This window comes from Micromonospora salmantinae (assembly GCF_022230905.1).
Classification (GTDB): domain Bacteria; phylum Actinomycetota; class Actinomycetes; order Mycobacteriales; family Micromonosporaceae; genus Micromonospora; species Micromonospora salmantinae.
Window position 1 is genome coordinate 1 of record NZ_JAKKFG010000009.1, and the last position, 44783, is coordinate 44783.

General features: G+C 72.1%; 40 protein-coding genes and 1 pseudogene. 39 read left to right on the top strand and 2 right to left on the bottom strand.

The genetic code is table 11. From position 1 onward, the window contains the following. The first annotated feature begins 187 nt into the window (after positions 1 to 187). From PSH03_RS07770 to PSH03_RS07865, 20 genes are all read left to right on the top strand, one after another. Entirely contained in the window at positions 188 to 883 is a 696-nt protein-coding gene (locus tag PSH03_RS07770) for a hypothetical protein (protein ID WP_210786820.1), read from the top strand. Positions 884 to 1032: 149 nt separating this feature from the next. Next, positions 1033 to 1497, top strand: a complete 465-nt coding sequence (locus tag PSH03_RS07775) for a DUF948 domain-containing protein (protein ID WP_210786807.1) — start codon at positions 1033 to 1035, stop codon at positions 1495 to 1497. A 30-nt stretch (positions 1498 to 1527) separates the two neighbouring features. Then, positions 1528 to 1833 (top strand): hypothetical protein, encoded by a 306-nt coding sequence (locus PSH03_RS07780; RefSeq protein WP_091401860.1) that lies wholly within the window; start codon positions 1528 to 1530, stop codon positions 1831 to 1833. Beyond that, positions 1830 to 4508 carry an alanine--tRNA ligase gene (gene alaS, locus PSH03_RS07785; RefSeq protein ID WP_238688681.1) on the top strand — a complete coding sequence of 893 codons (2679 nt, stop codon included), beginning with the start codon at positions 1830 to 1832 and terminating at the stop codon, positions 4506 to 4508. Before PSH03_RS07780 ends, alaS begins: the two co-directional genes overlap by 4 nt. Before the next feature lie 72 nt (positions 4509 to 4580). After that, a complete protein-coding gene (ruvX, locus tag PSH03_RS07790; RefSeq protein WP_238688682.1) occupies positions 4581 to 5039 on the top strand; it encodes a Holliday junction resolvase RuvX in 459 nt (152 codons plus the stop codon). After that, positions 5039 to 6238: an endolytic transglycosylase MltG gene (mltG, locus tag PSH03_RS07795; protein ID WP_238688683.1), complete on the top strand. Its 1200-nt coding sequence runs from the start codon at positions 5039 to 5041 to the stop codon at positions 6236 to 6238. The genes ruvX and mltG overlap by 1 nt, the downstream gene beginning before the upstream one ends. Before the next feature lie 245 nt (positions 6239 to 6483). Further along, the gene (locus PSH03_RS07800) at positions 6484 to 7311 is read left to right on the top strand and encodes a shikimate dehydrogenase (RefSeq protein WP_210786822.1); all 828 of its coding nucleotides are present in this window, start codon (positions 6484 to 6486) and stop codon (positions 7309 to 7311) included. Positions 7312 to 7579: 268 nt separating this feature from the next. After that, the gene (locus PSH03_RS07805; RefSeq protein WP_210786815.1) at positions 7580 to 9286 is read left to right on the top strand and encodes a glycosyl hydrolase; all 1707 of its coding nucleotides are present in this window, start codon (positions 7580 to 7582) and stop codon (positions 9284 to 9286) included. A 222-nt stretch (positions 9287 to 9508) separates the two neighbouring features. Then, positions 9509 to 11446: a hypothetical protein gene (locus PSH03_RS07810; RefSeq protein WP_238688684.1), complete on the top strand. Its 1938-nt coding sequence runs from the start codon at positions 9509 to 9511 to the stop codon at positions 11444 to 11446. Between the two features lie 128 nt (positions 11447 to 11574). Next, a complete protein-coding gene (locus tag PSH03_RS07815; protein WP_181518689.1) occupies positions 11575 to 12093 on the top strand; it encodes an acyltransferase in 519 nt (172 codons plus the stop codon). Further along, positions 12086 to 13684: a GumC domain-containing protein gene (locus PSH03_RS07820; protein WP_210786818.1), complete on the top strand. Its 1599-nt coding sequence runs from the start codon at positions 12086 to 12088 to the stop codon at positions 13682 to 13684. The genes PSH03_RS07815 and PSH03_RS07820 overlap by 8 nt, the downstream gene beginning before the upstream one ends. Before the next feature lie 53 nt (positions 13685 to 13737). Then, complete coding sequence (locus PSH03_RS07825) at positions 13738 to 15045, top strand: O-antigen ligase family protein (RefSeq protein WP_238688696.1); 1308 nt, start codon at positions 13738 to 13740, stop codon at positions 15043 to 15045. 71 nt (positions 15046 to 15116) lie between these two features. Then, complete coding sequence (locus PSH03_RS07830; RefSeq protein WP_238688697.1) at positions 15117 to 16679, top strand: lipopolysaccharide biosynthesis protein; 1563 nt, start codon at positions 15117 to 15119, stop codon at positions 16677 to 16679. An 8-nt stretch (positions 16680 to 16687) separates the two neighbouring features. Next, positions 16688 to 17590: a sulfotransferase domain-containing protein gene (locus PSH03_RS07835; RefSeq protein WP_238688698.1), complete on the top strand. Its 903-nt coding sequence runs from the start codon at positions 16688 to 16690 to the stop codon at positions 17588 to 17590. Next, positions 17587 to 18849, top strand: coding sequence for a hypothetical protein (locus tag PSH03_RS07840; protein WP_238688685.1), 1263 nt, complete (start codon positions 17587 to 17589; stop codon positions 18847 to 18849). Before PSH03_RS07835 ends, PSH03_RS07840 begins: the two co-directional genes overlap by 4 nt. Positions 18850 to 19063: 214 nt before the next feature. Continuing rightward, positions 19064 to 19543, top strand: a complete 480-nt coding sequence (locus PSH03_RS07845; RefSeq protein ID WP_210787514.1) for a glycosyltransferase family 28 protein — start codon at positions 19064 to 19066, stop codon at positions 19541 to 19543. Further along, complete coding sequence (locus PSH03_RS07850; RefSeq protein WP_210787515.1) at positions 19540 to 20214, top strand: glycosyltransferase; 675 nt, start codon at positions 19540 to 19542, stop codon at positions 20212 to 20214. The genes PSH03_RS07845 and PSH03_RS07850 overlap by 4 nt, the downstream gene beginning before the upstream one ends. Then, positions 20211 to 21134, top strand: a complete 924-nt coding sequence (locus tag PSH03_RS07855) for a glycosyltransferase family 2 protein (RefSeq protein WP_238688686.1) — start codon at positions 20211 to 20213, stop codon at positions 21132 to 21134. The genes PSH03_RS07850 and PSH03_RS07855 overlap by 4 nt, the downstream gene beginning before the upstream one ends. 94 nt (positions 21135 to 21228) lie before the next feature. After that, positions 21229 to 22407: a chorismate synthase gene (aroC, locus tag PSH03_RS07860; RefSeq protein WP_210787517.1), complete on the top strand. Its 1179-nt coding sequence runs from the start codon at positions 21229 to 21231 to the stop codon at positions 22405 to 22407. After that, entirely contained in the window at positions 22407 to 22910 is a 504-nt protein-coding gene (locus PSH03_RS07865) for a shikimate kinase (protein WP_210787518.1), read from the top strand. The genes aroC and PSH03_RS07865 overlap by 1 nt, the downstream gene beginning before the upstream one ends. A 102-nt stretch (positions 22911 to 23012) precedes the next feature. Here the strand turns inward: PSH03_RS07865 and PSH03_RS07870 are convergent, their stop codons facing one another. Continuing rightward, entirely contained in the window at positions 23013 to 23741 is a 729-nt protein-coding gene (locus PSH03_RS07870; RefSeq protein ID WP_238688687.1) for an alpha/beta fold hydrolase, read from the bottom strand. Positions 23742 to 23820: 79 nt separating this feature from the next. On the opposite strand from PSH03_RS07870, the gene PSH03_RS07875 reads away from it, so the two are divergent. The 5 genes from PSH03_RS07875 to nusB all read left to right on the top strand — a co-directional run bounded on the left by PSH03_RS07875 (position 23821) and on the right by nusB (position 27418). Then, the gene (locus PSH03_RS07875; RefSeq protein ID WP_238688688.1) at positions 23821 to 24819 is read left to right on the top strand and encodes a helix-turn-helix transcriptional regulator; all 999 of its coding nucleotides are present in this window, start codon (positions 23821 to 23823) and stop codon (positions 24817 to 24819) included. A 10-nt stretch (positions 24820 to 24829) separates the two neighbouring features. Then, positions 24830 to 25906 (top strand): 3-dehydroquinate synthase, encoded by a 1077-nt coding sequence (gene aroB / locus PSH03_RS07880; RefSeq protein WP_238688689.1) that lies wholly within the window; start codon positions 24830 to 24832, stop codon positions 25904 to 25906. Continuing rightward, the gene (aroQ, locus tag PSH03_RS07885; RefSeq protein WP_210785459.1) at positions 25903 to 26328 is read left to right on the top strand and encodes a type II 3-dehydroquinate dehydratase; all 426 of its coding nucleotides are present in this window, start codon (positions 25903 to 25905) and stop codon (positions 26326 to 26328) included. The genes aroB and aroQ overlap by 4 nt, the downstream gene beginning before the upstream one ends. A 98-nt stretch (positions 26329 to 26426) precedes the next feature. Then, positions 26427 to 26984, top strand: coding sequence for an elongation factor P (gene efp / locus PSH03_RS07890; protein ID WP_007458344.1), 558 nt, complete (start codon positions 26427 to 26429; stop codon positions 26982 to 26984). A 23-nt stretch (positions 26985 to 27007) separates the two neighbouring features. Continuing rightward, a complete protein-coding gene (gene nusB, locus PSH03_RS07895) occupies positions 27008 to 27418 on the top strand; it encodes a transcription antitermination factor NusB (protein WP_184188983.1) in 411 nt (136 codons plus the stop codon). 91 nt (positions 27419 to 27509) lie between these two features. On the opposite strand, the gene bldD is transcribed toward nusB, so the two are convergent. Next, on the bottom strand, positions 27510 to 27998 hold the full coding sequence (gene bldD / locus PSH03_RS07900; protein WP_007458348.1) for a transcriptional regulator BldD: 489 nt from the start codon (positions 27996 to 27998) through the stop codon (positions 27510 to 27512). A gap of 288 nt (positions 27999 to 28286) precedes the next feature. Between bldD and pyrR the strand changes: the two genes are divergently transcribed. From pyrR to PSH03_RS07970, 14 genes and pseudogenes are all read left to right on the top strand, one after another. Then, positions 28287 to 28871, top strand: coding sequence for a bifunctional pyr operon transcriptional regulator/uracil phosphoribosyltransferase PyrR (gene pyrR, locus PSH03_RS07905; RefSeq protein ID WP_210785458.1), 585 nt, complete (start codon positions 28287 to 28289; stop codon positions 28869 to 28871). After that, entirely contained in the window at positions 28868 to 29794 is a 927-nt protein-coding gene (locus tag PSH03_RS07910; protein WP_091401900.1) for an aspartate carbamoyltransferase catalytic subunit, read from the top strand. The genes pyrR and PSH03_RS07910 overlap by 4 nt, the downstream gene beginning before the upstream one ends. Further along, a complete protein-coding gene (locus tag PSH03_RS07915) occupies positions 29791 to 31068 on the top strand; it encodes a dihydroorotase (RefSeq protein ID WP_210785457.1) in 1278 nt (425 codons plus the stop codon). Before PSH03_RS07910 ends, PSH03_RS07915 begins: the two co-directional genes overlap by 4 nt. Beyond that, entirely contained in the window at positions 31068 to 32231 is a 1164-nt protein-coding gene (gene carA / locus PSH03_RS07920) for a glutamine-hydrolyzing carbamoyl-phosphate synthase small subunit (RefSeq protein ID WP_238688690.1), read from the top strand. Before PSH03_RS07915 ends, carA begins: the two co-directional genes overlap by 1 nt. Continuing rightward, positions 32224 to 35571, top strand: coding sequence for a carbamoyl-phosphate synthase large subunit (gene carB / locus PSH03_RS07925; RefSeq protein WP_238688691.1), 3348 nt, complete (start codon positions 32224 to 32226; stop codon positions 35569 to 35571). The genes carA and carB overlap by 8 nt, the downstream gene beginning before the upstream one ends. Next, a complete protein-coding gene (locus tag PSH03_RS07930; RefSeq protein ID WP_238688692.1) occupies positions 35568 to 36614 on the top strand; it encodes a quinone-dependent dihydroorotate dehydrogenase in 1047 nt (348 codons plus the stop codon). Before carB ends, PSH03_RS07930 begins: the two co-directional genes overlap by 4 nt. A gap of 235 nt (positions 36615 to 36849) precedes the next feature. Beyond that, on the top strand, positions 36850 to 38124 hold the full coding sequence (locus PSH03_RS07935; protein WP_238688693.1) for an adenosylmethionine--8-amino-7-oxononanoate transaminase: 1275 nt from the start codon (positions 36850 to 36852) through the stop codon (positions 38122 to 38124). Between the two features lie 73 nt (positions 38125 to 38197). Further along, the gene (gene pyrF / locus PSH03_RS07940; protein ID WP_091401910.1) at positions 38198 to 39034 is read left to right on the top strand and encodes an orotidine-5'-phosphate decarboxylase; all 837 of its coding nucleotides are present in this window, start codon (positions 38198 to 38200) and stop codon (positions 39032 to 39034) included. A 177-nt stretch (positions 39035 to 39211) separates the two neighbouring features. After that, a complete protein-coding gene (gene mihF, locus PSH03_RS07945; protein ID WP_030335662.1) occupies positions 39212 to 39529 on the top strand; it encodes an integration host factor, actinobacterial type in 318 nt (105 codons plus the stop codon). A gap of 25 nt (positions 39530 to 39554) precedes the next feature. Beyond that, a complete protein-coding gene (locus tag PSH03_RS07950) occupies positions 39555 to 40088 on the top strand; it encodes a nucleoside/nucleotide kinase family protein (RefSeq protein ID WP_210785454.1) in 534 nt (177 codons plus the stop codon). Between the two features lie 64 nt (positions 40089 to 40152). Then, on the top strand, positions 40153 to 40416 hold the full coding sequence (gene rpoZ, locus PSH03_RS07955; RefSeq protein WP_030335666.1) for a DNA-directed RNA polymerase subunit omega: 264 nt from the start codon (positions 40153 to 40155) through the stop codon (positions 40414 to 40416). 14 nt (positions 40417 to 40430) lie between these two features. Continuing rightward, the gene (gene coaBC / locus PSH03_RS07960) at positions 40431 to 41639 is read left to right on the top strand and encodes a bifunctional phosphopantothenoylcysteine decarboxylase/phosphopantothenate--cysteine ligase CoaBC (protein ID WP_238688694.1); all 1209 of its coding nucleotides are present in this window, start codon (positions 40431 to 40433) and stop codon (positions 41637 to 41639) included. 87 nt (positions 41640 to 41726) lie between these two features. Further along, on the top strand, positions 41727 to 42920 hold the full coding sequence (gene metK, locus PSH03_RS07965; RefSeq protein ID WP_238688695.1) for a methionine adenosyltransferase: 1194 nt from the start codon (positions 41727 to 41729) through the stop codon (positions 42918 to 42920). Positions 42921 to 42979: 59 nt separating this feature from the next. After that, positions 42980 to 44783 (top strand): annotated as a pseudogene (locus PSH03_RS07970) (primosomal protein N'); the annotation flags it as partial.

Consider the following 44783-nt stretch of genomic DNA (forward strand, 5'->3'; position numbering starts at 1 on the left):
CCGTGCCGCCGGACGTGCCCTGCCTCCGAATCGGGAGCCCGGCCGTGCCGAGCCGAGCGGTGTCGCGCCCGTGCCTCCGCCCGGACGCGGCGGCGAGCCCGTCGGCGTGGCCCGGGCCGCCGCCGCGGTGCCCGCCGTGTCCGGCCCGGTGGACCGGCCGGAACCGGACCCCTCCGACGGGCCGGCGCTGCGCTCGGCCGGTCAGGACGCGCCGGACGACGACGCCGCACCGGGTGCCCGTTCCGAGGAGCGCCGGCAGACCCGTGAGCGACGCCGTCTGCGCGCGGCGGTGTTGGTGCTGGTCAGCGTCGTGCTGCTCGGCGCGGTTCCGCTCTTCTTCGGCGTCCGCACGCTGAGCCGTGACCCGGTCTTCGACAACCTGGACCAGCTCGGTGTGCCCGCCTGGGCGGCCGCGAAGACGGTCGACGACGTCAGCGGCAGCCGCTGGTGCCTGCTCGACTGCCGGCTGCGTGAGCGCACAGTGACCTCGGAGAAGGCACCCAAGGAGACGGCGCAGGTCTACGAGGACGCGCTGCGCCGCGACGGGTGGCAGCCGTGGAAGGTGAGCCGCTGCCCGGAACAGCAGACGAAGGGCAGCTACACCTGCTGGCGTCGCGACGAGTTGACCCTCGACCTGTGGGTACGCGAGCCGACCTGTGTGCCGCCGCCGGTGGACGGCGAGCCGGCGGTCGTGCCGTCCGACGACCCGTCGGCCGCTGCGACCGACTGCACCGGCTCGTTGGTGTCGGTGAAGGTGCGCAACGCGATCGACGACGAGCGGACCAGACCGCAGCCGACCACCGACCCGTCACTGACCGGTGAGGATCCGTTCCCGACGGTCAGTGCGGATCCGCTGGGTGAGCAGACACCCTCACCGTCCTGAGCCGGTCTCCATCACGGACGGTAGGGTCTGGGGCTGGCGGGCACGCCCGCTACCGGTGACCGCCGGCGGCTCGGCGGCCGGTACGGGTGGCATGGTTGTGCGTTCCGGGGACGTCGGGTCCTGCGGAACTCTGCTTGAGGAGGACAGGCGTGGGCGACATTGGAGCGATCGCGGCGCTGATCGCGGCATCCGCGTTCGCGGTGCTGGTGCTCATCCTGACGCTGCCCATCCTGCGGCTGCGGCACACGGTTGACGCCACCACCCGCATGATCAACGACCTGAACGACCGGACCGCACCGCTGCTCGGTGACGTGAACACCACTGTGAGGAACGTCAACACCGCGCTGGAGCAGGTGCAGACCTCGCTCGACGGTGTGAACCTCCAGCTGGCGAAGGTCGACACCATGACCAGCCACGCGCAGAACGTCACCGCCAACGTGGCCAACCTGGCCACCGTCGTCTCCGCCGCGGCAGCCAACCCCCTGGTCAAGGTGGCCGCGTTCGGCTACGGCGTGCGTAAGGCCGCCGCCGGCCGCCGGCACGCCGAGACCGAGCGCGAGGTACGCGACACCATCAAGCAGCAGCGACGGGCCGCGCGACGCGGCAACAGCTGACCGGCCCGGCGCACCAGGAGGTAGCGGGACATGAGGCGCTTGTTCTGGCTCGGCATCGGGGTTGCCGTCGGGGTGATCGTGGTCCGCAAGGCGACCCGGACCGCGCAGGCGTACACGCCGGCGGGCATCGCCAGCTCGCTGACGGAATCCGCTGGCGGGCTCGTCGAGTCGCTGCGTAGTTTCGTGGAGGACGTCCGGGTCGGGATGGCCGAACGCGAGCAGGAGATCCACCACGCGTTCGCCCAGGGCGAGGCGTTCGACGACAAGTTCGCCGACCTGCGGGAAGACCCGCGGATCGGCGATCGAGAAATCTTTCCGGAGGAACACCAGCGATGAAGACGGCGGAGATCAAGCGGCGGTACCTCGCGCACTTCGAGGCGAATGGCCACACCGTGGTGCCGTCCGCTCCGCTGCCCGCCATCAGCGACCCGAACCTGCTGTTCGTCAACGCCGGCATGGTGCAGTTCGTCCCGTACTTCCTGGGTCAGCAGACGCCCGCGTACCAGCGGGCGGTCAGCGTGCAGAAGTGCCTCCGCACCCCGGACATCGACGAGGTCGGTAAGACCAGCCGGCACGGCACGTTCTTCCAGATGAACGGCAACTTCTCCTTCGGCGACTACTTCAAGGCCGGCGCGATCCCGCTCGCCTGGGACCTGGTCACCAAGTCGCAGGCCGACGGCGGGTTCGGGTTGGACCCGGAGCGCGTCTGGCCGACGGTGTACCTCGACGACGACGAGGCGTACGAGATCTGGCGGTCGGTGGGGGTGCCCGCCGAGCGGATCGTGCGCCGGGGCAAGGCGGACAACTTCTGGTCGATGGGCATTCCCGGGCCGTGCGGTCCGTGCTCCGAGCTGTTCTACGACCGGGGCCCGGAGTACGGCCGCGAGGGCGGCCCGGCGGTCGACGAGGACCGCTACATGGAGTTCTGGAACCTCGTCTTCATGCAGTTCGAGCGGGGTCCGGGCACCACCAAGGACGACTACCCGATCCTGGGTGACCTGCCGGCGAAGAACATCGACACCGGCATGGGCCTGGAGCGGATGGCCTCGATCCTGCAGGGTGTCGACAACCTGTACGAGATCGACGAGGTTCGGCCGATCCTGGCGCGGGCGGCCGAGCTGACCGGTAAGCGCTACGGCGCGCACTCCGGGCATGTGGCCAGCGAGTCGCACCCGGACGACGTCCGGCTGCGGGTGATCGCGGATCACGTGCGTACGGCGCTGATGCTGATCGGCGACGGCGTGACCCCGAGCAACGAGGGTCGCGGGTACGTGCTGCGCCGGATCATGCGCCGGGCGATCCGGTCGATCCGGCTGCTGGGTTGGCAGGACCGGGCGCTGCCCGAACTGCTGCCGGTGGCGCGGGACTGCATGGCGCCGTCGTACCCGGAGCTGGCGACCGACTTCGACCGGATCGCGGATTACGCGTACGCGGAGGAGGAGGCGTTCCTGTCCACCCTGCGGGCCGGCACCACGATCCTGGACACCGCGATCGCCGAGACCCGTACGGCGGGCGGCTCGGCGCTGTCCGGGGCGAAGGCGTTCCAGCTGCACGACACCTACGGCTTCCCGATCGATCTGACCCTGGAGATCGCCGCGGAGCAGGGCCTCGCTGTCGACGACGAGGGGTTCCGGCGGCTGATGGCCGACCAGCGGACCCGGGCGAAGGCGGACGCGCAGGCCCGTAAGACGGGGCACGTCGACCTGTCGGCGTACCGGTCGGTGCTCGACGCGGGTGGTCCGGTGACGTTCACCGGGTACAGCGAGGTGTCCCGCGAGTCGACGGTGCGGGCGCTGCTCGGCGCCGACGGCCCGCGTCAGGCGGCGACCGAGGGCGACACCATCGAGCTGGTGCTGGACACCACCCCGTTCTACGCCGAGGGCGGTGGGCAGCAGCCCGACCAGGGCATGATCACGGTTGGTGGCGGGCAGGTCGAGGTGCTCGACGTGCAGCAGCCGGTGCCCGGTCTGATCGTGCACCGCGCCCGGGTGATCCGGGGCGAGGTACGCGCCGGTGAGGCCGGCTTCGCCGAGATCGACACGACGCGGCGTCGGGCGATCTCCCGGTCGCACACCGCCACGCACCTGGTGCACCAGACCATGCGCAACTTCCTGGGGGAGTCGGCCACGCAGGCCGGGTCACTGAACGCCCCCGGTCGGCTCCGGTTCGACTTCAACACCCCGACCGGGGTGTCGCCGAGCGTCCTGCGCGACGTGGAGCAGCAGGTCAACGAGGTGCTCCTGGCCGACCTGGAGGTGCACGCCTTCATCACCTCGTTGGAGGAGGCGCGGCGCATCGGCGCGATGGCGCTCTTCGGCGAGAAGTACGGCGAGGAGGTGCGGGTCGTCGAGGTGGGTGACTACGCCCGGGAGCTGTGCGGCGGCACGCACGTGGCCCGCTCGGCCCAGCTCGGCCTCGTGAAGATCCTCTCCGAGTCGTCGATCGGCTCCGGTGTCCGCCGGGTCGAGGCGCTGGTCGGCATGGACGCCTTCGGCTTCCTGGCCAAGGAGCACCTGCTGGTCTCCCGGCTGGCCGAGCTGTACCGGGTGCCGAACGACCAGGTCGCCGACCGGGTGGAGCAGACCGTCACCCAGCTTCGGGACGCCGAGAAGGAGCTGGAGAAGCTGCGCGCCCAGCTGGTGCTGGGTGGCGCGGCGGCGCTCGCGGCGCAGGCCAAGGACGTGCGCGGGGTCGCGTACGTGGGCACCGAGGCGCCGGAGGGCGCGGCCGGCAACGATGTGCGCACCCTGGCCCAGGAGATCCGCGGCAAGATCGACCCGGCGCGGCCGGCGGTCGTGGCGGTGGCGGCGCGGTCGAACGGCAAGGCGTCCCTGGTGGTGGCGGTCAACGCGGCGGCGCGCAGCCGGGGCCTGGCCGCGTCGGATCTGGTGAAGGCGGCGTTCTCCGGGCGCGGCGGTGGCAGCCCCGACCTGGCCCAGGGCGGCGGTCTGCCCGCGGCCGAGGCGCCGAACCTGCTGCTCACCGTCGAGAAGGCGATCACTGAGGCGTGACAGGTCATCACTGTGAGTCAGGGCGGGCCGATTGGTCCGCCCTGGTTCGTACCCGGCTGGCGGTGACCGTCGGTGGCTGAGCTGAAGCGCGGTGTGCGGATCGGCGTGGACGTCGGTCAGGTGCGGGTGGGCCTCTCTCGCTCGGATCCGGACGGGATCTTGGCAACGCCGCTGGTCACCCTGGCCCGCGATCTCACGGCGGCGCCGGACGCGGTGCCGAGCGACCTGGCCGAGCTGGCCGCGTTGGTGGTCGAGCACGAGGCCGTCGGGGTTGTCGTCGGCCTTCCGGTCAATCTCGCCGGCAAGCACGGTCCTGCGGCCGTCCATGTGAAGGCGTACGCTGACCGACTGGTCGATGTGATAGCGCCGGTCCCGGTAACGCTCACTGACGAGAGGATGTCGACCGTGGTCGCTTCTCGTAGGCTTGCCGAGCGTGGCGTCAGAGGTAAACGTCAACGTGCGGTTGTCGATCAGGCGGCCGCGGTGGAGATCCTGCAGAGCTGGCTGGACGCGCAGCGGAGGCGGACGTAATGATCGACGATCTGGATCTTGGGTTCGACGAGCCGGAACGGGGGGAGAAGGGTCGGCACCGGCGCGGCTTCCGCAAGGGCAAGGGCAAGGGCGGGTCCGGTGGCGGCCGGGGCAAGACATTCCTGGCTCTGTTGATGGCCCTGCTCCTGTTGGGCGGCATCGGCGGCGGCGCGTTCTACGGCTTCGACCGTATCCAGAACTACTTCGTCACCCCCGACTACGACGGCAGCGGGGCCGGTGAGATCACCGTCGAGATCAAGAACGGCGCGCTGCTCGCCGACATGGCCGACGCCCTGGTGGCGGCCGACGTGGTGAAGAGCCAGAAGGCCTTCATCGAGGCGGCCGAGGCCAACTCGCGCAGCAAGAACATCCAGCCGGGCACGTACAAGCTGCGCAAGCAGATGAGCGGCGCGAACGCCGTGACCGCGATGCTCGACCTGAAGAACAAGATCGTCAACGGGCTGACCATCCCCGAGGGCCGCACGAGCTTCAACATCTACAAGCTGCTCTCCGAGAAGACCAAGATCCCGGCCAAGGACTTCCAGGCCGCCGCCAAGGACCCGGAGGCGCTCGGTGTCCCGGATTGGTGGTTCACGCGCGGCGACGGCAAGAAGAGCGTCAAGTCCATCGAGGGCTTCCTCTTCCCGGACACGTACGAGATCCCGCCGAAGTCCACGGCCGAGAGCATCCTCAAGCTGATGGTGAACCGCTTCCTGTCGGTGACCGGGGAGATGAAGTTCGCCGACCGAGTGCAGGAGGAACGCAAGGTCAGCCCGTACGAGGCGCTGATCGTGGCGTCGCTGGCCCAGGCCGAGGCGGGTAACAAGGACGACCTCGGCAAGGTCGCCAGGGTCGCCTACAACCGCGCGTACGGCGAGTTCGACTGCAACTGCCTGGAGATGGACGTCACTGTCAACTACTACCTGGAGTCGATCGGTAAGCCGACCAAGTCGTCCAAGCAGATGACGGTGGCCGAGCTCGACGACCAGAAGAACCCGTACAACCGCAAGCTGCGGGGCATGATCCCCACCCCGATCAACAACCCCGGCAAGCAGGCCCTGGAAGGGGCGATGGACACGCCGCCGGGCAAGTGGCTCTACTTCGTGGCGATCGACGACAAGGGCCACTCCGCGTTCGCCGAGACGTATGAGCAGCACCAACGCAACGAGAACAAGGCTCGGGAGGCCGGCATCATCTGACCGGCCGAGTCACGCCGTAAAGGCTCCCTTGTTCAAGGTTTGACTTTTTCGATCGGCACTTCCGTCCCGGGAATGCTTTCGCCAACGTCGATGGGGTCGAGCGATAACCCGGTCGCCCGGGGTGGCCGCGGAGCCGGTTCCCTGGTGCCCGGGCCGGGGCGCTGGGTACTGTCGATCCCGACGTGCGCGGGAGAGCGGGGAAGCGATGTCGACAGTGATCGGGCCACCGGCCGCGACCGGCGGTGATCGTGTCGACCCGTAGGGCCGCGGTGCTGGGCAAGCCGATCGCGCACTCCCTCTCTCCGGTGATCCACACCGCCGGTTACGTCGCCGCCGGGCTGACCGGGTGGTCGTACACCCGGATCGAGTGCGCGGCGGCGGAGCTGCCGGATCTGGTCGCCGGCCTGGGCCCGGAGTGGGCCGGGTTGTCGGTGACCATGCCGGGCAAGGAGGCGGCGCTCGCCGTGGCCGACGCCGCGTCGCCGGTCGCCGCCGCCGTCGGCGCGGCCAACACGTTGGTACGCCGTCCGGACGGCTCCTGGTACGCGGACAACACCGACGTCGCCGGCATGGTGCGGGTGCTCACCGACGCTGGCGTGAGCGCCGGTGCCGCCGTGACGGTGCTCGGCGCCGGCGGGACGGCCCGCGCCGCGCTCGCCGCCGCCGCGCAGCTCGCCTGCTCGTCGGTGACTGTGGTGGCCCGCCGACCCGAGGCGGTCGACGAGCTGCGCCCGGTGGCCGGCGCGGTGGGCGTCGCGCTGACGCCCGCCCGATGGGCCGATGCTCCCCGGCAACTCGCCGCCGCCGACGTGGTCGTCTCCACGGTGCCGAAGGGGGTCGCCGACCCGCTGGCCGGCGCGGTGGCCTGGCGGCCGGGCGCGGTGTTCTTCGACGCGCTCTACGACCCGTGGCCGACACCGTTGGCGACCGCCGCCGACGCCGCCGGTTGCCGGATCGTCTCCGGCCTGGACCTGCTGCTGGCCCAGGCCGTCGGGCAGTTCGAGCAGTTCACCGGCGTCACTGCGCCGAGGGCGGCGATGGCTGCCGCGCTGACTGCCGCTCGCGCCGGCTGACGGACCGGTCAGACGGTCCGGCCGCGGTCGCCGATAGTCGCCACACGTTCCGGAAGCGCTTCCAACGCCTCCCGTTGACTCCGCGCGTGCTCCCCGGGCAAGGTGTGTGGCGGGCTTCGGTAGCGCCTGCGGCCAGAGGCCCCGATCTCCCCGAGGCGGTTTCTTAGCTGACGGTTAAGACGCGCTTACGGAAAACTGTCCTACCTGCCACATGTCCTGGTCATCGATACGCTGCTCACCGTTACGGACGCAGACACAGGGAGTTTCCTTGACCAGGCACGGACTGCACCGCATCACCCGGTTCCGTTCTGGACCCCGGCGTAAGGCGATTGCCATCGGCGTGGTCGGCGGTTCGGTGGTGGCCGGCATCGTGGCGACCATGATGCCGCTGCTGGCCAGCGACGACCTGTCGATCCGGGCGGCGGCCGACACCACCGCCACCGCGGTGTCGCAGGACGGTGACAACGCGGCCAAGTCGACGCTGGCCACCTGCGCGACGCGCTGCGACGGCAACCCGCGCGGTGGCCGCCAGGCGGTCATCGAGTTCGCGGTGACCACGGTGCCGGCCACCGCGGTCAACATCCGGGCGACGCTGCGGGTGCACGCCTGGCAGCAGTTCGCCGCCACGGTGACGGCGCACGCCTCGCCGCTGAGCGCCCGCGAGTCGCGGCCGCCGCTGACGTCGGCCGGTGCCGCACTGGACAGCGTGACCAGCGTGTCCAAGGGCTTCAACGAGTGGGACGTCTCCAAGCTGGTCACCGGCAACGGCACCTGGACGGTCTCGTTGGCGCAGAGCGGCCTGGAGAGCCGGGTCTACTGGGCGTCGGTCGAGAACCGCAACCCGGACCTGCGACCCAGCCTGCTGATCAGCTACGACCTCGGGGCCCGGCCTTCGCCGGTGACGCCCACCCGGCCGGCACCGCCGCCGTCGCCGAGCGCGTCGCCGACCACCGCCGCGCCGAAGCCGTCGCCGACCATCGCTCCGACCCGGACGGCGACGCCGAGCGCCAGCGGCACCCTCCCGTCCGGCAAGTGTGGGTCCGTCTCGGACAAGCTCGTCCCGTCCTGTGGCGCGTGGTGGGGCATGTACTCGCCCGCCGGGGCGGCCGGCGGCTGGGACCACGGCAAGGCCGTCACCGACGTGGAGACGCAGGTCGGGCGCAAGTTCGACATCGTGCACCGCTACCACGACTTCTCCAACGCCGGCAGCAACGGCGCGTTCCCGGACGTGTACGAGTCGCAGCAGATGCGCGAAGGCCGGTTGATGTTCTTCGCCTGGGAGTCGCGTGACTTCTCCGCCGGCACCACCCTCAAGTGGTCGGACGTCTACGGGGGTAAGCAGGACGACACCATCGACGCGGTAGCGGGCCGGATCCGCGCCGCCGGCGTGCCGGTCTTCATCGGCTTCGACCACGAGCCGGAGGACGAGCCGAACAAGGGCAGCGACGCGGACTTCGTCCGGGCCTGGCGCTACGTGCACGAGCGGTTCGCCAACGCCGGTGCGACAAACGCGGTCTGGGTCTGGACGATGATGGGTTGGTCCGGGCACTACTCCCGGTACGCCGGCCTGTACCCCGGTGACCAGTACGTCGACTGGGTGGCCTACGACCCGTACAACTTCCACGTCTGCAACGGCAGCACCGTGTGGAAGAGCCCGAGCACGACGGTCGGTGGCTTCTACCGGTGGCTGGACGACAACGGCATCGGCGCGGGCAAGCCCCGGATGCTCGCCGAGTTCGGCACCAACTTCAACTCCGCCGACCCGGGCGCCAAGCAGCGCTGGTTCCAGGAGTTCCCGGCGGCGCTGAAGGCGCACCCGAAGATCAAGGCGGCGATCTACTTCAACTCGGCCGGTATGACCAGCCGCACGTCGACCTGCGACATGACGATGAATCACGACGCGTCGGCGGTGGCCGGCTTCAAGCAGGCCGGACAGGACCCCTACCTGCGGCAACCCACCGGAGGTAACCGCTGACGTTCGAAACGGGCTGACCGGACGGCGTTCGCCGGGGGGTCGGACATCCGATCCTCCGGCGTTCTGTCGGCTTGCGGATTCATGCACCGCCCAATCGGCGGATTTTGTTAACCAGGCTGGACGAGGCACGCTACCTCGGGTTCTCATCCAATCTGGAGGCGCAGCGTGCCCAAACTCTCGCACTTGTGGCGTTTTGCAGGACGACGTCGTACTCCGGCGGGGATGGTCGCGTTGGCGATCGTCGCCGCAGCTCTGGGCGTGCCCACTACCGCGTCGGCCGCTGTGGTGCCGGTCCCGGCCACGGCGACCCTGGTGTCGGCGAACCCCGCCGACGCGACCCCGCACGCCCGAGACGGTGAGACCCGTGCCTTCGCGCAGGTGGGCGACACGGTCTTCGTCGGCGGCAGCTTCACCCAGCTCCGCCAGACCGCCAGCTCCGCGTGGATCACGCAGCGCTACCTCTTCGCGTACGACCGGACCACCGGCACCATGTCGACCACCTTCCTGCCGGTGCTCGACGGCGCGGTCAACACGCTCCTCGCCGGCCCCGGCGGCACGCTGATCGTCGGCGGCACCTTCAAGAACGTCAACGGCGTCTCCCGGAAGAACCTGGTGGCGCTCAACCCGTCGACCGGCGCGATCATCGACAGCTGGGTCGGGCGTTCCGACGGTGGCACGGTCCGTGACCTGGCGCTGCACGGCAACTGGCTGTACGTGGCCGGCGCGTTCAACTGGCTCAACGGCACCGCGCACGCCGGTCTCGGCCGGCTCAACGCGACCACCGGCGCGATCGACCCGAGCTTCAGCATCGACGCCACGGTGGGACGGCACAGCACCACGTCGTACGTCTGGACCATCGACGTCACGCCGGACGGCGACACCCTGGTCGTCGGCGGCAACTTCACGCTCGTCAACGACCTGCCGCGTAACCAGATGGCGTTGGTGGACGTCTCCGGGACTCCCACCGTGCTCGACTGGAGCACCGACAAGTTCGTTCCGCCGTGCGCCTCGCCGACGACCTTCGTGCACTACGTGCAGGACGTGAAGTTCGGTGCCGACGGCACCTGGTTCGTGGTCGGCACCAACGGTGGCGGCGGCTGGCCGGCCGCGTACTGCGACGCCCTGGTGCGCTTCGAGACCGCCGCGCGGGGCTCTGGCCTGCTCGCCACCTGGGTCGACTACACCGGCAACGACACCATCACCTCGGTCGAGGTGGCGGACAACGTCATCTACCTGGGCGGGCACTTCCGCTGGGTCAACAACCCGAACGCCAGCGACAGGGCCGGCACGGGCGCTGTCGACCGGCTCGGCATCGCCGCCGTCACCCCGGCGACCGGTATGCCGGTGAACTGGAACCCGCGTCGGAGCGGCAGCGCCTCGATGCCGTCGGGCACCAGCAACTGGGGTTCGTCGGTGCCGGTGCTCTGGCGCGGCTCGGACGGCCTCTACTTCGGGCACAACTCCGACGGCATGGGCGAGGAGTACCACGGCCGGCTCGGCATGTTCCCGCTCGCCGGTGGACGCACCTTCACCCCGAAGAACCCGCCGTCGGCCACCACCGGCAACCTCTACGTGGGCACCGCCTCGGGCACCGTGGCGAAGGTGCCGTTCGACGGCACCACGCTGGGCACCGCGACCAGCGTCAGTCAGCCCGCGTACACGGCGGCCGGCGCGACCTGGCGGGTGGACGACCGGATCTACTGGTCGCACACGGTGGCCGGCACGCCCACCGGCAGTCGGATCGACATCTCGCTCTTCAACGGAGGCGCGATCGGCTCGCCGTGGGAGGCGTCCGGCTACAACGACTGGTACAACCCGGCGTTGCTGACCGGCGCCTTCTTCCTCGACGGCCGGCTCTACTACACCCGTACCGGGGCGAACAACCTCTACTACCGCTACTTCGAGATCGACGGCAACTACCTGGGCGCCACCGAGTTCGCCCTGCCGACGACCGGCGTGACCTGGTCCACGGTGCGGGGCATGGCCTGGGTGGGCGGCCGGATCGTCTACGGCTCCACCGACGGCGCGCTGCGGAGCGTGCCGTTCGACCCGACGGCCGCGCCGAGCGCCGCGGTCGACGGCACCACTGCGACAGTCATCAGCAGCGCAACGCCCGAGTTGTCCTGGTCTACCCCATCGACATTCTTCTCCGTACAGTAAGGGTCAACCGTTCGTAACGGAGCATCGGTAGATTGTTCACGTTGGGCCGGTGGCGGTACCCACCGCCGCCGGCCCGCGACGGTGGGGGAGGGTCGTTGCTCGGCGCCGCTGGCATCCGAACGAGACGCGTGGTGCGTCTGGTCTTCGCGGTCAAACGCGGCTGGTATCAGCTCCGTTACCGACGGTTGACACTCGGTCGGGACGTGGAGATCCGTGGCCGGATCCGGTTACGGCGCGGTGTGCGGGTGACCATCGGTGACCGCACCCGCTTGAACAAACTCGTCCGCTTCGCCGGCCCCGGCGAGGTGCGCGTCGGCGCGGACTGTCTGCTCAACGCCACCTGGATCGGCACCTGGACGTCGGTCACAGTGGGGGACCGGTGCCTCCTTTCGGACTGCGAGTTGCTCGACAACGACTTCCACAACCTGCCCCCCGAGCAGCGCCACGCACCGCCCGGCCCGCTCACCCGTGCCCCGATCGTTCTCGAGGACAACGTCTGGGTCGGTGCGCACGCCCTGGTCCTGAAGGGCGTGCGGGTCGGTCGGGACAGCGTCGTCGGCGCGGCGACGGTGGTCCGCACGGACGTACCACCCGGCGTCGTGGTCGTCGGTAATCCTCAACAGACGGTGAAGAAGTTCCATGACTGATGCAGCGCCCGCCCCCTGGCCGACGGACGGCCCGTCCTCCGGCACCTCGCGTGCCGTGACACTGACCGACCTGCTGCGGGTGCCGATGCACCGGATGCGGTTGGTGGCGGCGGTCGCGATGGTCGGTCTGCTCGCCGCGCTCGGCTATGTGCTACTGGTGCCGGCAGCGTTGTCCGCGAGCGCCGTGGTCGCGGTCCGGCCGGTGGTGACCGACGCCTTCACCCCCAGCGGCGCGGGCGCCGACCGCGCGGTCAACATGAACGTGGAGAGCGGCATCGCCACCGGCACCGAGGTGGTGCAGCGGCTCGCCGACTCGGCCGGCGGCGACCCGCGGGACATCCGTGACGCGCTCGAGGTCGAAGTGCCCACCGGGGGGCAGATCCTGCGCTTCACCTACCAGGCGGGCGAGGCGCACCGGGCCGTGCAGAGCGCCAACATGGCCGCCGAGGCATACCTGAGCGTGCGCCGGGCCATGTACGAGCAGCAGCGCGCCGAGATGCTGCGCTCCTACGACGCCAGCATCACCAAGGTCGCCGCCCAGCAGACCGCTTTGCAGAAGCGGGCGAACACCGCCAAGGACACCGCCGCCGGTGACGCGCTGGTCGCCGAGCTGGCCGGAATCAACAACCAGCTCACCCAGCTCAACGCCGCCCGTACCGAGATCGCGGCTGTCGACGTCAACCCCGGCTGGGTCACCCAGACCGCCGAGAAGGCGCTGGTCACCTCCGCCGGGCACCGGCCGCTCTACCTGGTCGCCGGCCTGCTCGGTGGCGCGCTGATCGGCATCGTGCTGGCGTACCTCTGGGAGTCGACCGACCGGCGGGTCCGCTCGGTCGCCGACGGCCGGGAGGCCTCCGGGCTTCCACTGCTCGGCACCGTACGCCGGCCGGGGTTCCGGGGTAGCCCCCGGGCGGTCGACGCCGACGTCCGGTACGTGGCGATGGCGGTCGCCGAGCGGGTCCGGCAGCCGGCCCGGGTGGCGCTGGTCACCGCCCGGGAGGACGCCACAGTGCTCACCGCCGGGCTCGCCGTGGCGCTCGCCGTGGACGGCCGGGAGGTCTTCGTCGCCGACGACAGCGGACGGATCGAGCGGCTACGGGCCACCGTTCTCGCCGACCGGGGGCGGCTGCCCATCGACCCGTCGCGGCCGCTGGTGCCCAAGCCCCGGCCGGCCGGCAGCACACCGGCCGCCGGTGCCGCCACGGAGAGCACGCCCGCCCGTCGGCCCTCCCCGCACCCGCCCGGCGCCCGCCCGTCCACCGACCCCGATGCCACCCTGACGCTGCCGAGGGTGTCGTCCGCCCGTCCGGAGAACAGTCGCGTCGTCACCCCCGACGAGGTTGTCGTGGGTGTGGGCAGTGTCCGGTTCGGCACCTGGCGGCAGGGCGCCGACCACGGCCTGGTCCTGTTCAACGCCCCGCCGGCCGAGTCCGACGAGCGTGGCGTGGCAGTGGCCCGGCAGGGCAGCGCGGTGGTGGTCGTGGAGCGGGACCGCACCCGGCAGAGTGACCTGCGACGCCTGGTGGAGCGGCTGCGCGCCGCCGGGGTCACCCCGTTGGGCTTCGTGCTCACCCGAAACGGTCGGGCCTGAGCGTGTCGGTGACCCGCGCCCCGGCGACCGAACCACCACCCGGAGGCGCTCCGCTGGAGGCCGCCCCGGTGCCGCCGTCCGCCCCGCCGCAACTGCCGCTCTGGCCGCTGTCGATGATGTTCGGCCTGGTGCCGCTGTGGTGGCTGTTCGGTGCGTTCTACCTCGGCTGGCCGCTGCTGGGTGCGCTGCTGCTCGCGTTGCTGCTCACCCGGGGGCGCGTGCCGCTGCCACCGGCGGCCGGCATCTGGCTGCTCTTCCTCGCCATCGTGGTGGTCAGCGCCACCCAGTTGTCGTCGCCGGCCTCGCTGCTCACGTTCGCCCTGCGGCTGGCCTTCTACCTGACCGCGCTGGTGGTCGGCGTCTACGTCTACGCGGCCGCCCGGGAACGCGCCAGCCTGGTGGCGGTGCTCACCCCGCTCTGCGCGTTCTGGTTCGGGCTGGTGGCGCTGGGCTGGCTCGGGGTGCTCGTGCCCCGGCTGGCCATGACGACCCCGATGGAGGTGCTGCTGCCCGGCGGGGTGGCCGGCACCCCGTTCATTCAGGACATGGTGCACCTCACCACCGCTGAGTACAGCGCCCGTTCGCTCAACCCGATCTATCGGCCGGCCGCGCCGTTCGCGTACACGAACAACTACGGCAGCGCGTACGCGATGACCCTGCCCTGCGTGGTGGCCTTCGCGATGCTGCGCCGGCAGGGGCTGCTGCGCTGGGCGCTGCTGGCGTCGCTGCCGCTGTCGCTGGCGCCGGCGTTCCTCACCCTCAACCGGGCGATGTTCCTCAGCCTCGGCGCCGGGTTGGCGGTGCTCGGGGTGCGGGCCAGCCTGCGCGGCAACATCCGGGTGGCCGCGTCCATCGTCGGGGTCGTGGTGATCGGCGGGTTGGCCACGCTGTTCATCCCGATCACCGAGCTGATCAGCAGACGGGTCGACTCCAGCGACACCAACACCGACCGGCTCTCGCTCTACACCGAGGTGATCCGCCGGGTGCAGGAGTCGCCCTGGTTGGGCTACGGCGCTCCGGTGAACGTCGACACCGTGTCGGCGGCCGCGCCGATCGGCACCCAGGGGCAGTTGTGGATGGTGCTGTTCAGCCACGGCGTACCCGCGCTCATCTGTTTCCTGGCGTGGTTCGTCGCCGCCGCGGTGATCTGCGCGCGGGCGACGTCGGCGGCCGGGCAGTGGCTGGCGGTGGTGCCGGTGGTCTGCCTCGTGCAGGTCCCGTTCTACGGCATGGCCAACCAGAACCTGGCGGTCGCGTTCTTCGCGGTGGCCTTCGCGATGGCGCTGACCGAACGCGAACGGCTGACCCGGTTGGCCGGGTCGTCGCCGACGCCCGCGCGGACCGCGCCGGTGCCCGCGTGACCGCCGCGACCCGACCGTCGGCCGGTGCCGACGAGGGCCGGCCGACGCCCAGCCCCGCAGAGGATCAGGCCGTGCCGTCGCCCGTCGGGGACACCGGCTCGGCCGAGACCCGCCGCAGCGCGCGCAGCGGCGTGGCCGGACTGCTCGGCGCGGCCACCAGCGGCTTGTTCGGGTTCGTGCTGGCGGTCGTGATCACCCGAAGCTACGGCCCGGCCGGCGCGGGAGCGTTCTTCGCCGCGATCGGGGTCGTCACCGTGGCCACCGCGATCTGCACGCTCGGCGCGGAGACCGGTCTGATGTGGGCGCTGCCCCGCCGCAGCGCCGGCGCGCGCGGTGACGCCGCCCGGGTGCTCCCGGTGGCGCTGATCCCGCCGCTGCTGACCGGGCTGCTGGTCGCCGGCGCGGGCGTGCTGGCCGCCGACGCCCTTGCGCCCCGGCTGCTGCGCGGCTCCGGCACGAGCGGCGACGCCTTGCTCACCGTCACGTTCGCCGCGGTGCCGGTGGTGGTCGCGATGACCCTGCTGCTGGCCACGCTGCGCTGCGTGCGGCCGATCCGGGCGTACGTCGGGGTGCAGTTCCTGCTGCTGCCGGTCGCCCGCCCGGTGCTGGTCGGCGCGGCCGCGTTGGCGGGCGGTGGCCTGCTCGCCGGCATGACCGGCTGGTTGGTGCCGGCCGCGCTGGCGCTGCTGGCCTGTCTCACCCTCGTCGCCGGCCCGCTCGGTCTGGGCCGGGGCGCGACGCTGCGTCCGCACCGCGCCGACTGGTCCACGTTCTGGCGCTTCGCGTTGCCCCGGGCCGCCTCGGCGGCCATCGACGCCGGCAGCATGTGGGTGGGTGTGCTGCTCACCTCGGTGCTGGCCGGGCCGGCGGACGCCGGTGTGTTCGGCGCCGTCGGCCGGTACGTGCTGGCCGGTCAGCTGGCCATGCAGGGGCTGCGGGTGGCGGTGTCGCCGCAGCTGTCCCGGCTACTCGGGCGGGGCGAGCGGGCCGCGGCGGCGGCCGTGCACCGGCAGTTGACCACCTGGGGGCTGGTGCTGTCCTGGCCGGTGTACCTGCTGCTGGCGGTCTTCGCGCTGGCCTTCCTTCAGCTGTTCGGGCCGGAGTTCACCGCCGGTGTGCCGGCGATGACTGTGCTCGCGCTGGCGATGCTGGTCAACACCGGAGTGGGCAACGTGCAGAGCCTGCTGCTGATGGGCGGGCGCAGCGGGCTGCACCTGGTCGCCACAGTGGCCGGGTTGACGGTGACCGTCTCGCTGGGTCTCTGGCTGATCCCCCGCTACGGCGCGACGGGCGCGGCGGTTGCCTGGGCGGCCGGCATCGCCACCGAGAACCTCACCGCCGCCGGGTTCGCCCGGTCGGTGGTTCGGGAGCCGCTGTTCGACGCCGCGATGGTGCGTGCCGCGGGGGCCACGATCGCCGGTGTGGGCCTGGCCGCCGGGGCCGGCGTGCTGGTCGGCGGTCGCGGCCTGCCCGGCCTGGCGGTGGCGTTGGCGGTGCTGCTGACCGGCTGCGTCGGCATGTTGACGTTGCCCCGGGTGCGCGCCGGCATCCGGGGGACCATGAGGCAGATCCGTGGAGGGGACAGCGCGGCCACGGCCGCCGAGCCCACCTCGGCATCGACGAGAGGTAGGTGAGGTTCGTCGTGGTGTCCATCCGTGACCGGGTCAAGCAGTTGGTTCCGACCCAGGTGACCACCCGGGTGAAGGAGTCGCTCGTCGACTACGGCGTTCGCACCAGCGACCGCCGGCCGCTGCCGGACTTCCTGATCATCGGAACCAAACGGGGTGGCACCACCTCCCTGTGGAACTACCTCATCCAGCACCCGTTGGTGCCCCGGCTCTTTCCCGCGTGGAACACCAAGTCGGCGCACTACTTCGAGGAGCACTGGGGTCGCGGCGAAGCCTGGTACCGCTCGCATTTCCCGACCGAGCGGCAGCGCGAGGCCCTGGCCAAGCGGCACGGCGGGCCGGTCCGGGTCGGTGAGGCCGCCCCGCTGTACATGTTCCACCCGCTCGCCGCGCAGCGGGTCGCCGCGCTGATGCCGTCGGTGAAGCTCATCGTGCTGCTGCGGGACCCGGTGGAGCGGGCGTACTCGCACTGGAAGGAACGCCGCACCCACGGCATCGAACCACTGGACTTCGCCGCCGCGCTGGCGGCCGAGCCGGAACGTACGGCGGGGGAGCGGGAGCGGTTGATCGCCGAGCCGGAGGCGTTCAGCGAGCCGTACGACTGGTACACGTACCGGGCCCGGGGGCGTTACCTGGAGCACCTGGAGCCGTGGCTGGAGCGTTTCGCCCGGGAGCAGATCCTCTTCCTGCCCAGCGAGGACCTGTACCGCGACTCGCGGGCGACCTACCGACGGACCCTGGACTTCCTCGGTCTGCCGGCGTACGACCTGCCCAACTTCAAGGTCTACAACGATCGGCGCTCGGCACCGCTGGAGCCGAGCGTGCGCGCTGAGCTGACCGACTACTACCGGCCGTACAACGACGCGTTGCGTCAACGGCTCGGGCTGGACCTCGACTGGGCGGACCGGGCGGCGTGACGACCCGGGTGGGCCCGGCCACCGACCCGCGTTCACGGGTGGACGGCCTGGGTTGGGTGAGCCGCGCGGTCTTCCCGGACGACCGGGTCGGTCTGACAGTGGCCGGCGCCCCGCCGGCCGGTCACCAGACGGTGGCCCGGTACGCGGTGGTGCCGTCGGTCGCGCGGGCCCGGTTCCTGGTGCCGTTGGGCGCACCCCGGGCCGGGGCGGCGTCGCTGTTGGCGTACAACGCCCTGCGGCCACCGAAGGTGCGCGCGCTGCGGGCGGTGCTCGGTGGGCTGGCCCGGTTCGGTCGGGTGGGGCTCGCGCCCTTTCCCACGTTGACCGTCTCGGTGCCGGCCGGGGTGCCGGCCGCGGAGCTGTTGCTGAGCGAGCGGCTCTCCGCCGACCTGGGTGACACGCCGCTGCTGGCCGCGTTCGGGGTCCGCCCACCCGACCCGAACGGCAAGCCCACCCTGCAACTCTTCAGTGCCGACGGGCGTCCGCGCGGCTACGCGAAGATCGGCTGGAACGACGCGACCCGTGCGTTGGTCAGCGCGGAGGCGGCGGCGCTGCGGGCGTTGCGCGAGGTGGTCGGTGTCGCCGACCACCCGACGCCGCCGCGGCTGCTCACCGAGACGTCGTGGGCCGGCCAGGTGGTCGCGGTGATCGAGCCGTTGCCCCCGGCGGTACGCGGTGTGCCGGTGGACGACCCGCCCCGGATCGCGGCGCTGCTCGCGGTCGCCCGGCGCGGTCGCCCGGCGGGCACACCTCGACCGCTGGTCGACTCGGCCTTCCTGCGCCGGCTGGCCGATCAGGCCGGCCGGGCCGCCGCGACCGAGCCGGCCGGCGCGCGGGCGCTCGCCGCGGTCTCGGCGTTGGCCCGCCGGCATGGCGACACCAGCGTCGAGTTCGGTCACTGGCATGGTGACTGGGTGCCGTGGAATCTGGGCTGGCACGCCGGTCGGTTGGTCGCCTGGGACTGGGAGCACAGCGGGCCGGACGTGCCGGTCGGCTTCGACCTGGCGCACGACGCGTTCCAGCGGGCCCTCGTGCTGCGCGGGGAGCCGGCCGACGCCGCCGCGTCGGCAGTGGACGGATATCTGAGCCGGCACGGCGAGCGGCTCGGTCTCGACGCCGCGCAGCGTCGGCTCGTCGCCGACGCGTACCTGGTGGAGATGTGGTTGCGGACGTGGCGGCTGGCCGACGCGGGCGCGGGCTGGAACGCCGCCCTGCATCCCGCACTCTTGGACGTCATCGAGAAAAGACATAGCGGCTGATCTGGAGGAATCGCGGCGGCGACGGAGCGCCGCAGAGTGACGACATAATCGCAGGTGGTGATGACGATCGATGGACCTCGGACGTTCGGTGCACCGCACCGCCCGTTGTGGAGATCGTCATCTCGGCCGGTCGCGCTATTCAACGACCGGGAATCGTGTGATCTGCTTCTGCCTGGCGTGAACTGAAATTCCAAGCGAACTTGTGGGGAGTCGCGTGGACGCGAACAACGACGACAGTGGGGCGCCGGTGCTGCTGCTGGTCGGCTCCAGCGGCGGCCATCTGGCCCAACTACTGGCCCTGCGGCCCTGGTACGAACAGCGGCGGCGCTGCTGGGTCACCTTCGACACCCCGGAGGCGGTGTCGCTGCTGGCCGGCGAGGACCTGGTGCCGGCGCACCACCCGACCACCCGCAACGTGCCGAACCTGCTGCGCAACGCGTTGCTGGCCTGGCGGGTGCTGCGGGCCCGGCGGGTCGCCGCCGTGGTCACCACCGGCGCGGGGGTGGCGGTGCCGTTCGTGGTGCTGGCCCGGCTGCGGCGCATCCCGACCGTCTACATCGAGGTGTACGACCGGATCGACACCCCGACGTTGACCGCTCGGCTCTGCCGGCCATTCCTGTCCGCGATGCTCGTGCAGTGGGACGAGCAGCGCCGGCAGTACCCCGAGGCGACAGTCGTCGGGACGCTGCTGTGACCGGGGAGACGGGCACCGCCCGGCGTCCGCAACCCCGACCGGCCACCGAGGCGGCCCGCCTGCCGCGCCAGCGCGACAGCTCGGCGGTCGCCCAGCTCCGACTGCTGGTCGCTGTGGGCACCGACAAGCACCCCTTCGACCGGCTCGTCGACTGGTTGGCGCAGTGGCACGCGCACGCCTCCGGCCCGATCGGGCTGACCATGCAGCACGGGCACACCAACGCGCCCCAGCTGAGCGGCGCGGTGCCGTTCCTCGGCCACGACGCGTTGCAACAGGCGATGATCGATGCGGACCTGGTGGTCTGTCACGGTGGCCCGGCGACCATTCTGGAGGCCCGCCGGCACGGCCACCTGCCCATCGTGGTGCCCCGCGATCCGGCTCGCGGTGAGCACGTCGACAACCATCAGCTCCTCTTCGCCCGCCGGCTCGGCGCCGCCGGGCTGGTGGCGCTCTGCGAGACCCGGGAGGCCCTGCACGACGCGTTGGCCGCCGGGGTGGCCGACCCGTCCCGGTACGCGGTGGCCGCCGACCCGGAGGCACACGAGGTACGACGGGCGGCGGTGGCCCGGGTCGGGCAGATCGTCGACGACCTGGTGGCCCGTTCGACCCCGCGCCCACCCCGGTGGCGGGCCTGGTCCCGGCCGCGCCCGGGTACGGAGGAGATTCGATGACCCAGCAGCCGACCGTCAGCGTCGTGGTGCCCACCCGGGACCGCCCCGAGCTGCTGCGGGCCGCGGTGCGCGCGATCCTGGCACAGGACTACCCGGGCGTGATCGAGGCCGTCGTGGTGTTCGACCAGTCCGCGCCGGACGAGTCGCTGACCGAGCTGGGGAGCGGCCCGGCCCGCGTGGTGCGGGTGATCCGCAACGCGCGTACCCCCGGGTTGGCCGGTGCGCGCAACAGCGGCACCCTCGCGGCGGAGGGCGAGCTGGTCGCGTTCTGCGACGACGACGACGAGTGGCTGCCCGGCAAGCTGGCCGCCCAGGTCGACGCGCTGGCCGCCGACCCGGCCGCCGAGTTCGTCTGCTGCGGCATCCGGGTCAACTACGACGGGCACACCGTCGACCGGGTGCTCGGCAAGGACCGGATCACCCTGGACGACCTGCTACGCGACCGGATGACGGAGCTGCACCCGTCGACGTTCCTGATCCGCGCCACCGCGTTGCGCGACGGGTTCGGGCTGGTCGACGAGGAGATCCCGGGCAGCTACGCGGAGGACTACGAGTTCCTGCTGCGGGCCGCGCGCAGCGCGCCTCTGATCAACCTGCGGACGCCGTCGGTGCTGGTCCGCTGGCACAAGCGCTCGTATTTCGCGCAGCGCTGGGACACCATCTCCGAGGCGTTGCAGTGGTTGCTGCGGCGCTACCCGGAGTTCGCCAGTCAACCGGCCGGCGAGGCCCGGGTGTCCGGGCAGATCGCGTTCGCCCAGGCTGCCTCCGGCGACCGCCGGGGCGCGTTGCGCTGGGCCCGGCGCACCCTGCGGAGCAACCCCCGCGAGCCGCGCGCCTACCTGGCCCTCGCCGTCGCCGGTCGGGTGGTCCGGGCCGACGCGGTGCTGCGCACCCTGCACAAGCGCGGTCGGGGGATCTGAGCCGCCGCCCGCGTGAGCGGGCGGCGGCGTCCGCTGGGCGGGACGCGACGGGGAGTGCGCCGGGTCGGTGGCCCGCCGTGACAGACTGACCGCTGTGTTGCGCTGGTTGACTGCAGGTGAATCGCACGGTCCCGCCCTCGTCGCGATGTTGGAGGGGGTGCCGGCCGGCATTGAGGTGACCACCACCGAGATCGCCGACGAGCTGGCCCGTCGACGGCTGGGCTACGGGCGGGGTGCCCGGATGGCGTTCGAGCGCGACGAGGTCGAGCTGCTCGGCGGCCTGCGGCACGGCGTCACCCTGGGCAGCCCGGTGGCGATCCGGGTCGGCAACTCCGAGTGGCCGAAGTGGCAGACCGTGATGGCCGCCGACCCGGTCGACCCCGACGAGCTGGCCCGGCAGGCCCGCAACGCCCCGCTGACCCGCCCCCGGCCGGGCCACGCGGACCTGGCCGGCATGCAGAAGTACGGCCACACCGACGCCCGGCCGATCCTGGAGCGCGCCAGCGCGCGGGAGACCGCCGCCCGGGTGGCCGTCGGGACGGTCGCCAAGGCGCTGATCCGCCAGGCGCTCGGCATCGAGATCGTCTCGCACGTCGTCGAGCTGGGCCCGGTGGCCGCGAAGCCCGGGCTGCGTCCCCTGCCGTCCGACACGGCCCGGATCGACGCCGACCCGCTGCGCTGCCTCGACCCGGAGGCCAGTGCCCTGATGGTCGCCGAGGTCGATGCCGCGAAGAAGGCCGCCGACACCCTCGGCGGCGTGGTCGAGGTGCTGGCGTACGGGGTGCCACCGGGGCTGGGCAGTCACGTGCAGTGGGACCGCAAGCTCGACGCCCGGCTGGCCACCGCGCTGATGTCCATTCAGGCGATCAAGGGTGTGGAGATCGGCGACGGCTGGCAGCAGGCGCGCTCCCGCGGCTCCGAGGCGCACGACGAGATCATCCCGTCGGCCACCGGCGTTCGCCGGGTCACCGACCGGGCCGGCGGGCTGGAGGGTGGCATCACCACCGGGGAGCCACTGCGGGTCCGTGCCGCGATGAAGCCGATCTCCTCGCTGAACCGGGCGCTGGCCACCGTGGACGTCACCACCGGCGAGCCGGCCACCGCGATCAACCAGCGCTCCGACGTCTGCGCGGTGCCCGCCGCGGCGGTGGTCGCCGAGGCGATGGTGGCGCTGGTGCTGGCCGAGGCGGCCACCGAGAAGTTCGGCGGAGACTCGATCGCCGAGATCCGCCGCAATCTGGCCGGGTACCTCGACGCGCTGGTCATCCGCTGATGGCGCCGGTCGTCGTGCTGGTCGGCGCGCCCGGCTGCGGCAAGACCACAGTCGGCCGGGCGCTCGCCGCCACCCTCGGCGTGGAGTTCCGCGACACCGACACCGACATCGAGCAGATGGCCGGGAAGCCGATCCCGGAGATCTTCATCGACGAGGGCGAGGCGCACTTCCGTACCCTGGAGCGCGCCGCCGTGGCCGCGGCGCTGGCCGGCGGCACGGGCGTGCTCGCCCTCGGCGGCGGCGCGGTGCTGGCCGAGGAGACCCGGGCGGCCCTGATCGGGCACCGGGTGGTGCACCTCTCGGTCGAGTTGCCCGACGCGGTGCGCCGGGTCGGGCTCGGCGCCGGCCGGCCGCTGCTGGCGATCAACCCACGGGCCACCCTCAAGCACCTGCTGGACCAACGCCGGCCGCTCTACGCCGAGGTCGCCACCGAGACGGTGGTCACCGACGGCCGGGCCCCGGCGCAGGTGGTCGCCGACGTCGCCGCCCTGCTCCCGCGCTGACGCGGACCTGTCGCGCCGATCTTGCACTTACTGTCCCGACGTAGGGGGCATTTCACCCCATCTCGGCAACCGAAACTGCAAGATCGGCGCGGTGGGTGGTCCTCAGGTGCGGGCGATCAGGTCGAGGACGTCGGCCAGTGCCTTCGGCTCGCTGAGCATCGGCCAGTGCCCGGTGGGCAGCTCATGCAGTTGACCGTCGGCCAGGCCGGTGAAGAACGGATGCTCCTGTTGGATCATCTGCCGCACCACGTCCAGCGGGAAGGTGCTGGCGACCAGCGCCGTCGGCACCGGGCGCCCACCGGTGCGTCGGACCGGGTCGGTGGCGGCCCGCAGCGGCTGCGGGGTGGCCCGGGTACGCAGCAGCGCGAGCGTCGGCTCGTCCAGGCCGGCCAGGTTGGTCGGGTCGGCGGCCGGGTCCCAGGCCGGCGGCGGCAGCAGGTGCCCGGCTCCGATCGCTGCCCGCAGCCGCTGCTGCTCCTCCGGCGGCAGCGTGTCGAACTGCGCCGTGCCGTCCGGCAACGGTCCGCTCTCCACGTAGACGATCCGGGCGATCCGGCCGGGGATGCGGTCCACCGCCTGGGCGGCCGGCATCCCGCCGCCGGAGTGCCCGACCAGCAGGACGTCGCGCAGGTCCTCGACCTCGATGAGTCGGACGATGTCGGTGGTGTGCGTGTCCAGGCTGACCTCCGGCCCGGCGAGGTGGTCGCGTTCGGCCACCCCGGTCAGCGTCATCGGATAGACCTCGTGCCCCTGCGACCGCAGCGCGACGGTCACGTCCCGCCACGCCCAGGCACCCAACCAGAACCCCGGCACCAGCACGAATGTCGCCATCTGTGGCTCCTTCTCTCGGTTACCGACAGACCGTACGATCTATTCCGGACAGGATCCGCCCGGTTTGAAGGAGTGGCCCGTGTCACACCCCGCGGGGCGGGTGCTGGCCCTGCTCGAACTGCTGCAGACCCGGCACCGGTCCACGGCCGCCGAACTCGCCGGCCACCTCGGTGTGGACGAGCGGACCGTCCGCCGGTACGCGACCACGCTCGTCGAGCTGGGCATTCCCGTCACCGCCGACCGGGGCCGCTACGGCGGCTACCGGCTGCACTCCGGTTACCAGCTGCCGCCGCTGATGCTCACCGACGACGAGGCGGTGGCCGTGCTGCTCGGCCTCGTCGTCGCCGAACGGGTCGGGCTCGCCACCGAGCAGCCGGCCACCGCCACCGCGCTGGCGAAGATCCGCCGGGTGCTGCCGGCCGCGCTCGCCGACCGGCTCGCCGCCATCCAGGAGCACCTGGGCTTCACCCTGCGTCGTCCGGAACCGGAGCGTGGACCGGCGTCCGGCACCCTGCTCGCGCTGGCCTCGGCAACCCGGCACCGGCAGCGGGTGGCGCTTGACTACCGCTCCTGGCGGGGCGAGCAGTCGCACCGCGAGCTCGACCCGTACGGGCTGGTCTTCCACGCCGGCCGCTGGTATGTCACCGGCCACGACCACCGGCGCGGGGAGATCCGCACCTTCCGACTGGACCGGATCGGCGCGGTGACGCCCGGCGTGGGGACGTTCACAGTGCCGGACGGCTTCGAAGCGGTGACCTGGGTGACCCGGTCGCTCGCCGGTGTGCCGTACACGCACGAGGTGGAGGTCGTGCTGGAGACCGACCTGGTCGCCGCCCGCCGCCGCATCCCGCCCAGCGTGGCCGAGTTGACCGCCACCACCGACGGGGTGCTGCTGCGGGCCCGAGCGGAGAGCCTGCCCGGGATGGCGGCGCTGCTGGCCGGGCTGGGGTGTCCGTTCACAGTGCGGCATCCGGACGCGCTGCGCGCCGCGGTGGCCGAACACGCCCGCCGGCTGGCGGACTGGGCCGCTCGGCCAGCAGGTGGACAGCCGCCCTCGCCGCGCCGCCCGCTGGACTAGGCTGCCGGCGATGGACGAGGTGACCCGAATTCCGGTCGGCGGCGAGCGGCCGTACGACGTCTTAGTGGGACGTGACCTGCTGGGCGCGCTGCCGGGCCTGCTGCCCGGCGCGACCCGGGTCGCGGTGCTGCACGCGCCTCCGCTCAAGGCCCTCGCGGACGCGCTCGGCGAACGCCTGCGCGCTGCCGGCGTCGAGCCGCTGCCGATCGAGGTGCCCGACGCCGAGTCGGGAAAGCACATCGAGGTGGCCGCCTCCTGCTGGGACCGGCTCGGAGCGGCCGGCTTCACCCGCACCGACGCGGTGGTCGGGGTGGGCGGCGGCGCGGTGACCGACCTGGCCGGCTTCGTCGCGGCCTGCTGGTTGCGGGGTGTGCGCTGGGTGCCGGTGGCGACCTCGCTGCTGGGCATGGTCGACGCCGCGGTCGGCGGCAAGACGGGCATCAACACGGCCGCCGGCAAGAACCTGGTGGGCGCGTTCCACCCGCCGGTCGGGGTGTTGGCCGACCTGGCCACTCTGGACAGCCTGCCCGCTGTCGACCTGGCTGCCGGGTTGGCCGAGGTCGTCAAGTGCGGCTTCATCGCCGACCCGACGATCCTGGATCTCATCGAGAACGACCCGGAGGCCGCCACCGACCCCCGAGGGCCGGTGAGCCGGGAGCTGATCGAGCGGGCCATCCGGGTCAAGGCCGACGTGGTCGCCGGCGACCTGCGCGAGTCGGGCCTGCGGGAGGTGCTCAACTACGGGCACACCCTGGCCCACGCCATCGAGCAGAACGAGGGCTACCGCTGGCGGCACGGCCACGCCGTCGCCGTCGGACTGGTGTACGCGGCCACGCTGGCCCGGCTCGCCGGGCGGCTGGACGCGCCGACCGCCGACCGACACCGGGTCACGCTGAGCGTGCTGGGCCTGCCGGTGAGCTACCCGGCCGACGCCTGGCCGCAGCTGTTGGCCGCGATGCGGGTGGACAAGAAGACCCGGGGCAGTCGGCTGCGCTTCGTGGTGCTCGACGGGCTGGCCCGCCCGACGATGTTGGAGGGCCCCGACGACGCGTTGCTGGAGGCCGCCTACCGGGAGGTGGGCTCGTGAAGGTCTACGTCTTGAACGGGCCGAACCTGGGCCGGCTGGGCACCCGCGAGCCCGACGTGTACGGCGCGACCACCTACGCGGACCTGGTGGCGCTCTGCGAGAGCACCGGTCGGGAGCTGGGGCTGGCGGTGACGGTCCGGCAGACCGACGCGGAGCACGAGCTGCTGGGCTGGCTGCACACGGCGGCCGACGAGGGCGCCGCTGTCGTGCTCAACCCGGCCGCCTGGTCGCACTACTCGTACGCGGTGCGGGACGCCTGCGCCATGCTGCGGGGGCCGCTGGTGGAGGTGCACATCTCCAACATCCACACCCGCGAGGAGTTCCGGCACCACTCGGTGGTCTCGGCGGTGGCGACCGGGGTGATCTGCGGTCTCGGTATCGACGGCTATCGTCTCGCTCTGCACCATCTGGCCACCCGCTGAAGGCCCACCGACTGGGCGCTCCGAACGGGGGGCCGTCCGATTCGACGCAGCTTGTAGACTTGCCAGGTCTGTCCGCCAATTGATGATCAAGGCAGGAAATGGCCTCCACCAACGACCTCAAAAACGGCCTGGTACTCAACCTGGACGGCGAGCTCTGGGCCGTCGTCGAGTTCCAGCACGTCAAGCCCGGTAAGGGTGGTGCCTTCGTGCGCACCACGCTGAAGAACGTGCTGTCCGGGAAGGTGGTCGACAAGACCTTCAACGCGGGCACCAAGGTCGAAACCGCGACCGTTGACAAGCGCACGATGCAGTACCTGTACGCCGACGGTGAGGACTTCGTCTTCATGGATCTGGAGACCTTCGACCAGATCACCGTGCCCGGTGGCACCGTCGGTGAGGCAGCCAACTACCTGCTGCCCGAGGCGGAGGCGACCGTCGCCCAGCACGAGGGTGTGCCGCTCTACATCGAGCTGCCCACCAGCGTCGTGCTGGAGGTCACCTACACGGAGCCGGGCCTGCAGGGCGACCGTTCGACCGGCGGCACCAAGCCGGCGACCGTGGAGACCGGCGCCACAGTGCCGGTTCCGCTGTTCATCACCACCGGCGAGAAGATCAAGGTCGACACCCGCGACGGCCGTTACCTCGGCCGCGCCTGATGGCTGAGGGTTCCAAGCAGCAGATGCCGGCGCGCCGCAAGGCGCGCAAGCGGGCGCTGGATGTCCTTTACGAGGCCGACCTGCGGGACAAGCCTCCGGTGGAGGTGCTCGCCGGCTACGTGCAGCGGATCGAGCAGCCCCGACCGGAGCACCTCGGCTACGCGGTGGGCCTGGTCGAGGGGGTTGCCGAGCACCTCAACCGGATCGACGAGCTGATCGCCAGCTACGCCGAGGGTTGGACGCTGGAGCGGATGCCGGTCGTCGACCGTAATCTGGCCCGGATCGCCGTCTACGAGTTGCTCTACGTCGACGAGATCGACGACGCGGTGGCGATCAGCGAGGCCGTGGAGCTGGCTCGGCAGATGTCGACCGACGACTCGCCGCGCTTCCTCAACGGGGTGCTCGGCCGGATCGCCGAGTACGCCACCCGCTGAGCGTCCGCACCGAACACCGCACATCCGAAAGGGCCCGTGCCAGCTGGCACGGGCCCTTTCGGTGGAGCGGCAGATCAGGTGGAGCGGCAGATCAGGAGGCGAAGAACGCCCGGGGGTCGGCCACCAGCACGCCGTGCTCGGTGAGCCGCTCGATCAGGCCCGACGGTGAGGCGTCGTAGACGATCGCGAGCGCCCGCAGGTCGTCGGCGCGGATGGAGAGCACCCGGCCGTTGTAGTCGCCGCGCTGCTGCTGGATGGCGCGGGCGTAGCGGGCAACGTAGGCCAGGTCCTCGGAGGCCTCGTCGTAGAGCCGCTCCAGGTCCAGGACAATCTTGCTGGTGGGCTCGTGACGGACGCCACTGCCGTCAGGCAGCAGCTCCGAGACGGGTACGCGGTAGAACTCGGCCAACTCGGCCAGACGGGACACCGTCACGGCCCGGTCGCCACGCTCGTACGAGCCGACCACCACGGCCTTCCACCGCCCGTTCGACTTCTCCTCCACACCCTGCAGGGAGAGACCCTGCTGCTGGCGGATGGAGCGCAGGCGGGCGCCCAGAGACTTGGCGTATTCAGAGGGCATTCGGACACTCCCAGTGCTGCTCGGGGTTCTCCCGTCGATCGCTACGGAGCGTGACGGTACGGGGAATGCGACACGTGGTCAAGTGGTCGTGCCCCTACCGTTGCGGAGCGTCCGGGGAGTTTTCCCCTTTTCCGGTACCTGACCCGGTGGTCAGCGGCCGCCGTCCATCACCCCGGTGACCACTGGTAACGTGGCGGAAGCCCCGGCCCAGGTCTGCTGAGCGGTCCGGCCGGAGGTGCCCGACATCCTTTAACGACCCGTCCCGTGAGGCGGGGAAGGAGGTCCGCCGTGGCATACCCACCGGCTGCCCGCTCGTCACCACCGCAACAACCCTCGGTGAAGGTGATCCTCGCCAGCGCCGACGTGCAACGCGTGGTCGACCGCATCGCACACCAGATCCTGGAGAAGACCCAGGGCGCCGCCAACACGGTGCTGCTCGGGATTCCCACCCGGGGCACCCCCCTCGCCCGGCGACTCGCCGACCGGATCAGCACCTTCGAGGACGTCGCCGTTCCGGTCGGTGTGCTCGACATCACCCTGTACCGCGACGACCTCCGTCGGCACGCCACCCGCGCGGTGGGTCCGACCGAGCTGCCCCCCGGGGGGATCGACGGCAAGCGGGTCATCCTGGTCGACGACGTGCTCTTCTCCGGCCGCACCGTCCGGGCCGCGCTCGACGCGCTCAACGACGTGGGCCGCCCGGCCTCGGTGCAGCTCGCCGTCCTGGTCGACCGGGGCCACCGGGAGTTGCCGATCCGCGCCGACTACGTCGGCAAGAACATCCCGACCTCGCTCGCCGAGAGCGTCAAGGTGACGCTCGCGGAGATCGACGGGACGGACGAGGTCAAGCTCTACGGGGGGACCGCCTCATGATCAAGCATCTGCTCTCCGGCGGTGACCTGGACGCCGACACCGCCACCGAGATCCTGGACACCGCCGCCGAGATGGCCACCGTCGCCGGCCGGGAGATCAAGAAGCTTCCCGCGCTGCGCGGACGGACCGTGGTGAACCTCTTCTACGAGGACTCCACGCGGACCCGGATCTCCTTCGAGGCGGCGGCGAAGCGGCTCAGCGCCGACGTGATCAACTTTTCCGCGAAGGGGTCCAGCGTCACCAAGGGTGAGAGCCTGAAGGACACCGCGTTGACCCTGCAGGCCATGGGCGCGGACGCCGTCGTCATCCGACACCCCGCCTCCGGCGCGCCGCACCGCCTGGCCAACTGGGTGGACGGGTCGGTCGTCAACGCCGGCGACGGCACCCACGAGCACCCCACCCAGGCGCTGCTGGACGCGTACACCATGCGGGCCCGGCTGGGCCGGCTCGCCGGCCTGTCGGTCGCGGTGGTCGGGGACGTGCTGCACTCCCGGGTGGCCCGCTCCAACGTGCTGCTGCTGTCCACCCTCGGCGCCAAGGTCACCCTGGTCGGCCCGCCGACCCTCATCCCGGTCGACATCGCGGGCGCCCTCGCGCCCGGCACCGACGTCTCCTACGACCTCGACTCCGTCCTGCCGAACGTGGACGTGGTGATGATGCTGCGCGTGCAGCGGGAGCGGATGAACGACTCCTACTTCCCCTCCGCGCGCGAGTACGCCCGCCGCTACGGGCTGGATGGCCCGCGGATGCGCCGGCTGCCCGAGCACGCGATCGTCATGCACCCCGGCCCGATGAACCGGGGGATGGAGATCACCCCCGAGGTCGCCGACTCACCCCGCTCCACCATCGTCGAACAGGTCACCAACGGGGTCTCCGTGCGGATGGCTGTCCTTTACCTGCTGCTCGGAGGGAACAACCGGTGACCGCGTACCTGATCACCAGCGTGAGTGTCGTCGGCGCCGCGCCGACCGACCTGCTGATCCGCGACGGCGTGATCGCCGAGGTCGGTGCCGGCCTGACCGCGCCGGACGCCACAGTCGTCGACGGCACCGGCCTGGTCGCCCTGCCCGGCCTCGTCGACCTGCACACCCACCTGCGCGAGCCCGGTCGGGAGGACGCCGAGACCGTCGAGTCCGGTTCCCGGGCGGCGGCGCTGGGCGGCTACACGGCGGTCTGCGCGATGGCCAACACCTCCCCGGTGGCGGACACCGCCGGCGTTGTCGAGCAGGTCTGGCGCCTCGGCCGCGAGGCCGGCCTGGTCGACGTGCAGCCGATCGGCGCGGTCACCGTCGGGCTGGCCGGCGAGCGGCTGGCCGAGCTGGGCGCGATGGCCGACTCCGCGGCCCGGGTACGGATCTTCTCCGACGACGGGCACTGCGTCGCCGACCCGAAGTTGATGCGCCGAGCCCTGGAGTACGTCAAGGCGTTCGACGGGATCATCGCCCAGCACGCCGAGGAGCCCCGGCTCACCGAGGGCGCCCAGATGCACGAGGGCGAGGTCTCCACCCGGCTCGGCCTGATCGGCTGGCCGGCGGTCGCCGAGGAGGCGATCATCGCCCGGGACGTGCTGCTCGCCGAGCACGTGGGCAGCCGACTGCACGTCTGCCACGTCTCCACCGCCGGCAGCGTCGAGGTGCTGCGTCAGGCAAAGGCGCGCGGGGTACGCGTGACCGCCGAGGTCACCCCGCACCACCTGCTGCTCACCGACGAACGGGCGGAAACCTACGACCCGGTCTACAAGGTGAACCCGCCGCTGCGCACCGCCGCGGACATCGCCGCGCTGCGTGCCGCCCTCGCCGACGGGGTGATCGACGTGATCGCCACCGACCACGCCCCGCACGCGGTGGAGGACAAGGAGTGCGAGTGGGCGTACGCCCGACCGGGGATGCTCGGTCTGGAGACGGCCCTCTCCATCGCGCTGGACGTGCTCGGCCCCGAGTGGGACCTGATCGCCGAGCGGATGTCGCGCACCCCCGCACGGATCGCCGGCCTCACCGGGCACGGCGTCGACCCCGCGCCGGGTGTCCCGGCCAACCTGACCCTGATCGACCCGGCCGCCCACCGCACCATCGAGCCGGCGGAGCTGGCCAGTCGCAGTCGCAACACCCCGTACGCCCGCATGACGCTGCCAGGTCGCATCGTGGCGACCTTCCTGCGTGGCGAGCCGACGGTCCTGGACGGAAAGGCTGTCAAGTAATGGTCAAGCGCAGACCGGCAATCCTGGTGCTGGAGGACGGGCGCACGTTCCCCGGCGAGGCGTACGGCAGCGTCGGGGAGACCTTCGGCGAGGCGGTCTTCAACACCGGCATGACCGGTTACCAGGAGACCCTCACCGACCCGTCCTACCACCGTCAGGTGGTGGTGCAGACCGCGCCGCACATCGGCAACACCGGCGTCAACGGCGAGGACGACGAGTCCGGTCGGATCTGGGTGGCCGGCTACGTCGTACGCGACCCGGCCCGGATCGGCTCGAACTGGCGGGCCACCGGCGGTCTCGAGGACCGCCTCGCCACCGAGGGCGTGGTGGGCATCAGCGGGGTGGACACCCGGGCGCTGACCCGGCACCTGCGCGAGCGGGGCGCCATGCGGGTGGGCATCTCCAGCATCGACAACGACCCGCAGAGCCTGCTGGCCCGGGTCCGCCAGGCGCCGCAGATGGTCGGCGCGGACCTGTCCGCCGAGGTGAGCACCGCCGAGCCGTACGTCGTCGAGGCCCTGGGCGAGCACCGGTTCACGGTGGCCGCCCTGGACCTGGGCATCAAGCGCAACGTGCCGCGTCGGCTGGCCACCCGTGGGGTGACCACCCATGTGCTGCCGGCGTCGTCGAGCATCGACCAGATGCTCGCCACCGGCGCCGACGCGATCTTCCTGTCGCCGGGCCCGGGCGACCCGGCCACCGCCGACGCCCCGGTGGAGCTGGCCCGGGAGGCGCTGCGGCGGGAGGTGCCGCTGTTCGGCATCTGCTTCGGTAGCCAGATCCTCGGTCGGGCGCTCGGCTTCGGCACCTACAAGCTGGGCTACGGCCACCGGGGGATCAACCAGCCGGTGCTGGACCGGGTCACCGGCAAGGTCGAGGTGACCAGCCACAACCACGGCTTCGCGGTGCGGGTGCCCGGTGCGGGTGTCGGCGCGGTCGTCCCCGACCAGGTGATCGACACCGACTTCGGTGGCGTACGGGTGTCGCACGTCTGCCTCAATGACAACGTGGTCGAGGGGCTGCGGGCGGTGGACCTGCCCGCGTTCACCGTCCAGTACCACCCGGAGGCGGCGGCCGGTCCGCACGACGCGGACTACCTCTTCGACCGATTCGCCGACTTGATCGAAGGCCGGACCCACAGCAAGGGGCGCAGCAATGCCTAAGCGGACCGATCTCAAGCACATCCTCGTGATCGGCTCCGGGCCGATCGTCATCGGGCAGGCCTGCGAGTTCGACTACTCCGGCACCCAGGCGTGCCGGGTGCTGCGCAGCGAGGGGCTCCGGGTCAGCCTGGTCAACTCCAACCCGGCGACGATCATGACGGACCCGGAGTTCGCCGACGCGACGTACGTCGAGCCGATCACCCCGGAGTTCGTGGAGCTGGTCATCGCCAAGGAGCGCCCGGACGCGATCCTCGCGACCCTCGGCGGTCAGACCGCGCTGAACACGGCCGTCGCCCTGCACGAGGCCGGCGTTCTGGAGAAGTACGGCGTGGAGCTGATCGGCGCGAACATCGACGCCATCAACCGGGGCGAGGACCGGCAGCTGTTCAAGGAGATCGTGGCGAAGGCCGGCGTACGGCTGGGCGTCGACGACCCGACCGGGCTGGTGCCCCGTTCGCGGGTCTGCCACTCGATGGACGAGGTCGAGGCGACAGTCGCCGAGCTGGGCCTGCCGGTGGTGATCCGGCCGTCGTTCACCATGGGGGGCCTGGGCTCCGGCATGGCGCACACCCCGGAGGACCTGGCCCGTATCGCCGGCGACGGCCTGTCCGCCAGCCCGGTGCACGAGGTGCTCATCGAGGAGAGCGTGCTCGGCTGGAAGGAGTACGAGCTCGAGCTGATGCGCGACCGGCACGACAACGTGGTGGTGGTCTGCTCGATCGAGAACATCGACCCGATGGGTGTGCACACCGGCGACAGCGTCACAGTGGCTCCGGCCATGACGCTCACCGACCGGGAGTACCAGCGCCTGCGTGACCTGGGCATCGCCGTGCTGCGCGAGGTCGGGGTGGACACCGGCGGCTGCAACATCCAGTTCGCTGTCAACCCGGTCGACGGCCGGATCGTCGTGATCGAGATGAACCCCCGGGTGTCGCGGTCCTCGGCGCTGGCCTCCAAGGCGACCGGCTTCCCGATCGCGAAGATCGCCGCGAAGCTGGCCATCGGCTACACCCTCGACGAGATCCCCAACGACATCACCCTGAAGACCCCGGCGGCGTTCGAGCCGACCCTCGACTACGTGGTGGTGAAGATCCCCCGGTTCGCGTTCGAGAAGTTCCCCGGCGCCGACCCGGAGCTGACCACGACGATGAAGTCGGTGGGCGAGGCGATGAGCCTCGGGCGCAACTTCACCGAGGCGCTGAACAAGGCGATGCGCTCGATGGAGACCAAATCGGCCGGTTTCTGGAGTGTGCCGGACCCGGCCGGCGTCACCCTGGCGGACACTCTCGCGGCGCTGCGGATCCCGCACGACGGCCGGCTCTACACGGTGGAGCGGGCGCTGCGGCTCGGGGCGTCGATCGCCGAGGTGGCCGAGGCGTCCGGCGGCATCGACCCGTGGTTCCTGGACCAGATCGCCGCGCTGATCGAGCTGCGCGCCGAGATCGTCGACGCGCCGGTGCTCGACGCCGACCTGCTGCGTCGTGCCAAGCGGGCCGGTCTGTCCGACCGGCAGCTCGCCGCGCTGCGCCCGGAGCTGGCCGCCGAGGACGGCGTACGGACCCTGCGGCACCGCCTGGACGTGCGCCCGGTCTACAAGACGGTGGACACCTGCGCGGCCGAGTTCGAGGCGACCACGCCGTACCACTACTCGACGTACGACCTGGAGACCGAGGTCGTGCCGTCGGACCGGCCGAAGGTGCTGATCCTGGGCTCCGGCCCGAACCGGATCGGGCAGGGCATCGAGTTCGACTACTCCTGCGTGCACGCCGTGCAGGCGTTGCGCTCGGCCGGTTACGAGACCGTGATGGTCAACTGCAACCCGGAGACGGTCTCCACCGACTACGACACCGCCGACCGGCTCTACTTCGAGCCGTTGACCTTCGAGGACGTCCTGGAGGTCTGGCACGCCGAGGACTCGTCCGGTCGGGCGGCCGGCGGGCCGGGTGTGGTCGGGGTGGTCGTCCAACTCGGCGGGCAGACCCCGCTGGGGCTGGCGCAGCGGCTGAAGAACGCCGGTGTGCCGATCGTCGGCACCTCCCCGGAGTCGATCCACCTGGCCGAGGAGCGCGGCGCGTTCGGCGCGGTGCTGGCCCGCGCCGGACTGCGCGCGCCGGCGCACGGCATGGCCACCTCGTACGACGAGGCCAAGACGATCGCCGACGAGATCGGCTACCCGGTGCTGGTCCGGCCGTCGTACGTGCTGGGCGGGCGGGGCATGGAGATCGTCTACGACGACCCGACGCTGCGCGACTACATCGGTCGGGCCACCGACATCTCCCCGGACCACCCGGTGCTGGTGGACCGGTTCCTCGACGACGCCATCGAAATCGACGTGGACGCGCTGTGCGACGCCGACGGCGAGGTCTACATCGGCGGCGTGATGGAGCACATCGAGGAGGCGGGCATCCACTCCGGCGACTCGTCCTGCGCGCTCCCGCCGATCACCCTCGCGGGCTCGCACCTGGTCGAGGTCCGCCGCTACACCGAGGCCATCGCGCGTGGCGTCGGGGTCCGTGGCCTGCTCAACGTGCAGTACGCCCTCAAGGACGACGTGCTCTACGTGCTGGAGGCCAACCCGCGCGCGTCGCGGACCGTCCCGTTCGTCTCCAAGGCCACGGCGGTGCCGCTGGCCAAGGCGGCGGCCCGGATCGCGCTCGGGGCGAGCATCGCCGAGCTGCGTGCCGAGGGGCTGCTGCCGGCGACGGGGGACGGGGGCACGATGCCCGCCGACGCGCCGGTCGCGGTCAAGGAGGCGGTGCTGCCGTTCAAGCGTTTCCGGACCCGCGCGGGCAAGGGGATCGACTCGCTGCTCGGGCCGGAGATGAAGTCGACCGGCGAGGTGATGGGCATCGACACCAACTTCGGGCACGCCTTCGCCAAGAGCCAGTCGGCCGCGTACGGGTCGCTGCCGACCGCCGGGAAGATCTTCGTCTCGGTGGCCAACCGGGACAAGCGCGGCATGATCTTCCCGATCAAGCGGTTGGCCGATCTGGGCTTCGAGATCGTCGCCACCGCCGGCACGGCCGAGGTGCTGCGCCGGCACGGCATCGCCTGTGAGCAGATCCGTAAGCACTACCAGGCCGGTGCGGGCGATGACGCGGTGTCGCTGATCGGCGGCGGCCACGTGGCGCTGGTGATCAACACGCCGCAGGGCTCGGGTGCCAGCGCCCGCTCCGACGGTTATGAGATCCGCAGCGCGGCCGTCACCGCGGACATCCCCTGCATCACCACGGTCCCGGGCGCCGCCGCGGCGGTGATGGGCATCGAGGCGCGGATCCGCGGCGACATGCAGGTCCGCCCCCTGCAGGACCTGCACGCAATCCTGCGGGCGGCCCGGTGACACTGTTCGAGCAGGTGGTACGGCCGTGGTTGTTCCGGCTCGGGGGCGGGGACGCCGAGGCGGCGCACGAGTGGACGCTGCGGCGGTTGGCGGCCCTGTCTCGGCGGCCGGCCGCGCTCGCCGCGCTGCGGGCCCGGTACGCGGTCGACGCGCCGCGCACCGTGTTCGGGGTGCGGTTCCCCAACCCGGTCGGGTTGGCCGCCGGGATGGACAAGGACGGCGCGGCGCTGCCGGCCTGGCCGGCGCTCGGCTTCGGTTTCGTGGAGGTCGGCACTGTCACCGCGCACGCCCAGCCGGGCAACCCCCGGCCGCGGCTGTTCCGGCTGCCGTCCAGCGAGGCGGTGGTCAACCGGATGGGCTTCAACAACGCCGGGGCCGCCGCGCTGGCCGCCCGGTTGGCGGCACTGCCGCGCCCGCTCGGGGTGCCGCTGGGCATCTCGCTGGGCAAGTCCAAGGTGACCCCGCTGGACGAGGCGGTCGAGGACTATCTCGCCTCGTACCGGGCGCTGCGCGGGCACGGCGACTACTTCGCGGTGAACGTGTCCTCACCGAACACCCCGGGTCTGCGGTCGTTGCAGGACCGTGGCCACCTGGACGCGCTGCTCGGCGCGTTGGTGGGGGAGAAGCCGGTGCTGGTCAAGATCGCACCAGACCTGACCGAGGCGGCGATCGCCGAGCTGCTGGAGGTCTGCCTGGCCCGGGGTGCCGCCGGGGTGATCGCCACCAACACCACCCTGTCCCGGGACGGTCTCGCCGGCGTCGACGTCGAGCGTGGCGGGCAGGCCGGGGGCCTCTCCGGTCGGCCGCTCACCGGGCGGGCCCGCGACGTGGTCGCCTTCGTCCACTCCGAGACCGGCGGCCGGCTGCCGATCGTCGGCGTCGGCGGGGTGCTGGACCCGGACGACGCGGCGCGGATGTTCGATGCCGGCGCCGCCCTGGTGCAGCTCTACACCGGCTTCATCTACCGCGGACCGGCCCTGGTCCGCGCCGCCGCCCGCGCGGCGGCCGCAACGGCGGCACCGGACGCGGTCGCCGGCCGGTGACCGCGTCCGGCCCGGTGCCGGCCCGGCGCAACCGGGTGCCGAGCCCGCTCCGCGTCGAGGAGCACACGCCCGTTGTTGCCCCTTTGCTCTGCACCCGTGGATGCACCGCCCGGAGCGCGACACCCGGCCACCGGGTGTCGCGTCCGCGGGTGCAGAGCAAAGGCAGCGGCGGAGAGGTTCGACCCGGCCGCAGGACGTCCGCCGTCCGGACCGCTTGAGGCGCAGAGGAGTACGCGTGACACCCGAGGAGATCCTGGCCTTCGACCGGGCGCACGTCTGGCACCCGTACGCCGCGCTGCCGCCGGCCAACCCGCCGTACGTGGTGCGCGGCGCCGAGGGGGTACGGCTCACCCTGGCCGACGGGCGGGAGTTGGTGGACGGCATGTCGTCCTGGTGGGCGGCGATCCACGGGTACCGGCACCCGGTGCTGGACGCGGCGGTGACCGACCAACTCGGCCGGATGAGCCACGTGATGTTCGGCGGGCTCACCCACGAGCCGGCGGTGCGGCTGGCCCGAACCCTGGTCGAGCTGACCCCGGACGGCCTGGAGCACGTGTTCCTGGCCGACTCCGGCTCGGTCAGCGTCGAGGTGGCGGTGAAGATGTGCCTGCAGTACCAGCGGGCCGTCGGCCGGCCCCAGCGGCGCCGGCTGGCGACCTGGCGGGGCGGCTACCACGGCGACACCTTCCATCCGATGAGCGTCTGCGACCCGGAGGGCGGGATGCACCACCTGTGGGGCGACGTGCTGCCCCGGCAGGTGTTCGCCCCGGTGCCGCCGGGCGGCTTCACCGACCCGCCCGACGACGCGTACGTGGCGGCCCTGGTGGAGACGGTCGAGCGGCACGCCGACGAGTTGGCCGCCGTGATCGTCGAGCCCGTCGTCCAGGGCGCCGGCGGGATGCGCTTCCACCACCCGGGCTACCTGCGCGTGCTGCGCGAGGTGACCCGGGCGAACGGAATTCTGCTGATCTTCGACGAGATCGCCACCGGGTTCGGCCGTACCGGCGAGATGTTCGCCGCCGGGCACGCCGGGGTGACGCCGGACGTGCTCTGCCTGGGCAAGGCGCTGACCGGCGGGTACCTGACCCTCGCGGCGACCCTGTGCACCGCTGAGGTCGCCCAGGGCATCTCGGCGACCGGCGTGCTGGCGCACGGGCCCACGTTCATGGGCAACCCGTTGGCCTGCGCGGTGGCGAACGCCTCCATCGGGCTGCTGCGGGCCGGAGACTGGGCCGGCCAGGTCGCCAGGGTCGGCGCCGGCCTGCGCGCCGGTCTGGAGCCCCTGCGCGGCACGCCGGGCGTGGCCGACGTACGGGTTCTCGGCGCGATCGGCGTGGTGCAGCTCGACCACGAGGTCGACCTCGGCGCGGCGACCGCAGCCGCTGTCGCCCAGGGGGTGTGGCTACGTCCGTTCCGCGACCTGATCTACACGATGCCGCCGTACGTCACCGACGACGTCGACCTGGCCCGGATCGCGAGCGGGGTGGCGGCGGCGGTGGCGGCCGGCTGAGTCGGCCCGGCCACCGGGTCGACGGGTTACCCGGGCGGGTCAGCCGTCCGGACGAGAAGAGGGGAACACTCCGATGGAGAGCTTCGGTACCCGGCTGCACCGGGCGATCACCGAGCGGGGCCCACTCTGTGTGGGCATCGACCCGCATCCCGGTCTGCTGGCTCAGTGGGGCCTCCCGGACGACGTTCAGGGGCTCGACCGGTTCAGCCGGACCGTGGTGGAAGCCCTTGGTGACCGGGTTGCGGTAGTCAAGCCTCAGTCGGCCTTTTTCGAGCGGTTCGGGTCCCGAGGTGTGGCGATTCTTGAGTCAACTATCCGACAGTTACGGGATGCCGGCTCGCTCGTTCTGCTCGACGTCAAGCGCGGCGACATCGGCTCGACGGTGAGCGCGTACGCCGCCGCGTACCTCGATCCATCCAGCCCCGTGTATGTCGACGCGGTCACCGCGAGCCCCTACCTCGGGGTCGGTTCGCTGGCGCCGATGTTCGAGCTGGCCGCCGAGCACGGCGGCGGGGTGTTCGTGCTGGCCCTCACCTCCAACCCCGAGGGCGCGGCCGTGCAGCGGGCCGTCACGGCTGACGGCCGCACCGTGGCGCAAACCGTGATCGACGAGATTTCCCAGCTCAACAGGGGTGCGTCCCCGCTCGGGAGCTTCGGTCTGGTGGTCGGCGCGACCATCGGTGACACCGGTCACGACCTCTCCGGTGTGGGTGGCCCACTGCTCGCTCCGGGGCTCGGCGCGCAGGGTGCCGGCGCAGCCGATCTGCGTACCGTCTTCGGTTCGAGCCTCGCCTCGGTGCTCCCGTCGTACTCCCGGGAAGTGCTCTCGGCAGGCCCTGACGTGGCCGCGCTGCGGGCCGCCGCGGACCGCGTGTTGGTCGACTGCCGGGCCGTCCTGCCTGCCCGGTGACTGACTGACGGGTCGGTCACTCTACGGTGATCATGCGGCCCCACGTTGCCGAAAGCTCCGTTGGCCGCTAGTTTTCCCCGCGCTGGGAACCATGGACCCCTTGGTTCACAGCGACACCACGTTTCACAGATGCGGCGGTGCGCCCCGCCCGCCGCGATAGGGACCTGAGGAGAACTGGTGCCGCTCCCGTCACTGACCCCCGAACAACGCGCTGCCGCGCTCGAGAAGGCCGCGGAGATCCGCAAGGCCCGTGCTCAGCTGAAGGAGCAGCTCAAGCAGGGCAAGACCACCCTCGGTGCCGTCCTCGAGCGGGCCGAGAGCGACGACGTCGTTGGCAAGCTCAAGGTGTCGGCCGTCCTGCAGGCCATGCCGGGCATCGGCAAGATCCGGGCTACCCAGATCATGGAGAAGCTCAAGATCGCCGACAGCCGTCGCCTGCGTGGCCTCGGCGAGCAGCAGCGCAAGGCACTGCTTGGAGAGTTCGCCGCCAACTGAACCTGGCAGCGTGTAGAAACAAGCAGTGAGCACGGATGACGAGGCGCGCCCGGCGGCTCGGCTCACTGTCCTGGCTGGACCTTCGGGTTCCGGCAGGGAGAGTGTCGTCGAGCTCGTCCGGGCGCGTTCTCCGTCCGTGTGGATCCCGGTCGCGGCAACCACCAGGCCGCGCCGGGAGTCGGAGATCGACGGGGTGGACCGGGTCTTCCTCGCCCCCGCCGAGTTCGATCGGCGGATCGTCGACGGCGAGCTGCTGGAGTGGTCCCGGATCGGTTCACACCGCCGGGGCACCCCGTACCCGCCGCTACGCGCCCGGCTCGACGCCGGCCAGCCGGTGCTTCTCCCGCTCGACCTGCGCGGCGTCCCACTGGTCCGGGCGCGCCTGCGCGACGCCCGGCTGGTGTTGCTGAGCCCACCCGGGTACGCGCCCGACGCCACGGTGGCCGCCACCGTCGAGCACGCGCTGACCCACGACCACACCGAACGGGTGGTCGAGGAGCTGGTAGGCTTACTCGGTTCTTCTTATCCGGATCCGGCCTGGTCGCGCGTGCGTGGCTGACGGTCGGCCGCCGTTGAGACTCAGCACCGCGTCCGCGCGGCTCGAAAGACGCAGAGGTTAATTCGTGGGATCCATCGCCAACCCCGAAGGCATCACCAACCCGCCGATCGACGAGCTCCTCGAGAAGACGACGTCGAAGTACGCGCTGGTCATCTTCGCCGCCAAGCGCGCGCGCCAGGTCAACGCCTACTACAGCCAGCTCGGTGAGGGTCTGCTGGAGTACGTCGGCCCGCTCGTCGAGACCACCCCGCAGGAGAAGCCCCTCTCCATCGCCATGCGCGAGATCAACTCGGGCCTGCTCACCGCCGAGCCGACCGACCAGCCGTAAGCCCCCGCTGGCCGATGTCCGCCTCGATCGTCCTCGGGGTCGGTGGCGGCATCGCCGCCTACAAGGCGTGCGAGCTGCTGCGACTCTTCACCGAATCGGGTCACCGGGTTCGGGTCGTGCCAACGGCGTCGGCGCTCCGCTTCGTTGGAGCGCCGACCTGGGCCGCGCTCTCCGGTCAACCGGTCGCCGACGACGTCTGGACCGACGTCCACGAGGTGCCGCACGTCCGCCTCGGTAAGCAGGCCGACCTGGTGGTGGTCGCGCCGACCACCACCGACCTGCTCGCCAAGGCCGCCCACGGCCTCGCCGACGACCTGCTGACCAACACACTGCTGACCGCCCGCTGCCCGGTCCTGCTGGCCCCGGCCATGCACACCGAGATGTGGGAGCACCCCGCCACAGTGGCCAACGTGGCCACGTTGCGCTCCCGGGGAGTCCGGGTCATCGAGCCCGCCGTCGGCCGGCTCACCGGCGCCGACACGGGAAAGGGCCGACTGCCCGACCCGGCGGAGATCTTCGCCGTCGCCGGTCGGCTCCTGGCCCGCGGCGCCTCCGCCCCCGCCGACCTGGCCGGTCGCCGGGTGGTCGTCACCGCCGGTGGCACCCGCGAGCCCCTCGACCCGGTGCGTTTCCTGGGCAACCGTTCGTCGGGCAAGCAGGGGTACGCGTTCGCCCGCGCGGCGGTCGCTCGGGGTGCCCGGGTCACACTCATCTCGGCAAACGTCGGCCTCGCCGACCCGGCCGGGGTCGACCTGATCCGGGTGGGCACCACCGCCGAGTTGCGGGAGGCGACAGTCAAGGCCGCCGTCGAGGCCGACGCGGTGGTGATGGCGGCGGCTCCGGCCGATTTCCGGCCCGCGACGTACGCGACTGGCAAAATCAAGAAGTCGGACGACGGTGTCGCACCCACCATCGAGCTCGTCACGAACCCTGACATCGCGGCGGAGCTCGGCCAGCGCAAACGACCAGGGCAGGTGCTGGTGGTGTTCGCCGCCGAGACCGGTGACGCCGAGGCCAACGGCCGGGCGAAACTCGCCCGGAAGCGGGCCGACCTGATCGTGGTCAACGAGGTCGGTCCGGACCTGGTCTTCGGCGCCGACACCAACACGGTGACGGTCATCGGCGCGGACGGCTCGGTCAGCCGGCTGCCCGAGCAGGCCAAGGAAGCCGTGGCCGACGCCGTGTGGGATCTCGTCGTGGCGCGGCTGCCCGGCCGCTCCTGACGGGTGGAACAGGGCGCGACCGATCCCGACACCGGCCGCAGTGGTGATTAGACTGCCGCGGAACGACCTCACACGCTTAGGAGTGCCGTGACACGCCGTCTCTTCACGTCCGAATCGGTCACGGAAGGCCACCCGGACAAGATCGCTGACCAGATCAGCGATGGCATCCTCGACGCGTTGCTGACCGAGGATCCCCACAGCCGCGTGGCCGTGGAGACCATGATCACCACCGGTCAGGTGCACATCGCCGGTGAGGTGACCACCAAGGCGTACGCCGACATCCCGACGATCGTCCGCCGGACCATCCTCGAGATCGGTTACGACTCGTCGAAGAAGGGCTTCGACGGTGCCTCCTGCGGGGTCAGCGTCTCCATCGGCGCGCAGTCCGAGGACATCGCGCAGGGTGTGGACAACGCCTTCGAGCTGCGCACCGGGGCGTCGGAGAGCGCGCTGGACGCGCAGGGTGCCGGCGACCAGGGCATGATGTTCGGCTTCGCCTGCTCGGAGACGCCCGAGCTGATGCCGCTGCCGATCGCGCTCGCGCACCGGTTGGCCCGCCGCCTCTCGGCGGTGCGCAAGGACGGCACGATCCCGTACCTGCGGCCGGACGGCAAGACCCAGGTCACCATCGAGTACGAGGGGCTGCGCCCGGTCCGGCTGAACACCGTTGTCGTGTCCAGCCAGCACGCCGCCGACATCTCGCTGGACTCGCTGCTCACCCCGGACGTGCGCGACCACGTGATCGCCCCGGAGCTGGAGAGCCTCGGCCTGGACACCGATGGCTACCGGCTGCTGGTCAACCCGACCGGCCGGTTCGAGATCGGCGGCCCGATGGGCGACGCCGGCCTGACCGGCCGCAAGATCATCGTCGACACCTACGGCGGGTACGCCCGCCACGGTGGCGGCGCGTTCTCCGGCAAGGACCCGTCGAAGGTGGACCGCTCGGCCGCGTACGCGATGCGCTGGGTGGCCAAGAACGTGGTCGCCGCCGGCCTGGCCGAGCGGTGCGAGGCGCAGGTCGCCTACGCCATCGGCAAGGCGCACCCGGTGAGCCTGTTCATCGAGACGTTCGGCACCGAGACCGTGCCCGTCTCCTCGATCGAGAAGGCCGTCACCGAGGTGTTCGACCTGCGTCCGGCCGCGATCATCCGGGACCTCAACCTGCTCCGCCCGATCTACCAGCAGACCGCCGCGTACGGCCACTTCGGCCGGGAGCTGCCGGACCTGACCTGGGAGAGCACCGACCGGGCCGCCGACCTCAAGTCGGCCGCGGGAGCCTGACCACCACCAAGCGCAGCGACCGGCGACCCGCTGACGGGTCGCCGGTCGCGCGCGTCTGCGTGGATGTCGGACTGGCGCACCTGGACCGGCCGTTCGACTACCTGGTGCCGGCGGAACTGGACGAGGTGGCGGTTCCCGGTACCCGGGTGAAGGTGCGCTTCGCCGGGCAACTCGTCGACGGGTGGTTGCTGTCGCGCGCCGACGACTCCGGGCACACCGGCCGCCTCGCGTACCTGGAGAAGGTGGTCTCCCCGGAGCCGGTGCTGGCCCCCGAGGTCGCCCGGCTGGCCCGGGCGGTCGCCGACCGGTACGCGGGCAGCCTCGCCGACGTGCTCCGGCTCGCCGTGCCACCCCGGCACGCGCGGGTGGAGAAGGAGCCGCACGATGAGCAGCCCACCCCGGCTGCCCCCACCGGGGCTGTCGACCCGCGCGGGTGGCGCGACTACCCGACCGGTGCGGCCCTGCTGCGGGCGCTCGCCGACGGCCGGGCACCCCGCGCGGTCTGGTCGGCGCTGCCCGGTGAGGACTGGGCGGCCCGCTACGCCGACGCGGTGGCTGCCACCGTCGCCGGTGGGCGCGGCGCGGTGGTCGTGGTGCCCGACGCGCGTGACCTCGACCGCCTCGACGCGGCGCTCACCGGTGTGCTCGGCCCGGGGCGGCACGTCAGCCTCTCCGCCGCGCTCGGCCCGGCCCGGCGGTACCGGGCGTTCCTCGCCGCTCGCCGTGGTCAGGTGCCGGTGGTGATCGGCACCCGGGCGGCGATGTTCGCCCCGGTGGCCCGGATCGGCCTCGTCGCCGTCTGGGACGACGGTGACGACCTGCACTCCGAGCCCCGGGCGCCCTACCCGCACGCTCGCGACGTGCTGCTCACCCGCGCCCAACTCGCCGAGGCCGGCGCGCTGGTCGGCGGGTACGCCCGGACGGCCGAGGCGCAGCTGCTGGTGGAGACCGGCTGGGCCCCGGAGGTGGTCGCCGACCGGGCCACCGTGCGGGCGCGGATCCCGGCCATCGCGCCGACCGGGGACGACCCGCAACTGGCCCGCGACCCCGGGGCCGCCACCGCCCGGCTGCCCAGCCTGGCCTGGACGGCTGCCCGCGACGCGCTCCGCCAGGACCTGCCGGTGCTGGTGCAGGTGCCCCGCCGCGGCTACCTCCCGTCGATCTCCTGCGCCGAGTGCCGCACCCCGGCCCGCTGCGCGCACTGCGCCGGCCCGCTCGCGCTGCCCTCGGCCGGCGGCACCCCGGCCTGCCGGTGGTGCGCCCGGGTGGCGGCCGCGTACGCCTGCCCGGAGTGCGGTGGCCGGCGGCGGCGGGCCGCGGTGACCGCCGCCCGGCGCACCGCCGAGGAGTTGGGCCGGGCGCTCGCCCGACGTGCCGGTGCGCACCTCGGGGCGCGAGGAGGTGCTGACCGACGTGCCCGGTGGCGCGGCCCTGGTGGTGGCCACGCCGGGCGCCGAGCCGGTCGCGGAGGGCGGCTACGGCGCGGTGCTGCTGCTCGACTCGTGGGCCCTGCTGACCCGGGCCGACCTGCGCGCCGGCGAGGAGGCGCTGCGCCGCTGGCTGGCGGCGGCGGCGCTGGCCCGCCCGGCGCCGGCCGGTCGGGTGGTGGTGGTCGCCGACGGTGCGCGCGCCCCCGTGCAGGCGCTGCTGCGCTGGGACGCCGCCTGGGTCGCCGGTCGGGAGCTGGCCGAGCGCCGCGAGCTGGGCTTCCCGCCGGCCGTGCGGATGGCGAGCGTCACCGGAGCGGCCGAGGCGGTGGCGGACCTGCTGGCCGCGGCCCGGCTGCCCGACGACGCCGAGGTGCTCGGGCCGGTGCCGGCCGAGGAGGGCCGGGAGCGGCGGTCGGTCCGGGTCCCCAGGGCC

What these genes read in the sequence shown, in the direction of transcription:
- carB (WP_238688691.1), top strand. Translation starts at nt 32,224, where the DNA reads ATGCCTAAGCGGACCGATCTCAAGCACATCCTCGTGATCGGCTCCGGG.
- nusB (WP_184188983.1), top strand. Translation starts at nt 27,008, where the DNA reads ATGCCGGCGCGCCGCAAGGCGCGCAAGCGGGCGCTGGATGTCCTTTAC.
- PSH03_RS07810 (WP_238688684.1), top strand. Translation starts at nt 9,509, where the DNA reads ATGGTCGCGTTGGCGATCGTCGCCGCAGCTCTGGGCGTGCCCACTACC.
- aroB (WP_238688689.1), top strand. Translation starts at nt 24,830, where the DNA reads ATGGACGAGGTGACCCGAATTCCGGTCGGCGGCGAGCGGCCGTACGAC.
- pyrF (WP_091401910.1), top strand. Translation starts at nt 38,198, where the DNA reads ATGGAGAGCTTCGGTACCCGGCTGCACCGGGCGATCACCGAGCGGGGC.
- bldD (WP_007458348.1), bottom strand. Translation starts at nt 27,998, where the DNA reads ATGCCCTCTGAATACGCCAAGTCTCTGGGCGCCCGCCTGCGCTCCATC.
- efp (WP_007458344.1), top strand. Translation starts at nt 26,427, where the DNA reads ATGGCCTCCACCAACGACCTCAAAAACGGCCTGGTACTCAACCTGGAC.
- coaBC (WP_238688694.1), top strand. Translation starts at nt 40,431, where the DNA reads ATGTCCGCCTCGATCGTCCTCGGGGTCGGTGGCGGCATCGCCGCCTAC.
- PSH03_RS07780 (WP_091401860.1), top strand. Translation starts at nt 1,528, where the DNA reads ATGAGGCGCTTGTTCTGGCTCGGCATCGGGGTTGCCGTCGGGGTGATC.
- PSH03_RS07870 (WP_238688687.1), bottom strand. Translation starts at nt 23,741, where the DNA reads ATGGCGACATTCGTGCTGGTGCCGGGGTTCTGGTTGGGTGCCTGGGCG.
- carA (WP_238688690.1), top strand. Translation starts at nt 31,068, where the DNA reads ATGGTCAAGCGCAGACCGGCAATCCTGGTGCTGGAGGACGGGCGCACG.
- PSH03_RS07865 (WP_210787518.1), top strand. Translation starts at nt 22,407, where the DNA reads ATGGCGCCGGTCGTCGTGCTGGTCGGCGCGCCCGGCTGCGGCAAGACC.
- alaS (WP_238688681.1), top strand. Translation starts at nt 1,830, where the DNA reads ATGAAGACGGCGGAGATCAAGCGGCGGTACCTCGCGCACTTCGAGGCG.
- PSH03_RS07855 (WP_238688686.1), top strand. Translation starts at nt 20,211, where the DNA reads ATGACCCAGCAGCCGACCGTCAGCGTCGTGGTGCCCACCCGGGACCGC.
- PSH03_RS07910 (WP_091401900.1), top strand. Translation starts at nt 28,868, where the DNA reads ATGATCAAGCATCTGCTCTCCGGCGGTGACCTGGACGCCGACACCGCC.
- mltG (WP_238688683.1), top strand. Translation starts at nt 5,039, where the DNA reads ATGATCGACGATCTGGATCTTGGGTTCGACGAGCCGGAACGGGGGGAG.
- PSH03_RS07820 (WP_210786818.1), top strand. Translation starts at nt 12,086, where the DNA reads ATGACTGATGCAGCGCCCGCCCCCTGGCCGACGGACGGCCCGTCCTCC.